This is a genomic window from Occallatibacter sp., assembly GCF_049510455.1.
Classification (GTDB): Bacteria; Acidobacteriota; Terriglobia; order Terriglobales; family Acidobacteriaceae; genus Telmatobacter.
In genome coordinates this window covers 1-46,109 of record NZ_JBEKYX010000023.1, presented here as the reverse complement: position 1 = coordinate 46,109, position 46,109 = coordinate 1, and the positions used below count along the sequence as shown (strand labels likewise).

Below are 46,109 nucleotides of genomic sequence, written 5' to 3'. Positions count from 1 at the left end.
CCTCAGACGCTGCCGTCCCAGGCCGCAACATGAGAGCATCTCTCCCGAAGGTATAAAGTTCGTGCGCCCCACCCTCATCGCGTATTTGCTTTTGCGGCCACGCTGGGGCCGCTCTACAGCAAGAGGAGAAATGCTCTAAATTGCCTCCGTTGTGTTTCTCTCCCCCGAAAACATCTGTATGGATGCATCGCGAAAACGATAGCCGATGAAACCATCGGTCTCAATGTAGGTTGGATTATTTGAATCATCCCCAAGTTTCTTCCGCAACTGACCAATGAGGACTCGCAAATAGGCGCGGTCCGATACCTCATCGGAGGGACGCAGAACGGCGTGAAAGCGGGCATGCGGCACGGGACGTCCGGCGTTCGACATCAAAAGCTTCAACGCATCGAATTCATGCGGGGTGAGGTGAATCCGTACTCCGGCTTTCTGTACCTCGTGCCGCACCGGATCCAACACTATATCTCCGATATGAATGGGCGATTCAGCCGGGGTCTCCGGGGCGTGATAACGACGGACCGCGGCGCGGAGCCGCGCCGTCAGTTCCCGCACCTGGAACGGCTTGGTGATGTAATCGTCGGCTCCGGATTCAAGAGCATGCACCTTGTCGTCTTCGCTGCCGCGCACCGTAAGCATAAGGACTGGAAGGCGCGTGAAGTTTCGGCGTATTCGCGAACAGGTCTCCATGCCGCCCATTCCCGGCATATTGATGTCGAGTAATACAGCGTCGTAATCGATCATGCGAAGACGCATGATCGCTTCCTCTCCGTTGCCGGCCTCACCAATATCAAATCCGACGATACTCAGCGCAGAACGCAGACTTCGCCTGAGTGCAACATCGTCTTCAACGATGAGAATTTTGCTCTGTATTACGTCCATGCGATTGCTCCTTTTGTATCTGCGGCAAAGCGATAAAGAAAGTTGTTATCTTGTCGGAGGTGCTGTCTGCCCAGACGCGCCCCCCGTGGGCATCCACGATTCTTCTGGTCACTGTGAGTCCAATGCCCGTGCCGGGAGCCTTGTATTGCGCTTCAGAGGAACGATAAAAGCGGTCGAAGATGCGCAGTCTGTCCTTTGGCTCTACGTACGATCCCTCGTTCTGCACGCTGAAGACGATTTCGGAGTCGGTCGACTCTACCAAGAGCGTGATTGCCGATTCTGGACGGGCATACTTCGCTGCGTTATCCACAATCTGCAGCAATGCCATCTGCAGGAGCCGTCGATCGGACCAGACATAGTCAATCCTGCTCTTTTGCAGGGTCACGAGCCATTCCTCATTGACAATGGAGGCAAAGGCAATACGGCATCCTTCGATAAATTCATCGAGCGCTATCTTTTCGCGATCGAGCCGGAAGTCTGCTTCCTCCAATTCCGCTGTTTCAAGAACATTGTTGGTCAAACTCGCCAAACGAACGGCCTCGCCTTCAATCAGTAAAGCAAGCTCCATTTCAGTTGCGCCCAGGTGAGGGATCTCCAACAAGCCTTCGCTGGCCGTCTGGATGGTGGCCAAAGGGGTTTTGAAGGCGTGGGCGAGTCCGTCCAGCATTGCCGAGCGCAATTGACCGCTTCTGCGCGCAATTTCTGCATTCGTCTCCGCGAGGAAGGCGTGGGAGCGTTCCAATGCGATGGCAGCCAGTGAGGCGATTGCGTCCGCGGAACGCGAATCGAGGAATCCGTCGGAGGCAGATCCGGCTATATAGAGAGCTCCCACTGGCCGGGTTCCCAGTCGAAGCACGCGCTTGAAGCGACAGGCCGCCACATCGTTTTCCGACAGTTCGCCGAAGTAGATGGCTCGCACCTCGTCCTCTGCAACGAACCCCGGTCCGGCTTTATCCATCTTTGCCTCTCGAGCATCCCACAACGCTACTGCTTCGGCTTTGAAGATGTTTTCGATCAGGCGAGTCAACTGCGCACCGACCTCTGTGCCGCGGTCCATCAGCAGAATGTCGCGGCTGGTCAGGTACAAACGTTCCAGCCGCTCTCTCTCCTGTCTTGTATCTAAAGATTGCTGGTGAAGCGCATCGGCAAACCGGCTGAGAAAAAGCGCAATCAACGCGAAGACAGCAGAGGCGGCCCAGTCCTGAGGCTCCTGCTCAAGGAACGAAAGAATTGGCGGCATGTAAAAGAAATCGAGCGATGCAACCGCGGCGGCGGTGGCGACCGCGCCTTCCACAAATCCCCAGCGAAACGCAATGATCAGTATGAGAACTAAATCCACTACGCCAGTGGTAAGAGCCGCCGCATGGCATAGATACCCAATGAACGTGACCAGAGCAAGAATTGGAATGGTCGCAATGCTGCGCCATGTGCGTTTACTTCCGTGCATAACCGCGATCTCTGATACACGATAGTAATCCAAAAGCCATAAGTAAACGGTAAGGACTCCCCTATGAAACTGGCGGGATTCATCGTGCCTATGCGGTAAACCCTATCGTCATTCTGAAAGTCATAAACAACCCATAAAGCAGAGGTGCTCCGTAATCCCATCGTTACGGGCCATCCCATTGACTGAGAGATGTATGGTCCAGTCACGGTAATCGGCTGGCCGCGGAGGCAGGAAGTGAAAGACGGAAAAATAAATCAGGGAGACTTTGAGGCTCCCGTCTCAATGCTGACAGCCCATTTAGCGATGTGCGTGCATTTAGAGCGGATGATACTCGCCCGCGAGCTTGCGGAGACGAGCCGTAGAACCAATATGAAAAGCAATCGCGGAATTGCGCGGAACTCGCGGCGCGTCATGGGCCTGGTTGCGGCGCTTCTTGTTGTGCTGTTTGGGATGACGGCAGGAGCGGCTGCGCAGTCGACGTTTGGAAGCATTCGAGGGATCGTGCAGGATGGCTCCGGCGCGGTGATTCCGGGAGCGCAGGTCACATTGCATAGCATCGACGAAAATACCGATCGCAAGGTGACCTCGGACGATACAGGAAACTACATCCTGGAGAACGTGAAGGCGGGCAAGTATAGTCTTCATGCCAAGCGCGACGGATTCGCGGACTCATCGATCAACAACATTGAACTGAATGCCCGGCAGGATCTTCGCTTCGCGCTGAAGATGTCCATTGCCGCGCAATCGACCACGGTCGAGGTCTCCGCGGTCAGCAACGCCATCAACACCGAAAACGCCACTGTCGGCGATATGAAGAATACGGCGGAGATTACCGAGCTGCCGCTGAATTCGCGAGCGGCCACCACCAGCCCTGTAGCGGCACTGGCCACATCGGCAAATGTGCAGCAGGACAGCTCAGGCAATTTTGCCATCGGCGGCGCCACGTCGAATATGATCGGCTTGTCGGTTGACGGCATCTCGACTGTAAACGTGTGGACAAGCGGCGTCTCGCTGGCCGCGGGAGCGGAAGGCTCCAATCCCTATCCCTCCTCGGAGGGAATCGCGGAGATGAAGGTTACAGCGTTTAACAACAACGCCGAGTTTTCGCAGGTGGGCGACGTTACCTTTACAACCAAGGCCGGAACCAATGCGTATCACGGCAGCGTGTTCGAGTATCTGCAGAACGATGCGTTTAACGCGGCGACGTATAACTTCCCGGTGAAAGCTCCGGAGCGCTTCAACACCTTCGGCGGCAGCCTGGGAGGACCGCTTTCAATCCCGCGCCTTTACAACGGGCATAACAAGACCTTCTTCTTCGTAGATTACGAAGGAAATCGCAGGAGTACCTCGCAGTCTGAGCTATACACGGTTCCGTCGATGCAGGACAGGCAAGGCAACCTGAGCGATCTTGCTTCGACCCTCCCGGGCGGGGTCCTTATCAATCCGGCTACCGGGTCATCGGCTGAAGGTACGGGGCAGCCTTTCCCCAACTTCCAGATCCCCACCGCGTCGCTGAACCAGTCCGCGCTCACCCTGCTGAATACTTACTATCCGCTGCCCAATGCGAACCTCGGCGGCGGCCTGAACTACGAGACGCTGGTCCCGATACCATCGAGCACCAACGGCCTGGATGGACGCATCGACTATGTGATCAACCAGAAGCAGCAGGTCTACGCCCGCTTCAACTGGAAGAACCTGCTCGTCAACACGGTCAATCCGCTGCTGCCGAACGATGTGGACACGGAGCACGACCGCAGCTTTCTTGCCTCGCACAACTACACCATCACCAACCACATGGTGAATGAATTCCGTTATGGCTTCACGCACTCGATTCTCTCTCCGTACTTTTCGATTCAAGGCGCCGCGGCAATCTCACAGCTTGGGTTCCAGGGCGTGAATGTCTCCAACCACCCCACGGACGGCGGCTTCCCCAGCATTTACTTCACGGATGGCACCAGCTTCGAACCCATTGGCAGGGATCATGTAGGCCCGACATACTCCAGCACCGATGAGCTTGCCGATAATCTCACCTACACCCGCGGCAAGCACACCATGCGGGGCGGCATCGACATTCGCTGGGCGCGATTCGAGGTACCCGAGATCGAGACGCCGTCGGATGACTACGGCCTGTTCACCTTCAACCAGAGCACTTTCACCGGCAGCTCCTTTGGCGATCTTTTGCTTGGCCTGCCCACCACCACGTACTTCGCAGTGACAGGACCGAGAAACAATGCCGGAGGGCCGCAGTACGGCTTCTACGGACAGGATGAATGGCAGGTGAACAATCACCTGACCTTGAACTTCGGCCTGCGCTGGGAGATTCTTCCGCCCTTTGTGGACGTGAATGGACAGCAAGCGAACTTCGATCCCAAGACGAATTCCATAATCGTAAATCGCAACCTCTACAACAAGGAAGGTGGGCCGGTGCTCGCATTCCTCCAGTCCTTCAACGCCTGCAATGCCGCGCCTGCGGGCTGGTCGGCTCCTGCCGATCCTGGTTATGCCCCAGTCAGCGGGCCTTGCACGCAGGTGGTGTCCAACGGGCAGGAAGGCCTGCCGCCAGGCCTGCGGCAGACATACAAGCGTAACCTCGACCCGCGCCTCAGCCTTGCCTATCGGCCCTTTGGCAACGACAAAACCGTCTTCCGCGCGGGCTTTGGCATCTTCACGGTCACGGCGCTCGGCCAGTTGCAAAACAATAATGAGAGCAATCCGGTGGCTTCGGTTTTCACCTACTCCAATCCGAACTCGAATCCTGCAGCAGCAATTCCAATCGGTGCGCCGACCTTCAGCTTTCCGGATGTTGCGCCAGCCGCGGATCTAGGCCATGCCGTCGTAAACGGGGGAGAGCTTGAGCAGGCTACCAATCCGCGATATCGCGATGCGCAGGCAGCGCAATGGAACGCTACCGTGGAGCGGGCCATTACCAGCACCATGGCGCTGCGCGTCAGCTATGTCGGAATGTCCTCCTACCGGTTGGCCGTTACCGTCAATCTGAATCAGCAACCGCCGACAACGGTTCAACTGCCACTACCTAATCCGAACGCCATTCCATTCCCGAACTGGGGAACTATCTTCTCGACAGAGAACTATGGCCATGAAACTTACCAGTCCATGGAAGCACAGGTTACGCAGAGAGCTTTCCACGGCCTGACCTACCAGGCGAATTACACCCTGGCGCACGATCTGAGCGATGCACAGGGCGATGCGCCGACAGCGTTCCAGGGTGAGACCCGCTACGGGCTTGCCGATGAGAACGGCTTCGACATCAGCGGAAATCGCGGCAACGTGGTTGGCACGAGGCGGAACCGCGTCCTGCTGACCGGAACCTATGAGCTGCCCTTCGGTCAAGGCCGGCAGTGGTCGAGCCAGTCGCGTCTTCTACGGGAGACACTGGGCGGGTGGAATCTGAACACCATCACGCTGCTGGAATCCGGTCCGTACCTTACGCCCACCATGAGCGTAAGCCTGGACCAGACCAATACGGACCCCTCCGCCGCCGGCATCAGCGTCGTTCGGCCTGACCGGGTCGGCAATCCGATTCCGCAGCATCGCACAAGAGCCGAGTACTTCAACATCAGTGCCTTCGCTCCGCCGCCTGCAGGGGCAGGGCGCGTGGGCAATGCAAGCGTGGGTAGCCTGGAAGGTCCGGGAACTGCCGCTGTGAACGCAGGGCTCTCAAAAGTTCTGGAACTGCGCGAGAGTTTGCGTCTGCGCTTTGAGGCGACGTTTACCAACGTGCTCAACCACACTAACCTCGCGCCTCCGGTCACGGACATCAGCAATTCGGGCATCTTCGGCGCGCTCACAGCAGCACAGACGGCAGAGAGTGCGGGAAATCGTACAGGACAGCTTGCTCTGCGTCTCGATTTTTAAGACTGCCTGAAGAAAAAACCACAGCCTTGCCGGCGTAGCGACAGAAGCATGACCACTCTGACGCTGCGCCGGCAAGGCTTTATTGCGTTTAGAGAAAAGCTCTGTGGGAAATGCAGACTTTACCGGGTTGCGCGCAACCCCGGTTGGCTGCCAGGTTCCTGCTCTATCCCTGCTCTAACCGTTGAGCTACAAGCCCGGCCTGCAAGCCTTGTATGGTGCGTTGGCGTGTAGATTGAAGGGACTGGGGGATTGCGTGGTGGAGAGCGGTTTTCTGGAAACGGCGGCGGAGATGGCGGGGCTGGCGATTCTGGCGGAGAACATCGACGGAGTGCGCGCGCATCTGGAGCGGATGCGGGAGATGGCGAAGCCGCTGATGGCTGTTGCGATTCCGGATGAGGTTGAGTCCGCTCCGGTTTTCGAGGCTGGGGTGTTTGAGCCCGGAGTGTTTGAGCCATGACGCGGGAAGAGATTCTGGCGCTGGATGTGGCTGCGATTGCCGATGCTGTGCGTGGCGGGAGGCTGCGCGCGCGTGAGGTGGCAGAGGCTTCGTTGGCGGCGATTCGAGCGCGAAATGGTGAGTTGAATTGCTTTACGAAGGTGCTGGAAGCTGAGGCTCTGGCTGACGCCGATGCGGTGGACAGGCGTGTGGCTGCGGGTGAGGATGTTGGGCCGCTGGCTGGGGTTCCGTTTGCTGCGAAAAATCTATTTGACATTGCGGGAGTGACGACGCTGGCGGGATCGAAGATTCTGGCCGGCAATGCGCCTGCGGAGCAAGATGCGACGGCGGTGGCGCGGCTGCGGGCGGCAGGCGCGGTGCTGGTAGGCGCAACGAATATGGATGAGTTTGCCTACGGGTTTGTGACGGAGAATGCGCATTATGGGGTGACGCGGAATCCGCATGACACGGAGCGCGTGGCGGGAGGCTCGTCGGGTGGTTCGGCGGCAGCGGTGGCGGCGGGGATGGTTCCGCTGGCGCTGGGGTCGGATACGAATGGGTCGATCCGCGTGCCGGCGGCGTTTTGCGGTGTGTATGGATTGAAGCCAACGTATGGGCGGGTGTCGCGGGCTGGGGCGTTTCCGTTTGTGGCGAGTTTGGATCATGTGGGACCGTTTGCGAGGTCTGTCAGGGATCTTTCGCTGGTTTTCGATGTGCTGCAGGGTTACGATGCGCGCGATCCCGTTTGTTCGAAGCGTGCGGTGATGCCGGTTTCCGGTGAGTTGGAACGGGGTGCGGAGGGACTTAAAGTCGGTGTGCTGGGCGGATACTTTGCGCGTGGCGGTGCGCCGGAGGTTTTTGCTGCGATGGAGCGCGCGGCGAAGGCTATTGGGGCGAGCGAGATTGTTGAATTAGACGGTGTGGAGTTGGCGCGTACGGCGGCGTTTCTGATTACGGCGGTGGAGGGTGGGAACCTGCATCTTGATCGGCTGCGGACCAGGCCGGGGGATTTTGATCCGGCAGTGGTGGAGCGGTTGATGGCGGGAGCGCTTGTGCCGGCTGCATGGTACTTGCAGGCGCAGCGGTACAGGAGGATCTTTCAGGAGCGGGTGCGAAAGGTTTTTGAGCGGTTTGATGTGCTGCTGGCTCCGGCAACGCCATGTGCGGCGATCAGGATTGGGCAGAAGACGATTGAGTTTGGTGGGCAGGAGATTCCGGCACGGGCGAACCTGGGGATGTATACGCAGCCGATCTCGTTTGTGGGGCTGCCGGTGGTGACGGTTCCGGTGATGGAGGCGGGCAAGCTGCCGCTAAACACCCCAGTGAGCAAAGATTGCTCGCCGGGGACCCCGGTGGGGGTGCAGGTGATTGGTGCGCCGTATAACGAGGCGGCGGTGTTGCGAGTGGCACAGCAGCTCAGCGGGTGAGGGCTTCTTCGTGTGTCTTTTGCGCCGCAGGCGCGGGTGCCTGGACGGCAGGTCCTTCTTCGCGCAGTTGTTTGAAGGCGCGGTAGACGAAGGAGCCCATGTACCATCCGTCGATGTATTTGAAGGGCGTTTCGCCTGTTGTGTAGTGGCCGCAGGGAAGGACGCGGGGCTCGAAGTTGACTCCGTGGCGCTGGAAAGCATCGACGACCTGGAGCGAGTATTCGCGGGGAAATGTCAGGTCGTAGTCGGCGTAGATGAGCAGGGCTTTTTTGGCCTGTTTCGCAGACTGGGCTCCGGCGGACTGGATGCTCATGAACTTGTCGTAGTAGTGGATGGGGCTGACGGCGGCCCAGAGCTGGCGGAGGCGTTCTTGTGTAAGACCGGCGTCCGCAAGACCCTGACGGATGTGGCGCGTGCTTTGGCCTGCCCATACGACATCGCCGAAGGATGTGGAGGCGTGGTTGAAGGCGTTGACGCGCAGGCGCGGATCGTGTGCGGAAGCGAGAAAGGCATAGCACGAGCCTAGGCTGGTGCCGAGGACGCCGAAGTGCTCGTAGCCCTGATCTTCAAGCCAGTCGAGGCAGCAGCGGATATCGACGACGGCCTGGCGGCAGGCGGACAGCGTGCGGCCGACGTTGGAAGAGACGGCGTAATCCGAGCGTTCGAGCTCGGTGGGGCGGCGAATGTCGTGATAGGGCTTGGAGAGCCGGAGGGCGGAGATGCCCATGCGATTGAAGACGCCGGCGAGGGCGTTGTGGCTGAAGGCGTCGGCGTTCCACTGGGGCAGGATGACGATGGCTTGCTTGGGGCGCGCGTGATCTTTGTGCGCGGGGGCCGGGTACCAGCGGGCGTTGACGAGATCGTTTTCCGGGTAGGGCGTGCGCTCGGGCGAGGTGAAGCGAAGAAACTGCGCGCGGGGAATTTCACCGTTCTCGGCCTTGCGCCGGAGCTCGGCATCCTGGGCTAGTGTTTCGGGGCGAACGTTGGTGGGAAAGAGCTGAGGATAGCGCTCTTCAAGACGGAAGTCGGTGGGCCGCTGATAGCCGAAGAACTGATCGCTGTGGCGGATGAGGAGTTCGCTGATGCGAGTCATTGCGGTTTCAGGATCGGCTTGGGCGAGTCGAAGCTCGGCGGCAGCCAGGCCGTGGGAGTCGAGAAACGGAGCGATCCAGTCGAAGCCCCATTCGAGTGGACGCACTACGCGGTTCTCATCGCGGGTTGTGAGGCGCGTTTCCCACCGATACATCCAGCGCGCATACCATTTGCTTAACATGCTTCTGAATCAAGTTTATCAGTGCCATCATTTGGTGTGATGAACCCCTGTCCGCGGCGTCGGTCACGATACGATAAATCCATGCCTTCTCCGCTCCGAATTGCTTTCTTTGGAGGCAGTTTCGATCCGCCGCACCTTGGACACCTTGCTGTTGCGAGAGCGGCGCAGGAGGCTCTGCGGCTGGATCATGTGCTGTTTGCGCCGGTAGGCTCGCAGCCGCTGAAACCGAAGGGCGCGACGGCGTCGTTTGCGGATCGGCTGGAGATGACGCGGCTGGCGATTGCCGGCGATCCGGGGTTTGAGATTTCCCTGCTGGACGCGCCGCATGCCGACGGCGGGCCGAATTACACGCTGAACACGATGCATGCGCTGTGTGAACACCTGCCCGGCGCGGAGCTGTTTCTGCTGCTCGGCGCGGATTCCTTTGCGCTGCTCAGGAACTGGCGCGGCGCAGCGGAGATTCCGTTTACGGCTTCGCTGGTGGTGGCTTCGCGGCCCGGACAGGATATCGGCAATCTGGCGGCGTTTCTGCCGCCTGGGCTGAGCCTCTCCGATGCGACCGTCCGCGGAGAGCTGCATGCCTACACGCTGAAAAATGGATCGGGAAAGACAGCGGAATTTTACCTGCTGCCTGGGCTGGATGTGCCGATCAGCGCCTCGCAGATTCGGGCGCAGACGCGAGCAGGTGCGCCTTCGCCGCTGCCGGAGGCGGTGGCGGAGTACATAAAAACGCATCATTTGTATCAATGATTTATTAGCATTCAGCCCGCTTGTGGGAGAGCGAGCGGGAGTGCTATCCCACTCATGGCGCGATGGAACTGCGCCATGAATGGGGCACCCAGGTTGTGATTGCTATTTTGACTTGTCGATGCGGACGAGGAGGATGTCGCGGCCGTTGAGTTCGATGGGCATGTTGTCCTTGATCTCGATTTCCTTGCCGGTCCAGAGGTCTTTTCCTTTGACGGTGCCGCGCAGGCCGAGCTTTTTGGTGTCGAGATGGAAGGGATGGGTGGATTGGCGATCGCTGCCGGCGTTGAGGATGGCGATGGCGACGGCTCCGCCTGAAAGCTGCTTCTTCCAGACATCCACTTCACCTTCGCTGTAGACGCGATCGGCTTGTTTACCGAGCGGGTCCTGATCAAGGGCGATGACGTCGCGGTTGGTGAGGATGGCGTTGATTTCCGGCTTCATGTGTGGGAGGTCATTGCCGGCGAGCAGCGGCGCGGACAGCATGGCCCATAGGGAGAAATGGGATCGGTTTTCTGCGCGCGAGAGCTTGCCGTTGCCGACTTCAAGCATGTCGGGATCGTTCCAGTGGCCCCCGTTTGGTCCATTCGGCCCGGCGTACTTCTGCAGGCCCTCCTGCTGGCTGAGGATGGTGTAGATGCTGTTCCAGTTGGCCTGAATATCACCTGTGGTGCGCCACAGGTTGCCGCCGAGTGCGGGAGCCCACTCCCAGACGGCGTCCCAGCCGTACTGGCAGAGCGAGAGGACGATGGGACGACCGGTGGCCTTGAGGGCTTTGGACATCTTGTCGTAGGCGGCGATCATGAGGTGCATCTGCGCGGCCTTGTCGTCGGGCGCCTGCTTCTGCATGACGGCTGGGATGAAGCTGCAGAGGTCGTACTTGAGATAGTCGATGCCCCATTCGGCATACATTTTGGCGTCCTGCTCCTCGTGGCCCAGGGAGCCTTCATAACCGGCGCAGGTTTTGGGGCCGGGCGAGGAATAAATACCGATCTTGAGGCCCTTGGAGTGGACGTAGTCGGCAAGGGCCTTCATGTCAGGGAATTTCTCGTTTGCCTGGAGGACGCCGTTGGCATCGCGCTTTCCCTGCCAGGTGTCGTCGATGTTGACGTAGATGTAGCCGGCGTCTTTCATGCCGTTGGAGACGATCTGGTCGGCGGAGTCGCGGATGTCTTTATCGGTAACTTTGCCGGAGAAGTAGTTCCAGGAGTTCCAGCCCATGGGAGGGGTTTGGGCCACGGGGGACTGCGCGGAGGTTCTGACAGGAAGGATGAAACAGATAAGTGCGAGCACAGAGAGAGCGAGACGGCGCATTGGGAAGGTTCTCCTGAATTGAAAACGCTTACGGAGGGAAAGCATAGCATTGCGGGCGGATGCTTGCGAAAGCATTAATCCACTTCGGCGGCGAAGGTGTTTGAGAGTACGCCGAGGCCGGGTACCGAGACTTCGACGCGGTCGCCGGGCTGGAGCGGGCCGACACCGGAGGGCGTTCCGGTAAGGATGAGATCGCCGGGCTCAAGGGTGATGGCGGCGGAGATGTAGGTGAGCAGTTGGGGGATGGAGAAGATGAAGTCGCTGGTGGAACCGTGCTGGCGCAGCTCGCCGTTGACTCGGGTTTCAAGGGTGACGCCGCCTTGCGCTTTGAACTGGTCTGATTCGGACAGGCCTGGGTCGATTTCATCCGAGACCCAGGGGCCGACGGGGCAGAAGGTGTCGAAGCCCTTGGCGCGGGTCCACTGGCCGTCTTTTTTCTGGAGATCGCGGGCTGTGACGTCATTGGCGAGAAGATAGCCGCGGATATACGAGCGCCAGTCTTCACCGGGGTGCAGGCCTGCATGGAGCTTGTGGACGCGGCGGCCGATGATGAAGGCGAGCTCGCCTTCGAAGTCGATGCGCTCGGAAACGCGGGGCATGCGGACTACGCCGTTGGGCGCGAGCAGAGAGGACGGCGGCTTGAAGAAGAGAAGCGGCTCCGCGGGAACTTCATTGCCGAGCTCTTTGGCATGATCGCGATAGTTACGGCCGACGCAGATGATCTTGGAGGGCGTGACGGGCGGGAGAAGCTCGGCTTTGCGCAGCGGGAGCGGCGCGAAGTGCGGCGCGGAGGGCGTTCGGCTGCCGTGCTCGATGCGGTGAGTGAGGTCTTCTTCGGGGGCATCGATGACGCCGACGATCCAAGGCTCGATTTGGGGCTCGGTCTGGGCTTCGCCGTTGCGGTCTTCAACGGTGCCGTAGAGCGTGGTGTTGTTGAGGCGAAAGCGGGTATAGCGCATGGAGGGTCCTCTGGTTATGTGGTTATGGCTGGCGAAGGAGGGCTTTGAATCCGGCCTGTTCAAAGTGGCGGTCGGCGGTGAGGGCCGAGTCGATGCCATTGTTCAACATCGTATTGAAGCTAAAACAGTCGGTGAGACTCCATCCCTTATCGACTCTGCTTCGATAGGTGAGGAATGCCTGAGTGAAACCACTGGTTGTCCAGGGGATAATTACAACTTGCTTTTTTGCGCGCAATTGCAAAACGATATCCGCAGCGGCCGTCCTCCATGACGGTCCTCCTTCAGCGAAGTGATTCAGGAGTTCTGTGAGCACCAACTCGCTTGTGAAGATACGCACACTAGACAGCCTGGACGAGGCTGCCTGCGCTTGGCCACTCAGTTGATCGCGAGGATTCACCAGTGCAATCCAATAGGAGGTGTCCGCAAAGACGCTTGTCATTCGGATACTTTTGGAGTCCCGTAAAGATAATGGTCCAGGTTGATGGATGAGTCTGCAGGAATCCTCGCCAGATCTTCCTCGGGAATAGATCGCCCAATGTCAGAGATGATCTCCCAGATAGGGCGATCATCGTCTTCCGGTTGTATTGCAGAGCTATCACGCGCTTCCAGCAATTCCATCCCCTGCTCGATCACCTCATCGGCAGAGTGGTATTGGCCACTCTCCACCTTGAGTGCGATGCGCTGCTCCAGATCGGGATTGAGAATGATGGCCATAGCATGTGCGCCTGACGCGATAAGTGTACCAAAGGGAATTTCTGGCTGGGATTCCTAAGATGATGAAACAGGTTATGGAGCGGGGACGGTCTCTTCGGCTTCGGCGCTGCGGGCGCTCTCATGGCCGGTTGGGCTGATGGATGCAACGGCGTAGCGGTAGGTATGGCCGGGCTGGACCTGGATGTCGTGGAAGGCCGGCCCGACGATAGGCGGTTGCGCGGGTGAGATGCGCTGCCAGGCTCCGTCGCCCTCGCGGCGGTAGACGACGTAGCCGGCGAGGTTGCGATCGGTGACAGGAAGCCAGCTCAGGTCAATTGCTGCGGGTGTTGCGGGAGATGCGGGTGTTGCGGGAGATGCGGGTGTTGCGGGAGATGCGGGCGTGGCGGTGGTTGCGGCTGTGGCGACGGCTGCGAGCCCGGTAGGGACGGCGGGTGGAAAGGTGTCTTCGACCGTGATGCGGACGGGCGCGGAGATTTCGCCGCTGAGTTCCAGAGTCTGTTCGCCGATCTGGAGGCGGGCAACGCGCTGAGCGCGGTACTCGTAGTCGGAACTGAATTCGACGGCGGAATCGAGGGCGCGGCCAGTGTCGGAATCGACGAGAAGGGTGATTTCCGCCGCTTGCTTCGGTGCGGCGAGCGGGCCGCTGTCCTGTTTTTTCTGCGGGACGGAGAGCAGCTTGCGGTAAAGGCGGATGGACTGGGTGCTTGAGCCTGCGGTCCAGTGGAGCGCGACTCCCTGCTTGTGAAGCGCGGCGGCGAGGTCCGTGACCGCAGCCGGGGCTTGTCCGGCGAGAACGATGGTTACATTGGATGGGCCGGCGGAACGGCCCCGGTGATTTTTGAGCTCGACGAAGTAAGCAAGGCTGCGCGGCGCCCCGCTGGTGAGCTGAGGCGGAAGCGCTTCTGTAAATGTGCCCTTTGTGCCGGCAGCAGCCTGAATTGTTCCGGCGGGAAGGCAGTTGTTGCCGCTCTCCTGGCGGCAGATGGCAGCGGTCACATCGCCTTTCAGGATGACTTTGTCGGTGTCATGCTTTGGCGTGGTCCAGGTGAGCGTGACCTGATTGCCCGCTCGGACGGCGGCAAGATCCGTTACGCGCTCGGGTAGCTTGAGTGAAGGGGGCTGCGGTGCGGCTTCCATGCCGCACCCGGCGAGATTCGAGATCGAAGCCCCGAGGGCGCAAAACGCCACTGAGCCGATAAGCCACCGCGCTGTGCGATTCATCGCTTTTCAGTTTATCGAATAAAGGCAGGGATCAGGGGTCAGAAAAACAAAGACCTCGGAAGCTGGAGTCCACGGAGGAGAATATGTGATCCCAGGCCCGAAAAAACGGACCTGGGCACTTGGTTCTCTGCATATTCAGGCGGCGCGGGCGAGTGAGACTCCAAACCAGCCGCGCTTGTCGGTCCAGGTCTTGAGCGGGGTAAAGCCGACGGCCTCCAGCATGGATTCTGTCTGGCCGGGGCGATATTTATAGCTGTTTTCGGTGTGGATGGTCTCGCCGCGGGCGAACTCGATTTGTATGTCCTGACCCATCCCGAATTCGGTGTGAGAGCCGGGTATGGTGATGATCTGGCGGAGCAGGCTCTCGAGGTGCATCTCGATGCGCGAGTGCTGAGGGTTCCAGATGGCGCGATGGGCGAAGAGATCGGGCTTGAAGTTTGCGCCCAGCTCGCGGTTGAGCCGGTGAAGGAGGTTGCGATTGAAGGCTTCCGTGATGCCGGCTTCGTCATTGTAGGCGGCGTGCAGAAGCGCTTCCTCTTTGACGAGATCGACGCCGACGAGAACGGTATCGCCGGGAGCCAGAGTGGAGCGAATCTCGGCGAGCAGGGCGTGAGCCTCTGCGGGTTCGAAGTTGCCGATGCTGGAGCCAATGTAGAGAACGAGACGGCGCTCGCCACTGAGCGGCGGATCGAGAGCGAGCGAGCGGGTATAGTCCTGCACGCGAGGTGAGACGAGGACGCCGGGAATCTCGCGCTCGATGCGCTCCTGGGCTTCTTCGAGTGGCGCAGGGGAGACGTCGACAGGTTCATAGAGAACGGTGTCCTGACGCTCGACTGCGGCCTGAAGCAGAATGCATGTCTTGTCGCAGGAGCCGGCGCCAAGCTCGACGATCTGAAGAGCCTGGGTGCCGGCGGCGAGGGCTACGACTTCAGCGGCGTTGGCGGTGAAGATAGCGCGCTCTGTGCGAGTGAGATAGTACTCAGGCAATTCAGTGATGCGGTCAAAGAGACGAGAACCGGTTTCATCGTAGAAGAGCCACGCGGGGAGGGTTTTGGGGGAGGAAAGAAGCCCTTCGTTTACGGCTGCGAAAACTTGCTGTGAGGCAACGGTGTTGAGAGGAAGCGAAAGAGTTGTCATGCAGACCCATGTGATGCGAGTTTTTCGGCTCAGGATGATTCGCCGTAACGTTAAAAAATGCCGCAATACAAACTTCAGACTTCGAGCCACCGCATACTACAACAGGCGGCGCAGCGTAGACGATAGCAAAAGGGACGCACAAGCTATTCACTCTTTCGGGCCAGTCTGATTCCGGAAAATTGCCAGCGCGTTGCAGGAGCAAAAAAATTTCGATAACTGGGACGGGTGTGGCCGGGCGGGGTGCAACAGGAACCTCCGCGGAGAACCATCTGTCCGCTCATGAACTTGCCGTTATATTCGCCGAGCGAGCCGGGAAGAGGGTGAAAGCCGGGATACGGCAAATAGGCACTTGCGGTCCACTCCCACCGGTGCTTCGCACTGTTCTCGTCTTGGCACTTTGTGCCGTTCTCGTTTTGGACTGGAGAGGTGGAAGATTCGACAGCAGCTTCCCACTCAAATTCTGTTGGCAGGCGGTAGCCGGCCCAGTGGGCGTAGGCATCGGCCTCATAGAAGCTGATGTGGCTTACGGGCGAGTTGGCAACCTGATCGAAGCTCATGGCACCGTGTAGCGTAAAGACGCTCCATTTGGATGTGACGCTCGCGTCGTCATCGTTTCTATCCCAGTAGAGTGGGGCGCGCCATTTCTGCTCCTGTACGGCATTCCAGCCGTCAGAGAGCCAGAGTTCGGGACGGCGGTAGCCTCCGTCCGCAATGAATTCCGCAAATTCCGCGCAAGTGACGAGGCGATCGGCGAGAGAGTACGGCTCCAGCCAGACGCGATGACGGGGCAGTTCGTTATCGAAGCAGAACCCCGCGCCGGAGTGGCCGATGTCGTGCAGACCGCCTTTATGCGGGATGAAGCGGATTGGATCCGCATGCGGCTGAGCGGACTGCTGAGCCAGTTCAGGCGAAGCTGGCAGATAGACCGGGCGCAGCGGATTGGTGAAGAAGGCGTGCAGGATGTCGGTAAGGATCAGCTCCTGATGCTGCTCTTCGTGATAGAGGCCGAGTTCAATCCGAGCAAGGGCTTCAGCGGGCGGATTGCTTTCGAGCAGCCTGTGGATATGTTCGTCCACGTAAGTGCGGAAACGGAGAATGTCATGGAGCGCGGGGCGGGAAAAGGAGGAGCGCAGACGCTTTTCCGGAAATGCGGCGAAGGTCTGGTAATAGCTGTTGAAGAGCCAGACGAAGTCCGGGTGAAAGGCTTTGTAGCCGGGGAGAAATTCACGCAGGATGAAAGATTCAAAGAACCAGGCGGTGTGAGCCAGGTGCCATTTGACGGGCGAGGCCTCCAGACAGGACTGCACCATCATGTCTTCCGGAGTGAGCGGCGCGGTCAGGTCCAAGGTGCGGCGACGCGTAACGCGGAAGCGGTCATGCAAAGAGCCGGCAAAAGCCAATTGAGCTGCAGCGGTGTCCGTGGCCGTGGCGATGGCGATACGCCTCCCGTACTGATTCCGTAGCGTAAACGACCGTTACTTCACATTAGATGCCGATTTCGAGATTCGGCTCACCAAATTGTGAATTCTGCCATCGAAGGAAATGTTTAGATCCTCCGTGAGCAAACAGAATGCAAATAGGACTATAATACGTCGCGTTCCTTCAGAGGCAAGGAGGAAGTCATGGCAAAATCGCGGATTTTTGTTTACAGGGCCGGATTGCCGGCGTTGGCAGTGCTTGGTATGGTGTCCCTGGCGGCTTGGAGCCAGCCGCCAGAAGAAGAGACGGTGAGCAGCGCGGGCGCTGCGATGGCTTCCATTTCTTATGCGACGCCCACGCAGCAGAGCAGTGGCGCGGGCGTGGCGGCGCGCGCAGCCACGCCGGTGCAGAGCCCGGCCGAGAGCGAAGGCGACGCATTGATGGAACATCAGAGGTATCAGGCTGCGATTGAGGCGTATAAGCGAGCGCCGCAGGACTCAGCCGCGGTGTGGAACAAGATGGGAATCGCCCATCAGTTGCTTTACAACAACGTGGACGCGCTGCGCTGCTACGATGTAGCGCACCGTCTGGAGCCGAAGAACGCTTCCGTGGTAAACAACATCGGATCCATAGCGATATCGGCGCGGCGATTTAACGATGCGGAAAAGCAGTACCGCAAGGCAGAGAAGCTGGATCCGACCTCGCCGCTCTTTCATAAGAATCTGGGAACAGCGTATCTCTCCGACCATAAGTACAAGAAGGGGTGGGAGGAATACCGGGCAGCGCTGGCGATCGATCCGACGGTCTTTTCTCGCGCGGCGGGAGTGCGGGTTGAGAATCCGACTGCTACGCAGGACCGTGGGGCGATGAACTACTACATGGCCAAAGGCTGCATGCTGACGGGCGCGAAGGTGCAGGCGATTGAATATCTGCGGATGGCCCTGAACGAGGGATTCACAAATCCGAAGAAGATTTCCGAGGATGAGCAGTTTACTGCGCTGCATGACATGCCGGCTTTTCAGACAATGATGCTGGAGCAAAACCAAAGCCCGAGGTAGGCGTCATCTGCGAATCGGATTTGTGCGTCTACTCTTATGTAGGAGAAAGACGATGAGATTCCGTTTTTGTAGTGCGCAGGCTTTTGCGTTTGGTGTAGTGGTTTTGGCGCTCGCGCCCAGTGCGGCTGCCGTGGCACAGCAGGATGCGGGCGCCACCTCGCAGCAGGGCCAGGGTAATGGCCAGGGGCGCGGCAGAGGCACGGGCCAGATGGGCCGCCGCGTGACGGGAACCGTCACGGAAGCTGCGGCTGACCATTTCATGGTGAAGAACGAAGCGGGCGAGGTTTATACCGTACATTTCAGCGCGAATACGCGGATCGTGAAGAGTGTTCCGAGGCCTGCAGGCGCGGCGAATGACGGCCAGCAAGGCGCAGGGGCTGCGCGCGGCGGCGGCAACGGCGGACGCGACGGCTTTGGCGGTCGGCAAGGGGATCCGCCGGTTGCGATCAAGGCTACGGACATTAAAGTGGGCGACATCATTGTTGCCGGCGGCGAGATTGATGACACCGCGAAGTCCGTGGGCGCAGTCATGGTGATGCAGTTGGACCCCGAGAGCGCCAAACAGTTGCGCGAGATGCAGGCCAACTTTGGCAAGACGTGGCTGATGGGGCGCGTGACGGCGGTGAACGAGACCAAGGTGACGATTGAGAGCAATGTGGATCATGCTTCGCACGCCTTTGTGGCCGACGAGAACACGACCTTCCGCAAACGGCGCGATCCAATTACGCTGGCCGACGTGCAGGTGGGCGATACGGTGCGTGTGGATGGTGCGCTGAAGGGCGGCGCATTTGTGGCCACGGCAGTGTCTGTAATGGGTCAGGGACCGGGCGGCGGACCGGGTGCGAATGGCGGCCCGGCAGGCGGGCAGCCGCCACAGGCTCCTCCGCAGTAATTTTGAAAATTTAATTTCGCGCCGTGGTGGCTTTCACCTGGAGAACACTCTCAAATTGCATGCTCATGCAGGCCAAAGTTATACTTGGCCCGCATGATTTCCCTCAGCCGACGTGCATGTTTGCGGATGCTTGCCACATCCGCTCTGACAACAGCCTTCCCCTTTAGCGTTCTGGCCGAGCCTGAGATAGCCGCTTTGCGCGAAACTGCTGCGGCCCGCGGTATCCTTTTCGGCTCCAACTCCGACCAGCATTTCGCCCAGGCTCCACCGGCCTATGAGCAGTTATTCACGCGGCAGGCCGCTCTCGACGCAGCCAACCTTTCCTGGCAGGATATTGCCCCCACATCGGCTGACCCGGACGCACTCCACGAGAACGACTCTGTCGATCCGAACGTTGCCATTGCCATTGATCGCGGCCTGCGTATCACCGGCGCGCATCTGCTCTGGTATCTACGCACACCCGCCTGGATCGACCAGCTCACCGCCTCACAGGCCGAAGCGGCCATCTCGGCTCATATCCGGCGCCTTGCCGGCTTCTACAGAGGCCATGTCTGGTCATGGAATGTCCTCAATGAAGTCGTCGAGCCGCCGCAGCAGGGACCTGACGGTCTGCGCGTTAACAGCGCGCTCGTGCGCACTCTCGGCCTGAACAACGCCGTCCAGGTGTTCGCCACGGCATTCAAAGAAGCTCGCGCCGCGGACCCGCAGGCGCTCTTGCTCTACAACGAGTATGACGTCGAGCTTGACGTTCCCTGGCAGGAGGCCCGCCGCACTGCCGTGATGAAGCTGCTCGATAAGCTTCAGGCCGCCGGCGCGCCAATTGACGGCTTGGGCATCCAGTCCCATCTCAAGTACAAACAGTTTGGCAACTTCCGTGAGGCGCGCTTCCGCAAGTTTCTCGAGGACATCGCCGCGCGCAAGCTCAAGATCGTCATTACGGAGCTCGACGTTGATGATCGCGAAGCCCCCGCCGACTTTGCCGAGCGTGACCGGCTCGTCGCCGACATCTACGCCCGCTATCTTGCGGTCATTCTTGATTCGCCCGCCGTTGCCGCTGCGGTTACATGGGGTCTGGTTGACCCGTATAGCTGGTACAACTCGGTGTATTTCAAGGATTACCGGCGGGACGATCATCTGCCGCAGAGGCCGCTGCTCTTCGATGCGGACTTCAAACCCAAGCCATCTTTTTACGCCACGCTGCACGCGCTGGAGAACGCGCCGAAACGGAGAGCTGTCAATCGTTAGCTTTTCTCCGAGGTTGACAGATTCCGGGGCCTGCTCTTACTGTTGCAGTCAGATGCAGAGCTTCAACCATCGCCGCCATCACCATCATCATGGACACTCCATGTCGGCGGACTGCTATGGCCTGAAGTAAAGCGCCAGAGATTCAAGTAAGACCAGCAAGCCCGCCGGCAAAACGCCAGCGGGCTTTTTCTTTTGTCCACGCAGTTCAAACCACGATAGAGACAGGGTCATGATTGACTTCGAGAAAATGGACGGACTGGCGCCCGGCATTGTGCAGGACGCGAAGACGGGTGAAGTACTGATGCTGGGGTTTCTGAATCCCACAAGCTATGCAAAGACGCTGGAGACGGGCTTTGTAACCTTCTGGAGCAGAACGCGCCAGAAGCTGTGGATGAAAGGCGAGACGAGCGGCAACAGACTGCGGATTATCTCGGCTTCAACCGATTGCGACACCGACACGCTGCTCTTTCGCGTGGAGGTGGAAGGCGATGGGCTGGTGTGCCACGAGGGCACGGTGAGCTGCTTTACTCGACCGATTGCACTGGGTGCTGAGAACACGGAGGCCGCAAGTGGCAAATAAGCTGAGACTCGGAATTCCCAAGGGAAGCCTGCAGGATGCAACCATTGCGCTGTTCAAGCGCGCGGGCTGGAATATCTACGCGGATGGGCGGTCTTACTTTCCTACGATTGATGACAGCGAGATTGAATGCATGCTGATTCGCGCGCAGGAGATGGCGCGCTATGTGGATCACGGTGTGCTGGATGCGGGGCTGACCGGGATTGACTGGGTGGTGGAGAGCGGCCTGGAGCTAACGAGTGTGACCACGCTGACTTATGCCAAGCAGAGCAGGCGTAAGGTGCGCTGGGTGCTGGCGGTTCCGGAGAACTCAGGCTTTGAGAAAGCTGAAGATCTGGAAGGCAAGATCATTGCAACGGAACTTGTTGAAGTGAGCAAGCGGTACTTTGCGAACAAGGGCGTGAACGTGAAGGTGGAATTCAGTTGGGGCGCAACGGAAGTGAAGCCGCCCATGCTGGCCGATGCGATTGTGGAAGTGACGGAGACAGGCAGCTCGCTCAAGGCAAACCATCTGAAGATTATTGACACGGTAATGGAGAGCGAGACGCATTTCATTGCAAGCAAGGCAGCATTGGCCGATGTGTGGAAGAAGGAAAAGCTCGAGTCGCTGGCGTTGATGCTGCGCGGGGCAATTGATGCGCAGTCGCAGGTGGGCCTGATGCTGAATGTGAAGAAGGTCAACCTGGACGCGGTACTTGCAGTGCTGCCTTCGTTGAACTCGCCGACGGTCTCGCAGTTGAGCGATGCGGAGTGGGTGGCGGTGAACACGATTCTGGAAGACCGGGTGGCGCGCGATGTGATTCCGCGATTAAAGGCGGCGCAGGCTACGGGGATTGTGGAGTATCCGCTGAATAAGGTTGTGCTCTGATGCGGTTGATACAGACAACCGGGCGCGGCGCACGCAAGGCTGCCGAGATGATTGCGGCGCTGGAGACGCGGGGTGGGACATCGCTCGATAGTGTCTTGCCCGCGGTGCGCCGCATTGTGGCCGATGTGCGGCGCGGTGGCGACCGCGCGCTGCTGCGGCATGCGAAGAAGCTCGATGGGCTTGTCGATGTTGAGGATCTTCGTATTGGCGCAAATGAAATGACTGCTGCATGGGAGGCTTGTGACGCGGCTATGCGTGCCGCTTTGACGACGGCTGCGAAGCAGATTCGCGGATTTGCGGAGAGGCAGATGCCGCAGGCCTGGAAATGCGCACCGATTGCGGGACTTATTACAGGACAGCTTGTGCGCCCGCTGGACGCGGTGGGATGTTATGTGCCGAGCGGAAGGCATCCGCTGCCGTCAACCTTGTTGATGACTGCGGTTCCCGCGCAGGTGGCGGGTGTGGAGCGAATTGTCGCGGTCTCAGCTAATCCTGCGCGCGAGACGCTGGCTGCGGCACATCTGCTGGGCATTACTGAGTTTTATCGCGTAGGCGGCGCGCAGGCGATTGCAGCGCTGGCGTATGGAACGGAAAGCATTGCGCGGGTGGACAAGATTGTTGGGCCTGGAAATTTGTATGTAACTGCTGCCAAGCGGGAGGTTGCGTTCGATTGCGCGATTGATATGCTTGCGGGGCCGACGGAGATTGTGGTGACGAGCGAGCGCGGCACGGCGGCAGAGATTGCATCTGATCTTGTGGCGCAGGCAGAACACGATCCGGAAGCGCTCGCGATTTTTATCACGACACGCAAGGCGCTGGCTGAAGAGGTGATTGCGGAGACGAAGGCGCGGGCGCGAACGAATGCGGTTGCGCGCGAGGCCTTGAAGCGGAATGGTGCTGTGATTGTGGCGGCGTCGATTGAAGAGGCGCGCAAGCTGACGAATCGTATCGCGCCCGAGCATCTGACGGTGGATTCGATGGAAGATCTTGCGTGGGTGCGGAATGCGGGATCGGTCTTTGTGGGACGCTGGTCGGCGCAGCCGATGGGGGATTACATCTCCGGACCAAACCATACACTGCCCACCGGCGGCTTGGCGCGCGTGCGCGGCGGACTGAGTGGGAATGATTTTGTAAAGCTCATCACGGTGCAGGAGTATGACGCGGAAGCGATCCGCGAGCTGGGTCCGAAGGCCGTGCTTCTGGCCGAAGCGGAGGGTTTGAAGGCACATGCGGAGACTGTGCGAGTGCGGCTGAAGAGCGCCAGTTTGAAAAACGCGCGGCGTGGGAGGAAGGCGAATGGCTGAGTTCCCTTCTACGATATTTCCAAAGGCGCGCGCACGCGTGGAGGCGATGAAGGAATATCATCCGCCGCTGGGCTGTCGTGATGCAATGCGGTTGGATTTTAACGAGAACACGGTGGCGTGTTCGCCGGCGGTGCGCGAGGTGCTGGCGCGCATATCGACTGAAAATCTGACGCGCTATCCGGAACGCGCGCCGGTGGAGGCGATGGTTGCTGCACATTTGGGTTTGAAGCCGGAAAATGTGGCGCTGACCAACGGCGTAGATGAGGCGATCCACGTGCTCTTTGAGGCCTTTCTCGATGCCGGAGACGAACTGCTGCTTCCTGTGCCGACGTACACGATGTATGAGGTGTACGCCACCGCGACCGACGCGAAGATTGTGGCGGTGCCTGCAGCGGGCGACCTTGCATTTCCATTCGAGCGGTTGATGGCAGCGATCTTGCCGAAGACGAAGATTGTCGCGATTGCGAACCCGAACAGTCCCGCTGGATCGGTGGCCACGCGCGAGCAGATTGTGGCGATTGCTGAGCGCGCGCCGCAGGCGATTGTGCTTGTGGATGAAGCTTACTTTCACTTCTACGGTGAAACTGTGATGGATCTGCTCGGCGAGCTGCCGAACCTGGTGGTGGCGCGCACATTTTCGAAGGCCTACGGGCTGGCTGGTCTGCGCGTGGGACTATTAGCGAGTGGCGTGGAAAATATGCGCTGGATTCGACGCGTGCTTTCGCCGTATAGCGTGAACCAGGTGGCGCTGGCGTGTCTGCCTGCTGCATTGAGTGATTCGGAATATCTTGTCAATTATGTCGCAGAAGTTCTGGCAGCGCGGACGGAGTTTGAGACTGCGCTTGATGCGATGGGGATTCGCCGCTGGCCGAGCCGGGCAAATTTTGTTCTGGTTGAGATTGGAGCGCAGCACGCAGAGTTTGTGCGCCGCATGAGCGCGGCGGGCGTTCTGGTGCGCGACAGGTCGAGCGATCCGGTATGCGATGGTTGCGTACGCATCACGGTGGGCACGCGCGAGCAGATGCGTCGTGCAGTTGCAGCAATGGAAGCAGCGAAGGAGACGATTGAGTTGAGTGGAGTGAGACGATGAGCGAAGCAAAGCGCACAACGGAGTTTGCGCGCAACACAACGGAGACGAAGATTGCGATCCGGCTGGTGATTGAAGGCTCAGGGCAATACAAGATAACGACGGGGATTCGCTTCTTCGATCACATGATGGAGTTGTTCACGCGGCATGGAGCGTTCGATCTTGACCTCAAGTGCGACGGCGATCTCGATGTGGACCAGCATCACACGGTGGAAGATGTGGGCATTGCGCTTGGTGAGGCTTTTGACCGAGCTCTGGGAGACAAGCGCGGGATTCTGCGCGCGGGCTACTTTGTGATGCCGATGGATGAGACTCTGGCGATTGCGGCTGTCGATCTGAGCGGACGTACTGCTTATGTTGTTGATGCGAAGGTGCGCACGAGATTGGTTGGCGATTTACAGAGTGAGCTGGTGACGGATTTCTTTGAGGGCTTTGCGCGGGGCGCGCGCGCGAATGTGCATGTGAAGACGATGTACGGGCGATCGAATCATCACAAGATCGAGGCGATCTTCAAGGCATTTGCTCGGGCGTTGCGCGTGGCATGCAGCAGGGATAAACAACTAGGCAAGATGCTGCCGAGCACAAAGGGCTTGCTGTGATGCGCGTAACGGTGATCGATTACAAAGCTGGCAACCTGACTTCCGTACTCAAGGCTCTGACGCATCTTGGCGCAGAAGTAGTGGTGACGGATGCTGATCTTGCGCCGATTGGAAATGCAGAACGCATTGTGATGCCGGGTGTGGGACACTTTGCTGCGACAGAGAGACTGAATGCGACGGGCATGACTGGCGCGATACGAGAAGCAATTGCACGCGGCATACCGTTTTTGGGCATCTGCGTAGGAATGCAGTGGCTTTATGCGGGTTCAGCGGAAGCGCCGGAACATGCGGGTCTGGGGTACTTTGCGGAGTCGTGCGCGCGGTTTCCGGATGGCGCAGAGAAGGTGCCGCATGTGGGATGGAACTCGATTGCGCCGCGCCCAGCCTCGCGCCTGCTGGCGGGGATCGAGCCGGGCGAGTTTGTGTACTTTACGCATGCGTACAAAGCGCCTGTCACCGCGGATACCGCGGCAACGACGGAGTACATGGAGCCGTTCGCGGCGGCTGTGGAGCGAGGCAATGTGATGGGTGTGCAGTTTCATCCAGAGAAATCAGGCGAGGCGGGATTGAAGATTTTGCGTAACTTTCTGGAGATGGCGCGATGATTACGAGACGTATTATCGCGTGTCTCGATGTGCATGCAGGCCGCGTGGTGAAGGGAGTGCAGTTTGTGGATATGGTGGACGCGGGCGATCCGGCGCAGCTTGCCGCGCGTCATGCGCGTGAGGGCGCAGACGAGATTGTGCTGCTGGACATTACGGCGACGCATGAGGGCCGACAGACGTTGCTTGATACAGTGGACCGCACGGGGCGAGAGCTGTTTGTTCCCTTTACTGTGGGCGGGGGAATCCGCACGGTGCAGGATGCTGAAGAGGTTTTTACGGCAGGCGCGGACAAGGTGAGCATTAACTCTGCGGCTCTGGCAAATCCGGAGCTGATTGCGGAGATTGGTCGCAGCTTTGGATCGCAGGCAGTGGTGGTGGCGATTGATGCCCGACGTGATCCCGAGGTCGCTGATCCTGTGCGCGAAGCGCAGGTGTATGTGCAGGGCGGGCGCAAGGCTGCCGGCCGCAAGGTTGTGGAGTGGGCTCGTGAAGCCGAGGCGCGCGGAGCGGGCGAGATCCTGCTGACGTCAATGGATTCAGACGGCACACGCGCGGGCTTTGACTGCGAGCTGACAGCCGCAGTGAGCGAGGCTGTGCGGATTCCAGTAATTGCTTCCGGCGGAGCGGGAACTGTTTTGCATTTTGCGGATGTGTTTACACGCGGCAAAGCAGATGCGGCGCTGGCGGCGAGCATCTTTCACTTTGGCTTCAAGAGTGCGCGGTCTCTCAAAGAAGAGCTTGCGCAGGCGGGAATTTCCATGAGGCTGCCATGCTGATTCCTTCGATTGATCTGCTGGGTGGACGCATTGTTCAGCTTGTGCAGGGCGAAAAATTGCGGCTTGCTTTTGATGATTTTGAATATTGGATCGAGAAGTTCTCACGCTTCCCGCTGGTGCAACTCATCGATCTGGACGCAGCGATGCGGCAGGGCGAGAATGCGGAGCTGGTGGAGCAGATATGCAAGCGGCTGCTGTGCCAGGTGGGCGGCGGAGTACGCACTGCGGAGCGTGGGAAGCAGCTTCTCGATGCAGGCGCGAGGCGCGTCATCATTGGATCGGCGCTGTTCACAGAGGAGGGATCTGTGAATCGAGCATTTGCCGCGGAGTTGGCAGATGCGTTGGGCGTGGAGCGAATTGTGGCCGGCATTGATACAAAGAATGGGCTCATTGCCGTGAAGGGCTGGAAGGCAAATGTGGATTTGACACCGGATGCGGCAATTCCCGCGCTGGAAAAATATGCATCGGCGTTTCTGTATACGCATGTGGATGGTGAAGGGATGATGCAAGGCTTTCCGTTCGATGTGGCCCAGCGGCTGCGCAAGCTGACGGAGCGACAGCTGATTGTCGCGGGTGGAATTCGATCGCAGCAGGAAGTGGATACGCTAGATGCAATGCGAGTGGACGCGGTGGTGGGCATGGCGGTATACACGGAGCTGCTTGCGGTGTGACCACTTCAGCGTGAGCGAGCGCACCAACCACGGCGCGGTGTAAGGTTATTTGTCGGATATTCTGGAAGCAGACGAGATACATGGAAAGGCGGGGCGATGACTACGACCAGGCAAAGCGGGATCCGGCTTGCGCGCCGGCTGGATGAAGTGGGTTTCTCGGACATTGTGCAGATTCGCAACAAGGTGATGGCGATACGCGCTGAAGGACAGACGGTACACTCACTGCACGGCGGCGAGCCTTTCTTTGAAACGCCGGATGAGATCAAGTTTGCTGCGGTGCGCGCGCTGGTGGAGAACCAGACGCATTATGCGCCGTCTTCCGGGATTGCGCCGTTGCGGCGCGCGCTGGTGGAGAAGCTGTCGCGCAAGAACAAAATTCAGGTGACGGAAGATGAAGTGATTGCCACGGTGGGCGGGTCGCAGGCGCTCTATGCAACGTTTCAGAGCGTGCTGGACCCAGGCGATGATTGCCTTGTCTTCTCGCCGTATTGGACGCCGATCGCTGATCTGGTTACGGGAACACAAGCGCGGCCTCTGCTGGTGCCTTCGGTGACGGCGCGGCGCAATGGGATTCGCGAGACGCTGGAGCAGTTTGCCACGGAGAAGACGCGGGCGGTTTACTACAACACGCCGCAGAATCCGAGCGGGCTGGTGTTTACGCGCGCGGAAGCGGAAGAAGTTGCTGCGTTTGCCATTGAGCGCGATCTGATTGTGATTGCAGATGAGGCGTATGAGGATCTGGTGTATGAGGGCGAGCATTTTTCGATTGCCTCGCTTCCGGGCATGGCCGAGCGCACAATTACCTGCTACACGTTTTCGAAATCGTATGGCATGACGGGCTGGCGGGGCGGATATGCGGTTGCGAAGGAGCCGTTCATGTCAGCACTGAAGAAGATCGTGCTTTACTCGACGAATGGCGTGACGACGTTTGTGCAATACGCAATGGTTGAGGCGTTGAAGACACCAGAGGAAAGAATTACGGCCACGCGCGAAGAGTATCGTAAGCGGCGGGATCTGCTGGTGAGGGCGCTGAATGAAGTAGGCCTTGAGTGCGCGCCGCCGGCGGGGGCTTTTTATGCTTTTCCAAGTGCGGAGAAGATTGACAAAAACAGCCGCGCAGCCGCGCAGATACTGCTTGAAAAGGCGCACATCGCCACCATTCCCGGTTCGGTCTTTGGCGCACAGGGTGAAGGGCACCTGCGCTTTAGCTATGCAATCCCGGTGGCGGAGATTGAAGCGTGTGCGGAGGCACTTCGGAAGTTTTTTCGTTAAACCGCAGAGGAGAAGTGTACGGATCGATGATGAGAGTCGGCTATCCAGCGAGAATTGATGCGAGCCTGTTGACCGTGATGCCGACAGGCGCGGAGATGGTACCGCTTGAGGCGGGGCTTGACCACGATGTGGATCTGGATGTGTGGATTCCTGATGCGCTGACGCCGCGTGCGAAGGAGATATGGCAGCGTCTGCGCGGTGTGAAGCTGGTGCTCTCGTTGATGGCGGGCACCGAATGGATTCCAGAGACTGTAGGGCCACGCGTGACGATCTGCAACGCGCGTGGAGCGCACAATATCGCTACTGCGGAATGGACGATGGCGGCGATCTTTGCGTCGCTGAAGTATGTGCCGCTCTATTGCGATATTCAAGCCTCCGGCAATTGGAAACGGCGAAAGGAAGCTGCTGAGCTATATGCGCGGCTGCATCCGGATGAGGGTGCGATCTATCCGCCGGTGATGCAGGAAGAACTGGCGGGAAGAAAAGTGTTGATGGTGGGCTATGGGTCCATCGGCAAAGATATTGAGCGGATGCTCCAACCGTTCGATGTGGAGCTGACGCGCGTGGCACGCACGGCGCGCACGGCACCGATGGTGCATCCAGTGAGCGAGCTAGGTGGGCTTCTACCGGATGCCGATATTGTGATTCTGATTCTGCCGCTGACTCCGGAGTCGCACGGTCTGATGGGTGCGCGGGAGATGAGCCGGATGAAGCAGGGAGCGCTGCTGGTGAATGCAGCACGCGGGCCGGTAGTGCAGACGGATGCTTTAGTGGAGGCGCTGAATTCGGGCAGGATTCGCGCGGCTATTGATGTGACTGCCCCGGAGCCGTTGCCCGAGGCACACCCGCTGTGGAAATGCCCAAACCTGTACATCACGCCGCACATCGGGGGTTCGAGTCCGCGATTTATGCAGCGGGCTCTGAAGGTAGTGGCGGCGGAGCTGGAACGCTACATCCAGGGAAAGCCACTTGAGAACGTGGTGCAGGCGGGGATTCAAGACGCAGCCTCAATGGGAGCCTGACTCCAACTGCGAAGGCCAAGGATGGCGAGTGCTACGAGCAGCGCGTAAAGCAGCGCTGTGGGCCAGAGATTCTTGTAGATGTATTCGCCGACATAAAGAATATCGATGACAATCCAGAGCCACCAGTTAGCGATGTGTTTGCGCGCCTGCCAATAGCTGGCGACGAGGCTATAGCTGGCGAGGGGTGCGTCGAGCCAGGGCAGGGCTGCATGCAGATGCTGCGTGATGAAGCCGAGCACAACACTGCCAATGGCTCCCAAAATAATGGCGATGACGGCGCTGGAAGGCGCGAGCTTTTGAATGCGGACTTCGCCTTCCGCGCGGACTCCGCGATGCCAGTTCCACCAGCCATAAAGCGTAAATGCGACGAAGAAAACCTGCAGGAGCGTGTCCGATAAGAGGGAGGTGCGGTAGTAAACGATGAGATAAATGATGTCTGCGGCAAGCGTGATGGGCCAGCACAGAAGATTGCGCCGCGTGGTGAGCCAGATTCCGAGGCAGGTGGTAATGACGCCCAGCCACTCAAGCCAGCGTGCGAGAAGATAAGCGATCATGCGGATTCAGCCTCGGCCCATGCGCGAATTTTGTTCAGCAGAGCTGCGTCGGCTTCTCGCCACCAGCGCGCGTGGCCAAGCAGGTAGCTCTCGCAGGCGATGCGGGCCTTATCTTCGGAGTGCAGTACGGTGAGGAAGTAATCGGCTTCTGAAAGTGCGAACTCCACGTGGCAGAGCGCGGTAAGCGGCGCAAGTGCGGCGCGCTCCTCACGGCTGAGAGGCCGCACGGAGTTGTATCCATCGAGTAGTGCGAACAGATGGTCGAGATGAACGGGCACGCTGCGCGGTGCGTGGGGCGACTGCAGGAGCGCGAGCCACTCAACCATGCTGCGCTCGATGGCATGAGCGATGTCGTGCACAGCGGTGGTGCGATCGGAGAGGCCGAAATCGATGATGGCAGTGGCGCGCGCGGCTGGGCTGGATGCGGACCAGAAGAGATTGGAAGGATGAAGATCGTTATGTGTCCAGAGTGGCGTGAGCGCGGGCAATAGCGGCACCAACTCGGCGTGGAATGGCGCAAGAAGGTCCATCGATTCGGCGAGCCAGGAGGCGCGTTCAAGATATGCGTTCAATTTCGGCCGCCAAGATAAATACGACTGCAACGCGTTGTGCGAGTTCTGTGCGGCGAAGATGCTGAAGCCTGCAACGAGTGGGCTGTGCTTGCGAACTGGAGCGCTAAAGCCCGCTGACGCCAGATGCAACTGCGCGAGCGTGCGGCCTGCAGAATGTGCATGACTGGTGTAAAAGAACGGGGTCCATGAGATGGCGTCTTCGTAGAGATCGATACCGCGGGGAAGCTCGTGGACTTCATAAGTCCAGTTGTCGATTTCGATTGTGGTTGTGCCACTGCGATCTGCGAGGACAAGCGGCACGCTTGCTCCGCGCGCGCGAAGATGCGCCATGAAAGCATGCTCCTCGCCCAGAGAAGCGGCGTCGCGCACCGGGCGCGCATGGCGCTTTACGAAGACACGACGCGAGCCCACGCGCACAACGCTGGCGGCAGAGAAGGGGCGCGGGCTGACGCTGAGCAGCTCAACAGATCCGGCAAGCGAATCAAAGTGGCGCAGCACATTGTGCACCTCGTCGCGTGTGAGCGGAGGCCAGTCCGGGGCAACAAGCTTGCCGTCAAGTCCGTGCGCGTTTGCAGTGGCGCTCATGCGTGTCGAGTGCGCTCCTTAAAAGGTGTAATGCGCTGAGAGGCGCACGGTTGTAGGCGCGCCAAGGTGGATGAAGGTGTCGCCGTAGCTGGCGCCGGTGTCTTTCCAGTAGCGCTTGTCGGTGATGTTGTCAGCATAAAGCCGAAGCGTAACATGGCCGTCTTCGCCGCGCGGCATGTAGCGCGCGCCCAGGTTGAAGAGGTTGTAGCCGGGTACGCTGACCGCGTCGTCTCGCGTGGCTTCCTTGCGCGCGGTATAGCTCCAGCCTGGCATGAGGTGGAGATTCCTGGCATGCGGAATGAGCATGTCAGCAAAGACCGCGGTGCGAACGCGCGGCGCGTTGATGACCTGCTTATTGTCGTAAGACGGCGTGCCTGTGTTATTGGAGGTGGCATTCATGGCGGCGGCGGATGCGGTGAGCTGCAGCCAGTGCGTGGCGCGTCCCTGCGCGTTCAACTCGATGCCGTTGTGCGTCTCGCGGCCTTCGGACTCGAAGCAGAGATCGCCCGGAGCAACAGGGCTGCCGTCGACAAAGTTGTAGGAGCAGAAGCTGTCGGGAGCCTGAATGATTTTGGGGTAGAAGAACGGCGCGCGCATGTGAAAGAGCGCGGTGGTGAGCAGGATGCGCTGGTTGGGCTCGTACTTTGCGCCGATCTCCGCCTGGCGTGTGAAGTACGGCGCGAGATAGTCGTTGGCGTTATCCACCCACCAGGGGCCCTGCGGGCCGAGTGAGAGCATCACGCTGTAATTGCTGTACAACATGAGACTGCTTACGGGCGTGAACGTGATGGCATACGTGGGCAGCCAGAGAAGCTTGCGGGTAGGAACGGGCACGCAGGGATTTGGATCAAGGCCGAAGTCGGTGCAGCCGGAGGTGAGCGAGTAGTTGTTATCGCGCAGCGAATCAAGGCGGCCGCCGGCGAGCAGATCGATGCGGCCTGGCAGATGCAGCCGATCCTGCATCACAAGCGCGGACTGGTGATTGTCCTCCCACAGGCGGCGCGGTCCGGCCTGCTGCACCGGGCTCTCCATGGGGAACGGCTGATCGGGCTGATAGATATTCTCCGAGCCAATCCAGGTATAGACGGCGCCGGCCTGGATGATGCCATCGGGCGAGTATGGATTGTCCTGCGTGAAATAACCAGGCTGTTGCACGCTGCGGCGAAAGATCTCGCCGCCAAAGGCGAGGTCTTGAGTGATGGGACCGGTACGAATTTTACCGGCGACGAGAGCTTCGGCCTGCGCATCGATGCGCAGTTCACCAGGATCGCGGTAGTCGTAGATATCGTAGGTTCCGTCCGGAGCGAAGAAATAAGACGGAGCGGTTTCACTGTTGCCATAGGCGTAGATCACGTTGTCGTCGATGAGCGAGTGGCTGAAGCTAGCCTGCCCAAAGGCCTGCCAGTTGCGGGGAAGATCGCGGTCGAGGCGCACGCTGGTGTTGTAGGTGTCAAAGGTGTTGGGTGGCGCCCAGGGTTGGAAGCCTAGCATCGTCGAGGGAGAAATCTTGTCGATGTCGGGAACTACATCGCCGCCGAGGAGTTGATAGCCACAGACGGAGCGCTCGACCTTGTGCTGATATTCAAAGTCAGACTTGAGGCTCATCAGTGGGGCGATGTGCCAGTCCGCCGCGCCTGCGCCCATGCCGCGCCAGCCGTTGGCGCCGTTCACATAGCTGGCGATGCGCTCCCCAGCGAGGTTGAAGCGCGTGCCCACCTGCTTGCCGCTGCCAAAGAGCCAGCCGAGATCGGTGTCTCCGAATGCGCTGCCGCGATGATCCGTGGCGAGGTCCATGGCCTTGATGGGCGAGGGGCGTTTGGTGACGAAGTTGATGAGACCACCCGCGGTGGTGACGCCGCTCTCCACGCCTGCAATGCCTTTGAGAAACTCGACGCGTTCCTTGTTTTCAAGCGGCACATCCTGTTCGCCGGCGATGGTCATTCCGTTGATTTCGAGGCCAGTGGCTAGATCGATTGGGAAGCCGCGAATTTCGTAGTCGCCATAGTAGCCCACAGGCGCGTAATCCTCGCCGATGGAAGCGTCATTCTTGACCACATCCGAGAGCAGGCGCGCATCCTGATCCGCGAGAAGCTGCTGCGTGACGACAAGAGCCGAGACGGGTGTTTCGCGCAGAGGCGCTCCGTTGAGCGTGCCGACGGTGACGGCATCGGGGCGATAGGTTTCCTTGATTTCGGCGTGGACTTCAATGGTGGTGGTGACAGGCGGCAGCGGTTTTTGCTGCTGCTGCTGTTGCTGCTGTGGCGCAGCGGGAGTTTGCGACAGGGCGAGGCGAACTGCAAGCGCGGCAAGCACGAGGCCACGAATTGTATGCCGGAGAGCGGCTTGGGTCTGGTTACGGCCCATGGAACACCTCTTGTTTCTGCTGAAACAAGAGCGCCCATGCTGAAATGCCGCTAAGAAGGAACGGTGGCTTGCCGAAACTTCCCACGCCGGTATTATCCGGATCGGGTTCTAGGGTATTTCTCAGCCCCGCTCGTAGCGGAGCACCCCTGTTTCAATAACAAGATTGAAACACGTTTGCTGTCGGAGGGCAAATACTCCATCTCATTTGCAGCCTCATTTGCAGCGCTACACCCAGTGAATCTTCCGATGTAGGAGACTTGGAGCGTCAACTAAGCTGGCGTATCCTTGAAATAACTAGCGCGATAGGAAAGCACATGATTAAGATCGACGCATCGAATCTCATTCCGAAGCGTCTCGGCACTTATCTGCTGGGCATAATTCCAGGTCTTGTATTTGAGCTTACTATCGTCTACGCCGATCCCCCGTTCGCACATAAAGCACTCGAACAGACAAGGCAGATATATCCGTTTCAAGGATATGCGCTGCTTTTCATCTTTCTTATTTCATGCCTAATAGTCGGACAGACCTTCTTTATATTGGCATAGTTCGCTGATTTGCTTATGGACTTTCTTTATTTTGCTCAGCGGTATTTCATATTTCATTTAACTCTCGGCTCTGATTGGCTCTACAAGGTCGTTGGCCGTCTGCAAGGAATGCCACCCAAACGGAATGTTCGCCATTTATGGAGAATCATTATGTGGGCCCGGCAGAAGAAGGTTCCTTTTGAGATACGACCGGTATTAAAGTGTCAGCGCATGGCAGCCACGCAACTTCTGAAACGGAAATACGGTATCACGCCTAGCAAAGGTAATTGGGAGTGGGTGGATCAGGAATGGCAAGCATGGTTGGCTGTGCTCGGAAAAGCTCCTGCGGGATTTCGAGAAGCGTTTTTGACCATGCGCACTTTCCTCGGCTGCGGTTTCGCAGAACTGGCAGCCATATACGTGGCACCTGCGCTACGGAACCGCTATTTCGGAATTATGAGCGCAGTTTTTCTTGTGGCAGGATGCTTTCAACCGCTGTCTTTGTCCAAACGGCATAGAGAACCAATTAGATGGAACATAACCCGCCTCTTATTTCTGATCGAAGAACTCGCGGAAACGAGTGACATATCCGGCAAAACGAAAAAAAGTACCAATGGTGGACTTGGTATCACTATCAATGGAGATACCGACAGTGACAACGACGAAAGCGAATAAAGAAGTTGTGGTTGTCATATTTTGGCATGCTACTTGCCGCTGCCTTCGGTGAGCGTGACAATGCGGTCCACGCCGGGTGCGGTGAAGTACTCGACCTTGCCGCTGGGCCAGTGGACTTCTATTGCATCGATGCTGGAGGCAGTGCCAAGGCCAAAGTGCGGGCGCGGATCGTTGCTTGAGAGATAACTGCCGCCGCTTATCACATCGCCGCGCTGCTTCATACCGTTCGCAGTGACGTAGATGGTTGCGCCGACTGCATCGCGCGGACTTTTAGGCCCGCCGACGAGCTTGAACTCAATCCAATGATTTTTATCCGCGCTCACGTTGCGTAGCAGCACCGGATGGCCGTCCATCACGTTAATGACGGCATCGATCTTGCCGTCATTGAAGAGGTCGCCAACGGCCATGCCGCGGCCTGCGATAACGAGCGCGAGGCCGGAGCCTTCCACGGCCGGCACAGGCTCAAATTTCTTTCCGCCGATGTTGTGGAAGAGCATGGGCCGCTGCGCCCATGTGGTTCCCCAGGCGTATTTATCGGCCTGCGGGTAAACGTGGCCATTGGCCCAGAGCAGATCCTTCCAGCCGTCGTTGTCGTAGTCAATGAAGGCATCGCCCCAGCCAAGGAATGGCACAGAAATTTCGGCAAAGCCAAGTTGATAGCTGATGTCGGTGAGGTTGGCGTCGCCTTCATTGTGGTAAAGCGGCTTGTAATCGTCGCTGAATGAGGTATCGAAGACATCGAGCATCCCATTATTTTCGTAGTCGCCTACTGCGATGCCCATTGAGGCCACTTCGCGGCCTGCGTTATTCAGTGCAAAGCCTGATGCGTAGCTTACATCTTCAAATGTGCCGTCGCCTTTGTTGAGGTAAAGATAGTTCGGCGTGGAGTCGTTGCCCACGAGCAGGTCCGGTTTGCCGTCGTTGTTGATGTCGGCAAAGACTGCGCCGAGGCCATAGTAGCCGGGCTTGTCGGAGACGCCGGCTTTCTCACTCACATCCGTGAATGTGCCGTCGCCGTTGTTGTGGAAGAGATGGTCGCCTTCGCCCTTGAGGCCGCGCGGGCCGCAGCTTACCCCTTCGCCGCGAAAGGTGCAGAATGCATTGGGCGCATCTGCGCCACCGGCGGCGGACATGTTGTTTTTGTCGTAATGCAGATAACCGGCGACGAAGAGATCGAGCCGGCCGTCGCCGTCATAGTCTCCCCACGTTGCGCCTGAGTGCCATGCTGCGGGGTCATTGAGCGCAACGCCGGCCTTGGCGGCAACGTCAGTAAATGTGCCGTTGTGGTTATTGTGGTAGAGCCGGTTTGCGCCCCAATTCGACACAAAGATGTCGGGCCAGCCGTCGTTGTCATAATCGGCGATGGCTACGCCAAAGCCCCAGCGGTCATTGGTCACACCGGCCTGTGCGGCCACGTCAGTGAATGTGCCGTCGTGGTTGTTATGAAAGAGCGCGGCGTGAGGTGCGGGCTCTTTGCCATCGAGTGCCTTGAATGTCGAGCCATTGACGACGTATATGTCCACCCATCCGTCGTTGTCGTAATCGAGCAGAGCTATGCCGGAGCCTTTGGTTTCGACGATGTAGTCCTTGGCAGGCGTGCCCATCTTGTGGGTCCATTTGGTCAAGCCGGACTTCTCCGAAGCATCTTCGAATACGACGGGACCGTCCTTGACGAAGCCGCCGGCGGTGATAGGGCGATGCTGCGCGTCCAACTGCGCGGGATGCGGCGAGCCGGTCTCCTGGCCGCTTTTGGCGGGGGCCTGTGCGCCCTCTGACTGTGCAGCGGTAAGGCTGACTGTAAGCAGACCAAGGAACGCCACAAATGCGGCTGGAACTGAGCCCTTGAACATGGGCGCCAGTATAAATTCCGCGTGTGATTGCTCAATATCCATCGAAAGGTGGAGTTGGTTGCTAACGCCCAATGCGCCAGTGCAGCACGGCGGCCACACCGAAGGGATGCGCGCTGTAGAGCGGTGTGAGCGAAGAGGGAACGCCGTATGCCGTGCCTTGTGCTCCAAGCTCAGCCGCACTCCAGTGATTGTGCCAGATGCTATGCGCGTAACCGCCTGTATAGGCTTGAACGCGACCGATGACGGTCTCTTCAGGCGGAGCATCCGCGCCAAGCAGATCCGTGGTGCGGTCCGCATTTTCAATACGCATCCAGATGGTTTGCTTTGCATGCAGGCTGAGCGCGCCTTCAAGGAGATAGCTGTTCGCGTTGATGCCGGTTCCGATGGTGTGATTGCGGCCCCAGACTGCGATTGTGTTGAGATTGTTCTGGCCTGATGTGTGATGCCATGCGACGGACGCTGTTTGCCGCAGAATGTCCTCGTCAGGATGCAGAGCCTCCGGGGAATGCAGATGGCCGACGGAGTATTGTGCCGCCCAGTCGCGGTGCGGAGCGATGCTGAGCCGCGTGGACCAGGAGTCGAGCGCGCCTTGATAGATGGTCCAGCGATTTTCGCCTGGTTCGCGTCCATGAAATCCACTGGCTTCAATGCGGATGCCTCGGGAGCCTGAGCCAATGGCGATGCCGCCGGTTAAAACATCCCAGGCAATGTGCGTGGAGTCCTGCATGTGGTGGCCGAGAGGAGCCAGTGGATTGTCGCCAATGGAAGCGCGGTGTGGGAAGGCCTCCGGACCGAGGGCAGGATCGCCAACCGGCCCGCCGTACAGGCTCAGCAAGGTGTGTGAGCCAGCCTTCACATCGTACAACGCAGCAAGCTCCATGAAGAGATTGTGTGGATGCTGGCCGTCCACGATCGGCTTGCCGAAAGCTGTTTCCCCTTGTTGAAAGAGTTCTGGATAATAGCGTCCGCTCACGGTGGCGGGCTCGAGGCTGAACATTGCGCGCAGCGTCAGCTCGCTGTGCTCGTAGGAGCGTTGCAGCATGGGCATGGCCCAGTTGACGCTGAAGAACTTGTCGTGTCCGCGCGGACCGGTCTGCTGCTGTTCGACGACGGAGACTTCGCCATGCAGCATCTGCATCCAGTTGTCGGACATGCGCATGATCATGGGCGGCGAGTAAGCGGCAGGCTCAAGATCGGTGCCGGAGCCGCTGTGGCGCAGAAGACTGTCGGTGAATGACTGAGATGGCCCACCCATATTCATGGGCATACTCATGGACATCTGGCTTTGATTTTGGCCTTGAACACAGACCGAAGCTGCAAAAAATGCGGAAATGTAGAACCAACGCAACGGAATCCTCCGGAGAAACATGCACATGACTGCATGCACGGACCTTTATGGCCCGCGCACTTCGAGTGCTGTTTGCGGAGTATCAGGTTCGGAGGACAAGATGTGGAGCGGGTGCGGCGTCCGGCGGAAACAGGAGCCGGCGCGAGTGCGCCGTGCGCGAAAGAAGCGCTGTGACTGTGGACGGCGCGCAGTTATGCGGATGGACCGCTACCGGGGCTAACTGGCTTACTTGTGGAATAGCGGATTGCTGCGCAGGCCGCGGAGCGCAGCAGGTTTTCACTTCCGGCGTGCTGCTGGTGTGGCGGCAGCACGCATGCGCGGTCTGCTGATGCGCGCTGATGCACAGCGCATCGCAAGGCACGAGCGTGCCGAGCACAAGCAGGACGAGCGTGAGTGCAGGCCAGAGCCGCTTCATAAAGCTATTGTAGGACTACTCAGGCTGCGAAATGGTAGCGCCTCGCTCAGGCGAGGCCGGATTTGCAGCAGCCAATTCGATTTGCCCAGACTCGTTTTGTCCCGGTTCATTCTTCCACAGGCACCAGATCCACCAGATGAGCGCCAGAACAAGCACAGCGCTGTTGGCGTAGAAGACGCGGTCGCGCAGATCGAGGATGTGCTGGGCTTCCGCCATTGTTTTGGGATGAGCATTGTGGCCCATGATCTGTGCGATGGCTTCCGCTGCAAGCTGCGCGAGCGAGACAGCGGAGAGACCGATCATGATGCGCTGGATGTGTGTCTTCCACCCGGCATGAAAACGTGGGCCAAATATAACAATTGCAAGGCCGAGCAGAACAGTTTCGACATCGAGGAGCAGACTGGACTTAAGCGCAATAAACTGCAGCAACTGAAGGGTGGCAATGAGGCCGCCGCCGGCAGTGATGGTTTGCAGCGAGGGCCACTCGCCCCAGAAGTACAGTACGATCGCACCGAGGATCATCAGCGTGAGCGCGCCTGCGACCCATGCACTGCGCTTGATTCCCGCAAAGCCCTTGCGTGCCAGTTCCAGCAGCATGCCCACGTCCACCAGCGAGCCAAGCAGCGCCAGGCCAATGAAGAACTCCGCCATGGGAATTTGCGCGAGGCGGCCATAAAGCATCTTGGCTGTGAGCAGGCGAAAAGCGATCAGCACCGAGTTTGCGGTAAACCAGGGGAAGCGGCGCGCGCGGTCGCGGCCTATGAGCACCACCAGCAGCACAAGATAGCCGGCAAAGGTGAGCGCCCAGAGAATTTCGTTTGCGGAAAAAGGAAAATGGAATTTCATTCTTTAACTTTTTAGACGAGATTTGTAGAAAGGATGGTGCGCCCGGAGAGATTCGAACTCCCGACCTAATGCTCCGGAGGCATTCGCTCTATCCAGCTGAGCTACGGGCGCGCTCTTTTAAGGATACCGCAAAAGCAGGGACAGAGGGAAAACGGAAGAAGGGTTTATCGATAAAAGGCAAAAACCGTAGAAGCGTCAGGAGGCTTTTCGATAGCCCACACCACACGGTACAAAACAGGCAATCCCACGGATGGGGTGACCGATGCCGATGATATGCTGATACGCGATCGAGAGAAATCGTCTCAAGGAGACACACGTTGAAGCTGTTCCTCCGCGCTCTCTTATTTCCGCTGGCTTTGTTCGCTTTTGTCGCAGCTCCGGCACAGGGGCCTATGCCGCGGGGTGCTTTTACCGCGAAGACCGTCGCGATTCTCAACGACACAAAGACGGGCGAAGTCTCCGACGGCGCGCTGGAGCAGTTGAAGCGCTGGGGCCGTTTTACTGTGGTGGATGACTCCGACAGCGCCGATATTGTTCTTCGGTTCGATAAGAAAACGGACCACGAGAAGCAAAACAGCCAATCGACGGACGATAATGGCGCTACCTCATATTCGACGACGATGAGCTTTTCGTCCGAGGTGCACATGCGCGCCTATTTGAAGGGATCGGAAACGCCGTTTTACACCACGAAGACCGATGACTCAAAGAAGAAGGCCGGTGTAACCTGCGTGACGAGCTTTGAGAAGACCTGGCTCGATGCGCGTTAGCTCACGTCGCGATTTCTAGCCTTTTTTCCCTTCTCCCTCTTCCCTCTTTTTCCGAATCTCCTCCATCACCGATTTGATCAGCTCCTTTGCACCCTCCATGCCTCCGAGCACTGCCTGCAGGTCGAGTGCGGGCTTGGATGGATTGCGGGTGGAGGCGCAGTAAACTCCATGCTGGCCTACTAGGATGAGCGAATCGGTGAGCATGTCGAGGGCCACGGCGAGTCGCCCGCGCTCGCGGCCCATCATGAACTCATGCTGCTCTAACTCCTGGCGCTTTTCGTCAAAGACTGTCATGCTTCCAGCCTAAAGGATGCGCAGGACGGGCGCTCAGTAGCGGAAGTTTTTCATGTACTCAGCGTCCTGGCGCAGTTCATCGAGAATGTCGCCCTGGAACTCCTCCTGCTCCACGAAGTACTGCTTGAGACCCTTGGCGGCGCGCAGGATAGGGCGGTAGTCGATGTAGCCTTTGCCCATGATCGTTGAGTGCGACTGGCCATTGGCCTTTTTCTCCATGTCTTTTACATGCAGAAGCGGAAAGCGCTCGGGGGTCTTGGTGAGCCATGTGAGCGGGTCCTGGCCGGCAGCCTTGACCCAGCCGCAGTCCATCTCAAAGAAGACAAGCTTGGGGTCAGTGTCGCGGAGAAGTTCGTCGTAGACAAGCACACCGTCCAGCGTCTCAAACTCCGGAGTGTGATTGTGGTAGCCCAGCCGTATGCCCGCGGATTTTACTTTGCCGCCGATGCGATTCAACTCGCTCGCGGACCACTTCCAGTCGTCGAGCGTCATGGGGCCTTTTACGCTGGGGTCTTTCTTCATGGGTGAGGGGCACACGATGTACTCAATTCCCGCCGTGTGAGCGAACTCGATGTACTCGTCCTCATGCTGCTTGAGCATTGGAAGAGGGTGGTGTGTGCTGGTGCAGCGCAGGCCGGCCTTGTCCATGGCGGCGCGCCACTCGGCGGCGGTCTTGTTGTAGTAGCCGGCGGCCTCCACGTTTTTGTATCCCATGGGAGCAAGTTTGGCGAGCGTGCCGTCGAAATCCTTGGGTAGCAGCTCCCGAACGGAGTAAAGCTGCAAACCTAGCGGGGCCTTAACTTCGGCTGCGCTGAGATACGATGCGCCTGCTGTTGCGGCCGCGGCGGCTGCGCCGATCCGCACAAACTCCCTGCGGGAAATGGATGCTGTCATTTGAGCCTCGATGATCTTGTCGATTTGCGTGCAGGCCATTTTTACGCGCAGCGGCAGAGTTGCGCAAGGAAGATTGCGTTGCCGCGCAGCGGTGTGGGCCGATAGGATGGGCGCGCGATTCTTTCGCATGATTTTTGAACACATATAAGTTCGATTTAGAGCTTAGTTCAAGGAGATTCTGATGCGTGGTTTGGTTGTGAGTGCGTTGCTCGGCATCTCTGGCGCAGTGGCGATGGCGCAGGCGAAGGTTCCAGACTTCGGACCGAATGTTGAGGTCTTCACCTCGAAGAGCGATGCAGCGGAGATGCAGAAGAAGATCGACGCGATGTATACGGCGCAGCAGCATAGCGAATTCGGGACACAGCGAAATGCGTTCATCTTTTTGCCCGGCGAGTACCACGTGGACATTCCGATCGGGTTTTATACGCAGGTGCTGGGCGTGGGCGCGACGCCGGACGGGGTACGAATTGCAGGCAATGTGCATGCGGATGCGAGCCTGCCGCGCAACAATGCGACGTGTACCTTCTGGCGTGGAATGGAGGGTTTTTCTATTGTGCCGGCGGGAGGCGCCACGCAATGGGCGGTATCTCAAGCTGCACCCTTCCGGCGGATGCACATTGTTGGCAACCTGGTACTGCATCAGCAGCGCGGATGGGCCAGCGGCGGATGGATGGCGGACTCGGTGATTGATGGAAATGTGGACTCGGGGTCGCAGCAGCAGTGGATTTCGAGGAATTCCGAATGGAAATCGTGGACAGGCGCGAACTGGAACATGGTTTTTGTCGGCATTGATCATCCGCCGGCGGGGCAGTGGCCGCAGCCTCCTTACACGACGATTGAGCGCGCGCCGGTGACTCGTGAAAAGCCGTATCTCGAAGTGGACGGGCGCGGGCGATGGGGCGTGCGGGTGCCTGGATTGCAGATGAATACAAGCGGCATTACCTGGCATGGCGGGCAGACGCCGGGAAAGGTGATTCCGCTGAACAAGTTTTATATTGCGAAGCCTGCGGACTCGGCGGCTGCGATCAATGCGGAGCTTGCGAAGGGCAAGAGCCTGCTACTGACGCCGGGGATTTATGAGCTGACGGAACCGCTGCGAGTGACACGGGCCAATACTGTTGTGCTGGGCCTGGGATTTGCGACGCTGAAGCCGATCAATGGCACGGCGGCAATGACGGTGGGGGATGAGGATGGCGTCATTGTTGCGGGATTGCTGATTGATGCGGGAGAGAAAGAGTCGCCGGTGTTGATGGAGGTCGGGGTTCCGGAATCAAAAACAAATCATGCGCGGAACCCGATTACGTTGAGCGACGTTTTCTTTCGCGTAGGCGGCGCGGGCGTTGGACGTGCGCAGGTGAATCTGCGCGTGAATGCAAATGACACGCTGATTGATCACACGTGGATCTGGCGCGCGGATCATGGCAAGGGCGTGGGGTGGACGCAGAACACGAGCGCGAATGGTTTGGTGGTGAATGGCGACCGTGTGACAGCCTATGGGCTGTTTGTGGAACACCATCAACAATTTCAGGTGCTGTGGAAGGGTGAAGCGGGGCGGACCTATTTCTATCAGTCGGAGATTCCGTACGATCCACCGGATCAAGCGAGCTTTACTTCAGCTTCGGGTGTGAATGGATGGGCTTCGTACAAGGTTGCCGAGGATGTGAAATCGCATGAGGCGTGGGGGCTGGGCGTGTATTCAGTCTTCCGGCATCCGAATGTGACGCTGACACGGGCAATTGAGGTTCCGCGCGCGCCGGAGGTGCGGTTTCACGACATGATTACGATAGCGCTCGATAACCTGGGCGAGATATCGAACGTAATTGACGATGTAGGCGGCCCAACCGCAACGAAGCCGCGCAAGACGCCGAAGGTGACGGACTTTCCATAAAGCAAAGGGACAAGGGACAAAGGGTTCCAGACAAAAACGTACTTACCCCACCTGTTGCGCGTCAGGTTGCATCCCAGCCTTGTCCCTTCTTCCCTCTTTCCCTTTGTCCCTGCTTCACAGATACGTGTCGTCTATGTAGCACCAGCGCCAGTCTTCGCCGCGCTCGGCGGACTGGATGATGGGATGCTGCGTGGCATGAAAGTGCGCGCGCGCGTGGCGGCCATTGGAGGAGTCACAGCAGCCGACGTGCCCACACTCAAGGCACATGCGGAGATGGACCCAGGTGTCGCCGGTCTTCAGGCATTCTTCGCAGCCTTTGGTGTTCGGTTTGACCTTCTTTACATGATCCGCAACGTGTGTACATTGGGTTGCCATCGATTCATCTCCTGATTCTCACTGGACTTGATATTGCTCCGCCAGCTTGCAGAATACAACTGCCTGCTCCTGCGCCCATGCTTCATTGCGGCCCAGTTCGCGGGCCAGTAACTCTGCCGCGCGAGGCGCCATCTCCATCGCGGCCCTGGAGTTGAGAAACAGCGCGCGTGTACGCCTGGCGAGCGAGTCTTCCACGGTCCGTGCCATCTCTTCGCGTGCGGCCCAGACGATCTCCGCGCCAATCATCGGAAGACCAGGATGCAATTGCCGCGCGAGTGTTGCATCGCTTGCCGCGAGCGCCTGAATGGCCGCGGCATCCGCGCCGTAGACCTGCAAATCGCCAAGGGATTCCGCGTTTTCCACGTATCCGTGAATGTGCAGGTCTTTCGTCGGGCATGGGTGTTCGTCCAGCCGGCCAAGGGTGATGGCATGGTCAACGCAGTCTTCCGCCATGTGGCGATAAGTGGTCCACTTACCGCCGGTGATGGTGAGCAGGCCGGAGGAATCGACATGAATGAGGTGATCGCGGGAGAGCGCGGAGGTCTTGCCGTCGCTCTTGATCAGCGGCCGCAGGCCCACGTAAACGCTAAGAACGTCAGCACGCGTGGGCTGGCGGGTGAGATAGCGTCCGGCGGTCTCAAGAATGAATTCGATCTCTTCTTCGAGCGCGTGCGGTTCGAGAGATGGGCTTTGGACTGGTGTATCCGTGGTCCCGGCTACGGCGTGCCCATGCCACGGGATGACGAAGAGGACGCGGCCATCGCTGGTGCGCGGGACCATCAGAGCGGATTCCGCTTTGAGAAAACTGCGGTCGAAGACGAGATGGATTCCCTGGCTGGTAACGAGCAGATCTTCCGCATCGGGTTCAGCCATGCGGCGAACGGTGTCGGTAAAAACTCCGGTGGCATTGACGACCATGCGCGCGGGGATGGTGAATTCTTCGCCGGTTTCGGCGTCGCGGGCAGTCAGGCCGCTTACGAAGCCCTCGAAGTCGCGGGTGAATCCGGTAGCGGGGCAGTAGTTGACGATAGCTGCGCCGCGCTCCGCCGCCGTCATGGCCAAGTGAATGAGCAGGCGCGCGTCGTCAAACTGACCGTCGTAGTAGATGACGCCGCCGGTGAGGCCTTCCGGTTCGAGGTTGGGCAAACGCTCCAGTGTTTCCTCACGCGATAGCAGACGCGATGCGCCGAAGCCGTACTTGCCCGCGAGCAGGTCGTAGAGCTTGAGGCCGATGCCGTAAAACGGCGCCTCCCACCAGGAGTAGTTGGGCACGACGAAGGCGAGATCGTGGACCAGATGCGGTGCGTTGCGGCGAAGCAGGCCGCGTTCCTTGAGCGCGGACATGACCAGTGGCACGTTGCCCTGTTCGAGATAGCGCACGCCGCCGTGAACGAGCTTGGTGGAGCGCGAGCTGGTGCCTTTGCCAAAGTCATACGCCTCAACGAGCGCAACAGAAAAGCCGCGCGCGACGGCATCGACAGCTACGCCCATGCCGGTGGCTCCGCCGCCAATGATGGCGATGTCGAAGGGTTCCTGGCCGGGAGTTTGCCGGTCGCGCAGCTTTTGGAGCATTGTGTCGCGGCGCATAGCTTACTCCGTCCAGCTTCTGGACCGCTCGACGGCGCGGAGCCATTGTGCCCGGCGTGCGGCTGCATCAGCGGCATCCATCTTCGGTTCAAAGCGCGTGTCGTTTTGCTGGCCGGCGCGCAGAGCTTCCGGGCTTTCCCAGAAGCCTGTGGCGAGACCGGCCAGATAGGCTGCGCCGAGAGCCGTGGTCTCGGTGACGTGCGGGCGGACAACAGGAACGCCGAGCAGGTCGGCTTGGAATTGCATCAGCAGATCGTTGACTGCTGCGCCGCCATCGACGCGGAGAGCGCTGAGTGGCGTGGAGGTTTCGCTTTTTACGGCTTCGAGCACATCGGCTACCTGGAAGGCGATGCTTTCAAGCGCGGCGCGGGCGATGTGGCCGGCGCGGGTGTCGCGGCGCAGGCCAATGAGCAGGCCGCCCGCATGCGGGTCCCACCACGGCGCGCCGAGGCCGACAAAAGCGGGCACAAAGACCAGGCCGCCGGCATCCGGAACATCGCGGGCGAGTGCTTCCACGTCCGCTGAGGAGCCGATGAGACGCAGGTTATCGCGCAGCCACTGCACCACTGCGCCGCCGATGAAGATGCTGCCTTCAAGGGCGTATTCCAGGCGCTTGCGGGCACTGGCGGCGATGGTTGTGACCAGCTTGTGTTTGGAGCGGGCGAATTCCGTACCGATATTCTGCAACAGAAAGCAGCCGGTGCCGTAGGTGTTCTTGGCCTCACCGGGAGACCAGCACATCTGGCCGAAAAGCGCGGCCTGCTGATCGCCGGCGATACCTGCGATAGGAATGCCGCTCAGCCCTTCGGCGGTCGTTTCAGCGACGCGCTCGCTGGACCAGACGACCTCCGGCAGAAGCGACTCCGGCACATCGAGCAGCTTGAGCAGCTCCGCATCCCACTTGCCTTCGACAACGTTGTAGAGCAGCGTGCGCGAGGCATTGGTCACGTCTGTGATGTGGCGTTTGCCGCCGGTGAGGTGCCAGATGAGCCAGGAGTCCACGGTGCCGAAGGCAAGCTCGCCGCGGTTGGCGCGGTCCCGCGCTCCGGGCACGTTGTCGAGGAGCCACTTGACCTTGGTGCCGGAGAAGTACGAGTCAATTACCAGGCCGGTGCGGTTGGCTACGGTTTCTCCCGCGCCGCTGGCTTCAAGTTCGTTGCAGAATGCGGCTGTTCGGCGATCCTGCCAGACGATAGCGGGATGAATGGCCTTGCCGGTGGCGCGGTCCCAGACGATGGCGGTCTCGCGCTGGTTGGTGATGCCGATGGCGGCGACGTCTTTGACGCTTACGCCGGCTTTCGTCAGAGCTTCTTTTGCGCAGGCGAACTGGCTCAAGAGGATCTCTTCGGGGTCATGCTCGACCCAGCCGGGCTGCGGGTAAAACTGCTGAAACTCGCGCTGGGCTACGGAGACGATTTCGCCGGCGTGGTTAAAAACGATGGCGCGGGAACTGGTGGTGCCCTGATCGAGTGCCAGGATGCAGGTCATGAGCTGCCTTTCCGTTTCGGCCACCAGTGAACCACGATAAGGGCGAAGCGGGCAAACGGAAACAGCTCCCGGAGCTGTTCGCAGATACAAAAGTTAAAAATTTAAAGAAAATTTGTCTTTGATCTAAAACCCTGGTTCCTAGGGCGTGTCATCAAATGAGCCATATAGTAGAAGCGGCGAGGTGTATTGCAGCGAGGAAGTTCCTGGCGGTTTTGTCGTAGCGGGTGGCGATACCTCGGAAGAGTTTGAGTTTGGCGA

42 protein-coding genes, 1 tRNA gene, 1 pseudogene and 1 riboswitch are annotated in these 46,109 nt (G+C 59.0%); of the genes and pseudogenes, 20 read left to right on the top strand and 24 right to left on the bottom strand.

All coding sequences use genetic code 11. The features are described 5' to 3' along the window. Window positions 1-135: 135 nt before the first annotated feature. Window positions 136-879 (bottom strand): response regulator transcription factor, encoded by a 744-nt coding sequence (locus tag ABSG47_RS06415; RefSeq protein WP_424167899.1) that lies wholly within the window; start codon window positions 877-879, stop codon window positions 136-138. Further along, window positions 845-2,326: a sensor histidine kinase gene (locus ABSG47_RS06410; RefSeq protein WP_424167896.1), complete on the bottom strand. Its 1,482-nt coding sequence runs from the start codon at window positions 2,324-2,326 to the stop codon at window positions 845-847. Before ABSG47_RS06410 ends, ABSG47_RS06415 begins: the two co-directional genes overlap by 35 nt. A 234-nt stretch (window positions 2,327-2,560) precedes the next feature. Here ABSG47_RS06410 and ABSG47_RS06405 point away from each other — a divergent pair, with 234 nt between their 5' ends. The 3 genes from ABSG47_RS06405 (at window position 2,561) to ABSG47_RS06395 (ending at window position 8,065) form a co-directional block, all read left to right on the top strand. Next, the gene (locus tag ABSG47_RS06405; RefSeq protein WP_424167894.1) at window positions 2,561-6,202 is read left to right on the top strand and encodes a carboxypeptidase-like regulatory domain-containing protein; all 3,642 of its coding nucleotides are present in this window, start codon (window positions 2,561-2,563) and stop codon (window positions 6,200-6,202) included. A gap of 232 nt (window positions 6,203-6,434) precedes the next feature. After that, a complete protein-coding gene (locus ABSG47_RS06400; RefSeq protein ID WP_424167891.1) occupies window positions 6,435-6,659 on the top strand; it encodes a DUF4089 domain-containing protein in 225 nt (74 codons plus the stop codon). After that, a complete protein-coding gene (locus tag ABSG47_RS06395; protein ID WP_424167888.1) occupies window positions 6,656-8,065 on the top strand; it encodes an AtzE family amidohydrolase in 1,410 nt (469 codons plus the stop codon). Before ABSG47_RS06400 ends, ABSG47_RS06395 begins: the two co-directional genes overlap by 4 nt. On the opposite strand, the gene ABSG47_RS06390 is transcribed toward ABSG47_RS06395, so the two are convergent. Continuing rightward, complete coding sequence (locus ABSG47_RS06390; RefSeq protein WP_424167885.1) at window positions 8,055-9,338, bottom strand: alpha/beta hydrolase family protein; 1,284 nt, start codon at window positions 9,336-9,338, stop codon at window positions 8,055-8,057. The two genes, ABSG47_RS06395 and ABSG47_RS06390, sit on opposite strands and share 11 nt — an antisense overlap. Window positions 9,339-9,419: 81 nt before the next feature. Between ABSG47_RS06390 and nadD the strand changes: the two genes are divergently transcribed. Then, a complete protein-coding gene (nadD, locus tag ABSG47_RS06385) occupies window positions 9,420-10,088 on the top strand; it encodes a nicotinate (nicotinamide) nucleotide adenylyltransferase (RefSeq protein ID WP_424167882.1) in 669 nt (222 codons plus the stop codon). Window positions 10,089-10,190: 102 nt separating this feature from the next. Here the strand turns inward: nadD and ABSG47_RS06380 are convergent, their stop codons facing one another. The 7 genes from ABSG47_RS06380 to egtB all read right to left on the bottom strand — a co-directional run bounded on the left by ABSG47_RS06380 (window position 10,191) and on the right by egtB (window position 16,830). Next, window positions 10,191-11,399 (bottom strand): glycoside hydrolase family 27 protein, encoded by a 1,209-nt coding sequence (locus tag ABSG47_RS06380; RefSeq protein WP_424167879.1) that lies wholly within the window; start codon window positions 11,397-11,399, stop codon window positions 10,191-10,193. Between the two features lie 74 nt (window positions 11,400-11,473). Continuing rightward, window positions 11,474-12,358, bottom strand: coding sequence for a fumarylacetoacetate hydrolase family protein (locus ABSG47_RS06375; RefSeq protein WP_424167876.1), 885 nt, complete (start codon window positions 12,356-12,358; stop codon window positions 11,474-11,476). A gap of 22 nt (window positions 12,359-12,380) precedes the next feature. Further along, window positions 12,381-12,797, bottom strand: coding sequence for a type II toxin-antitoxin system VapC family toxin (locus ABSG47_RS06370; protein WP_424167874.1), 417 nt, complete (start codon window positions 12,795-12,797; stop codon window positions 12,381-12,383). Next, the gene (locus tag ABSG47_RS06365; protein ID WP_424167871.1) at window positions 12,794-13,072 is read right to left on the bottom strand and encodes a ribbon-helix-helix domain-containing protein; all 279 of its coding nucleotides are present in this window, start codon (window positions 13,070-13,072) and stop codon (window positions 12,794-12,796) included. Before ABSG47_RS06365 ends, ABSG47_RS06370 begins: the two co-directional genes overlap by 4 nt. A 72-nt stretch (window positions 13,073-13,144) precedes the next feature. Then, on the bottom strand, window positions 13,145-14,293 hold the full coding sequence (locus ABSG47_RS06360) for a fibronectin type III domain-containing protein (RefSeq protein WP_424167868.1): 1,149 nt from the start codon (window positions 14,291-14,293) through the stop codon (window positions 13,145-13,147). Window positions 14,294-14,428: 135 nt separating this feature from the next. Beyond that, window positions 14,429-15,430, bottom strand: a complete 1,002-nt coding sequence (egtD, locus tag ABSG47_RS06355) for an L-histidine N(alpha)-methyltransferase (RefSeq protein WP_424167866.1) — start codon at window positions 15,428-15,430, stop codon at window positions 14,429-14,431. A gap of 143 nt (window positions 15,431-15,573) precedes the next feature. Beyond that, window positions 15,574-16,830, bottom strand: coding sequence for an ergothioneine biosynthesis protein EgtB (egtB, locus tag ABSG47_RS06350; RefSeq protein WP_424167863.1), 1,257 nt, complete (start codon window positions 16,828-16,830; stop codon window positions 15,574-15,576). 222 nt (window positions 16,831-17,052) lie between these two features. Between egtB and ABSG47_RS06345 the strand changes: the two genes are divergently transcribed. From ABSG47_RS06345 to ABSG47_RS06285, 13 genes are all read left to right on the top strand, one after another. Next, entirely contained in the window at window positions 17,053-17,907 is an 855-nt protein-coding gene (locus ABSG47_RS06345) for a tetratricopeptide repeat protein (RefSeq protein WP_424167861.1), read from the top strand. 52 nt (window positions 17,908-17,959) lie between these two features. Beyond that, window positions 17,960-18,799, top strand: a complete 840-nt coding sequence (locus ABSG47_RS06340; RefSeq protein ID WP_424167859.1) for a DUF5666 domain-containing protein — start codon at window positions 17,960-17,962, stop codon at window positions 18,797-18,799. Between the two features lie 126 nt (window positions 18,800-18,925). Continuing rightward, window positions 18,926-20,044 carry an endo-1,4-beta-xylanase gene (locus ABSG47_RS06335; RefSeq protein ID WP_424167857.1) on the top strand — a complete coding sequence of 373 codons (1,119 nt, stop codon included), beginning with the start codon at window positions 18,926-18,928 and terminating at the stop codon, window positions 20,042-20,044. 229 nt (window positions 20,045-20,273) lie between these two features. Further along, complete coding sequence (gene hisI / locus ABSG47_RS06330) at window positions 20,274-20,624, top strand: phosphoribosyl-AMP cyclohydrolase (protein ID WP_424167855.1); 351 nt, start codon at window positions 20,274-20,276, stop codon at window positions 20,622-20,624. Continuing rightward, window positions 20,614-21,489 carry an ATP phosphoribosyltransferase gene (gene hisG / locus ABSG47_RS06325; protein WP_424167853.1) on the top strand — a complete coding sequence of 292 codons (876 nt, stop codon included), beginning with the start codon at window positions 20,614-20,616 and terminating at the stop codon, window positions 21,487-21,489. The genes hisI and hisG overlap by 11 nt, the downstream gene beginning before the upstream one ends. Continuing rightward, entirely contained in the window at window positions 21,489-22,793 is a 1,305-nt protein-coding gene (gene hisD / locus ABSG47_RS06320) for a histidinol dehydrogenase (RefSeq protein WP_424167851.1), read from the top strand. Before hisG ends, hisD begins: the two co-directional genes overlap by 1 nt. Beyond that, complete coding sequence (hisC, locus tag ABSG47_RS06315) at window positions 22,786-23,883, top strand: histidinol-phosphate transaminase (RefSeq protein ID WP_424167849.1); 1,098 nt, start codon at window positions 22,786-22,788, stop codon at window positions 23,881-23,883. Before hisD ends, hisC begins: the two co-directional genes overlap by 8 nt. After that, on the top strand, window positions 23,880-24,479 hold the full coding sequence (hisB, locus tag ABSG47_RS06310; RefSeq protein ID WP_424167847.1) for an imidazoleglycerol-phosphate dehydratase HisB: 600 nt from the start codon (window positions 23,880-23,882) through the stop codon (window positions 24,477-24,479). Before hisC ends, hisB begins: the two co-directional genes overlap by 4 nt. Further along, complete coding sequence (gene hisH / locus ABSG47_RS06305; protein WP_424167901.1) at window positions 24,479-25,084, top strand: imidazole glycerol phosphate synthase subunit HisH; 606 nt, start codon at window positions 24,479-24,481, stop codon at window positions 25,082-25,084. The genes hisB and hisH overlap by 1 nt, the downstream gene beginning before the upstream one ends. Further along, a complete protein-coding gene (hisF, locus tag ABSG47_RS06300; RefSeq protein WP_424167845.1) occupies window positions 25,081-25,860 on the top strand; it encodes an imidazole glycerol phosphate synthase subunit HisF in 780 nt (259 codons plus the stop codon). Before hisH ends, hisF begins: the two co-directional genes overlap by 4 nt. Continuing rightward, window positions 25,854-26,531 carry a 1-(5-phosphoribosyl)-5-[(5-phosphoribosylamino)methylideneamino]imidazole-4-carboxamide isomerase gene (locus ABSG47_RS06295; RefSeq protein ID WP_424167842.1) on the top strand — a complete coding sequence of 226 codons (678 nt, stop codon included), beginning with the start codon at window positions 25,854-25,856 and terminating at the stop codon, window positions 26,529-26,531. The genes hisF and ABSG47_RS06295 overlap by 7 nt, the downstream gene beginning before the upstream one ends. Window positions 26,532-26,627: 96 nt before the next feature. Then, window positions 26,628-27,803 carry a pyridoxal phosphate-dependent aminotransferase gene (locus tag ABSG47_RS06290; protein WP_424167840.1) on the top strand — a complete coding sequence of 392 codons (1,176 nt, stop codon included), beginning with the start codon at window positions 26,628-26,630 and terminating at the stop codon, window positions 27,801-27,803. 26 nt (window positions 27,804-27,829) lie between these two features. Beyond that, window positions 27,830-28,825, top strand: a complete 996-nt coding sequence (locus ABSG47_RS06285) for a 2-hydroxyacid dehydrogenase (protein WP_424167838.1) — start codon at window positions 27,830-27,832, stop codon at window positions 28,823-28,825. On the opposite strand, the gene pnuC is transcribed toward ABSG47_RS06285, so the two are convergent. Genes pnuC through ABSG47_RS06270 form a run of 3 tightly spaced genes read right to left on the bottom strand, consistent with a single transcriptional unit; the run spans window position 28,798 to window position 32,900 of the window. Next, window positions 28,798-29,379, bottom strand: a complete 582-nt coding sequence (pnuC, locus tag ABSG47_RS06280) for a nicotinamide riboside transporter PnuC (protein ID WP_424167836.1) — start codon at window positions 29,377-29,379, stop codon at window positions 28,798-28,800. The two genes, ABSG47_RS06285 and pnuC, sit on opposite strands and share 28 nt — an antisense overlap. Next, window positions 29,376-30,536, bottom strand: a complete 1,161-nt coding sequence (locus ABSG47_RS06275; protein WP_424167834.1) for a phosphotransferase enzyme family protein — start codon at window positions 30,534-30,536, stop codon at window positions 29,376-29,378. Before ABSG47_RS06275 ends, pnuC begins: the two co-directional genes overlap by 4 nt. Window positions 30,537-30,554: 18 nt before the next feature. Beyond that, on the bottom strand, window positions 30,555-32,900 hold the full coding sequence (locus tag ABSG47_RS06270) for a TonB-dependent siderophore receptor (RefSeq protein ID WP_424167832.1): 2,346 nt from the start codon (window positions 32,898-32,900) through the stop codon (window positions 30,555-30,557). 61 nt (window positions 32,901-32,961) lie between these two features. Next, window positions 32,962-33,058, bottom strand: a riboswitch (TPP riboswitch). Window positions 33,059-33,460: 402 nt separating this feature from the next. Here ABSG47_RS06270 and ABSG47_RS06265 point away from each other — a divergent pair. Next, window positions 33,461-34,099, top strand: a complete 639-nt coding sequence (locus ABSG47_RS06265; protein WP_424167830.1) for a hypothetical protein — start codon at window positions 33,461-33,463, stop codon at window positions 34,097-34,099. Between the two features lie 29 nt (window positions 34,100-34,128). Here the strand turns inward: ABSG47_RS06265 and ABSG47_RS06260 are convergent, their stop codons facing one another. From ABSG47_RS06260 to ABSG47_RS06240, 5 genes are all read right to left on the bottom strand, one after another. Further along, window positions 34,129-35,949 (bottom strand): CRTAC1 family protein, encoded by a 1,821-nt coding sequence (locus ABSG47_RS06260; protein ID WP_424167828.1) that lies wholly within the window; start codon window positions 35,947-35,949, stop codon window positions 34,129-34,131. A 61-nt stretch (window positions 35,950-36,010) separates the two neighbouring features. Further along, entirely contained in the window at window positions 36,011-37,210 is a 1,200-nt protein-coding gene (locus ABSG47_RS06255; RefSeq protein WP_424167826.1) for a hypothetical protein, read from the bottom strand. A gap of 169 nt (window positions 37,211-37,379) precedes the next feature. Continuing rightward, window positions 37,380-37,712: a hypothetical protein gene (locus ABSG47_RS06250; protein WP_424167824.1), complete on the bottom strand. Its 333-nt coding sequence runs from the start codon at window positions 37,710-37,712 to the stop codon at window positions 37,380-37,382. A 15-nt stretch (window positions 37,713-37,727) separates the two neighbouring features. Then, window positions 37,728-38,558: a hypothetical protein gene (locus ABSG47_RS06245; RefSeq protein ID WP_424167822.1), complete on the bottom strand. Its 831-nt coding sequence runs from the start codon at window positions 38,556-38,558 to the stop codon at window positions 37,728-37,730. Between the two features lie 34 nt (window positions 38,559-38,592). Further along, window positions 38,593-38,669 (bottom strand) — tRNA-Arg (locus tag ABSG47_RS06240). Between the two features lie 206 nt (window positions 38,670-38,875). On the opposite strand from ABSG47_RS06240, the gene ABSG47_RS06235 reads away from it, so the two are divergent. Continuing rightward, window positions 38,876-39,325 (top strand): hypothetical protein, encoded by a 450-nt coding sequence (locus ABSG47_RS06235; protein ID WP_424167820.1) that lies wholly within the window; start codon window positions 38,876-38,878, stop codon window positions 39,323-39,325. Window positions 39,326-39,340: 15 nt separating this feature from the next. On the opposite strand, the gene ABSG47_RS06230 is transcribed toward ABSG47_RS06235, so the two are convergent. Together ABSG47_RS06230 and ABSG47_RS06225 are read right to left on the bottom strand one after the other, a co-directional pair. Next, window positions 39,341-39,619: a hypothetical protein gene (locus tag ABSG47_RS06230; RefSeq protein WP_424167818.1), complete on the bottom strand. Its 279-nt coding sequence runs from the start codon at window positions 39,617-39,619 to the stop codon at window positions 39,341-39,343. Window positions 39,620-39,652: 33 nt separating this feature from the next. Then, on the bottom strand, window positions 39,653-40,642 hold the full coding sequence (locus tag ABSG47_RS06225) for a sugar phosphate isomerase/epimerase family protein (protein ID WP_424167816.1): 990 nt from the start codon (window positions 40,640-40,642) through the stop codon (window positions 39,653-39,655). A 52-nt stretch (window positions 40,643-40,694) separates the two neighbouring features. Between ABSG47_RS06225 and ABSG47_RS06220 the strand changes: the two genes are divergently transcribed. Next, on the top strand, window positions 40,695-42,401 hold the full coding sequence (locus ABSG47_RS06220) for a pectate lyase-like domain-containing protein (RefSeq protein ID WP_424167814.1): 1,707 nt from the start codon (window positions 40,695-40,697) through the stop codon (window positions 42,399-42,401). Between the two features lie 114 nt (window positions 42,402-42,515). On the opposite strand, the gene ABSG47_RS06215 is transcribed toward ABSG47_RS06220, so the two are convergent. From ABSG47_RS06215 to ABSG47_RS06200, 4 genes and pseudogenes are all read right to left on the bottom strand, one after another. After that, the gene (locus ABSG47_RS06215; protein WP_424167811.1) at window positions 42,516-42,776 is read right to left on the bottom strand and encodes a UBP-type zinc finger domain-containing protein; all 261 of its coding nucleotides are present in this window, start codon (window positions 42,774-42,776) and stop codon (window positions 42,516-42,518) included. An 18-nt stretch (window positions 42,777-42,794) separates the two neighbouring features. Further along, on the bottom strand, window positions 42,795-44,363 hold the full coding sequence (locus ABSG47_RS06210; protein WP_424167808.1) for a glycerol-3-phosphate dehydrogenase/oxidase: 1,569 nt from the start codon (window positions 44,361-44,363) through the stop codon (window positions 42,795-42,797). Between the two features lie 3 nt (window positions 44,364-44,366). After that, complete coding sequence (glpK, locus tag ABSG47_RS06205) at window positions 44,367-45,851, bottom strand: glycerol kinase GlpK (RefSeq protein WP_424167806.1); 1,485 nt, start codon at window positions 45,849-45,851, stop codon at window positions 44,367-44,369. 151 nt (window positions 45,852-46,002) lie between these two features. Continuing rightward, window positions 46,003-46,109: pseudogene (locus tag ABSG47_RS06200) on the bottom strand (IS5/IS1182 family transposase); the annotation flags it as partial.

Coding starts and splice junctions, on each gene's coding strand:
- ABSG47_RS06415 (WP_424167899.1), bottom strand. CDS start 879: ATGGACGTAATACAGAGCAAAATTCTCATCGTTGAAGACGATGTTGCA.
- ABSG47_RS06410 (WP_424167896.1), bottom strand. CDS start 2,326: ATGCACGGAAGTAAACGCACATGGCGCAGCATTGCGACCATTCCAATT.
- ABSG47_RS06395 (WP_424167888.1), top strand. CDS start 6,656: ATGACGCGGGAAGAGATTCTGGCGCTGGATGTGGCTGCGATTGCCGAT.
- ABSG47_RS06390 (WP_424167885.1), bottom strand. CDS start 9,338: ATGTTAAGCAAATGGTATGCGCGCTGGATGTATCGGTGGGAAACGCGC.
- nadD (WP_424167882.1), top strand. CDS start 9,420: ATGCCTTCTCCGCTCCGAATTGCTTTCTTTGGAGGCAGTTTCGATCCG.
- ABSG47_RS06380 (WP_424167879.1), bottom strand. CDS start 11,399: ATGCGCCGTCTCGCTCTCTCTGTGCTCGCACTTATCTGTTTCATCCTT.
- ABSG47_RS06375 (WP_424167876.1), bottom strand. CDS start 12,358: ATGCGCTATACCCGCTTTCGCCTCAACAACACCACGCTCTACGGCACC.
- ABSG47_RS06370 (WP_424167874.1), bottom strand. CDS start 12,797: ATGACAAGCGTCTTTGCGGACACCTCCTATTGGATTGCACTGGTGAAT.
- ABSG47_RS06365 (WP_424167871.1), bottom strand. CDS start 13,072: ATGGCCATCATTCTCAATCCCGATCTGGAGCAGCGCATCGCACTCAAG.
- ABSG47_RS06360 (WP_424167868.1), bottom strand. CDS start 14,293: ATGAATCGCACAGCGCGGTGGCTTATCGGCTCAGTGGCGTTTTGCGCC.
- egtD (WP_424167866.1), bottom strand. CDS start 15,430: ATGACAACTCTTTCGCTTCCTCTCAACACCGTTGCCTCACAGCAAGTT.
- ABSG47_RS06345 (WP_424167861.1), top strand. CDS start 17,053: ATGGCAAAATCGCGGATTTTTGTTTACAGGGCCGGATTGCCGGCGTTG.
- ABSG47_RS06340 (WP_424167859.1), top strand. CDS start 17,960: ATGAGATTCCGTTTTTGTAGTGCGCAGGCTTTTGCGTTTGGTGTAGTG.
- ABSG47_RS06335 (WP_424167857.1), top strand. CDS start 18,926: ATGCTTGCCACATCCGCTCTGACAACAGCCTTCCCCTTTAGCGTTCTG.
- hisI (WP_424167855.1), top strand. CDS start 20,274: ATGATTGACTTCGAGAAAATGGACGGACTGGCGCCCGGCATTGTGCAG.
- hisD (WP_424167851.1), top strand. CDS start 21,489: ATGCGGTTGATACAGACAACCGGGCGCGGCGCACGCAAGGCTGCCGAG.
- hisC (WP_424167849.1), top strand. CDS start 22,786: ATGGCTGAGTTCCCTTCTACGATATTTCCAAAGGCGCGCGCACGCGTG.
- hisB (WP_424167847.1), top strand. CDS start 23,880: ATGAGCGAAGCAAAGCGCACAACGGAGTTTGCGCGCAACACAACGGAG.
- hisH (WP_424167901.1), top strand. CDS start 24,479: ATGCGCGTAACGGTGATCGATTACAAAGCTGGCAACCTGACTTCCGTA.
- hisF (WP_424167845.1), top strand. CDS start 25,081: ATGATTACGAGACGTATTATCGCGTGTCTCGATGTGCATGCAGGCCGC.
- ABSG47_RS06295 (WP_424167842.1), top strand. CDS start 25,854: ATGCTGATTCCTTCGATTGATCTGCTGGGTGGACGCATTGTTCAGCTT.
- ABSG47_RS06290 (WP_424167840.1), top strand. CDS start 26,628: ATGACTACGACCAGGCAAAGCGGGATCCGGCTTGCGCGCCGGCTGGAT.
- ABSG47_RS06285 (WP_424167838.1), top strand. CDS start 27,830: ATGATGAGAGTCGGCTATCCAGCGAGAATTGATGCGAGCCTGTTGACC.
- pnuC (WP_424167836.1), bottom strand. CDS start 29,379: ATGATCGCTTATCTTCTCGCACGCTGGCTTGAGTGGCTGGGCGTCATT.
- ABSG47_RS06275 (WP_424167834.1), bottom strand. CDS start 30,536: ATGAGCGCCACTGCAAACGCGCACGGACTTGACGGCAAGCTTGTTGCC.
- ABSG47_RS06270 (WP_424167832.1), bottom strand. CDS start 32,900: ATGGGCCGTAACCAGACCCAAGCCGCTCTCCGGCATACAATTCGTGGC.
- ABSG47_RS06265 (WP_424167830.1), top strand. CDS start 33,461: ATGGACTTTCTTTATTTTGCTCAGCGGTATTTCATATTTCATTTAACT.
- ABSG47_RS06260 (WP_424167828.1), bottom strand. CDS start 35,949: ATGTTCAAGGGCTCAGTTCCAGCCGCATTTGTGGCGTTCCTTGGTCTG.
- ABSG47_RS06255 (WP_424167826.1), bottom strand. CDS start 37,210: ATGAATATGGGTGGGCCATCTCAGTCATTCACCGACAGTCTTCTGCGC.
- ABSG47_RS06250 (WP_424167824.1), bottom strand. CDS start 37,712: ATGAAGCGGCTCTGGCCTGCACTCACGCTCGTCCTGCTTGTGCTCGGC.
- ABSG47_RS06245 (WP_424167822.1), bottom strand. CDS start 38,558: ATGAAATTCCATTTTCCTTTTTCCGCAAACGAAATTCTCTGGGCGCTC.
- ABSG47_RS06230 (WP_424167818.1), bottom strand. CDS start 39,619: ATGACAGTCTTTGACGAAAAGCGCCAGGAGTTAGAGCAGCATGAGTTC.
- ABSG47_RS06225 (WP_424167816.1), bottom strand. CDS start 40,642: ATGCGAAAGAATCGCGCGCCCATCCTATCGGCCCACACCGCTGCGCGG.
- ABSG47_RS06220 (WP_424167814.1), top strand. CDS start 40,695: ATGCGTGGTTTGGTTGTGAGTGCGTTGCTCGGCATCTCTGGCGCAGTG.
- ABSG47_RS06215 (WP_424167811.1), bottom strand. CDS start 42,776: ATGGCAACCCAATGTACACACGTTGCGGATCATGTAAAGAAGGTCAAA.
- ABSG47_RS06210 (WP_424167808.1), bottom strand. CDS start 44,363: ATGCGCCGCGACACAATGCTCCAAAAGCTGCGCGACCGGCAAACTCCC.
- glpK (WP_424167806.1), bottom strand. CDS start 45,851: ATGACCTGCATCCTGGCACTCGATCAGGGCACCACCAGTTCCCGCGCC.